The 57,585-nt window shown below is 54.2% G+C and carries 47 protein-coding genes and 1 pseudogene (1 of these 48 cut by a window edge); 20 read left to right on the top strand and 28 right to left on the bottom strand.

The genetic code is table 11. The features are described from left to right. Positions 1-119: 119 nt before the first annotated feature. The 5 genes from narI to FN082_RS24600 all read right to left on the bottom strand — a co-directional run bounded on the left by narI (position 120) and on the right by FN082_RS24600 (position 8,565). Positions 120-797 (bottom strand): respiratory nitrate reductase subunit gamma, encoded by a 678-nt coding sequence (gene narI, locus FN082_RS24620; RefSeq protein ID WP_139537573.1) that lies wholly within the window; start codon positions 795-797, stop codon positions 120-122. Continuing rightward, entirely contained in the window at positions 797-1,507 is a 711-nt protein-coding gene (narJ, locus tag FN082_RS24615; RefSeq protein WP_139537574.1) for a nitrate reductase molybdenum cofactor assembly chaperone, read from the bottom strand. Before narJ ends, narI begins: the two co-directional genes overlap by 1 nt. After that, positions 1,504-3,042, bottom strand: a complete 1,539-nt coding sequence (narH, locus tag FN082_RS24610) for a nitrate reductase subunit beta (protein ID WP_112213388.1) — start codon at positions 3,040-3,042, stop codon at positions 1,504-1,506. The genes narJ and narH overlap by 4 nt, the downstream gene beginning before the upstream one ends. Further along, complete coding sequence (locus FN082_RS24605) at positions 3,039-6,782, bottom strand: nitrate reductase subunit alpha (protein ID WP_142982539.1); 3,744 nt, start codon at positions 6,780-6,782, stop codon at positions 3,039-3,041. The genes narH and FN082_RS24605 overlap by 4 nt, the downstream gene beginning before the upstream one ends. Before the next feature lie 394 nt (positions 6,783-7,176). Further along, a complete protein-coding gene (locus FN082_RS24600; protein WP_139537577.1) occupies positions 7,177-8,565 on the bottom strand; it encodes a NarK family nitrate/nitrite MFS transporter in 1,389 nt (462 codons plus the stop codon). A gap of 310 nt (positions 8,566-8,875) precedes the next feature. Here FN082_RS24600 and narX point away from each other — a divergent pair, with 310 nt between their 5' ends. Together narX and narL are read left to right on the top strand one after the other, a co-directional pair. After that, entirely contained in the window at positions 8,876-10,654 is a 1,779-nt protein-coding gene (narX, locus tag FN082_RS24595; protein ID WP_139537579.1) for a nitrate/nitrite two-component system sensor histidine kinase NarX, read from the top strand. 10 nt (positions 10,655-10,664) lie between these two features. Next, positions 10,665-11,315, top strand: a complete 651-nt coding sequence (gene narL / locus FN082_RS24590; RefSeq protein WP_004103129.1) for a two-component system response regulator NarL — start codon at positions 10,665-10,667, stop codon at positions 11,313-11,315. Here the strand turns inward: narL and FN082_RS24585 are convergent. From FN082_RS24585 to nasR, 7 genes are all read right to left on the bottom strand, one after another. Next, entirely contained in the window at positions 11,312-12,691 is a 1,380-nt protein-coding gene (locus tag FN082_RS24585) for a YchO/YchP family invasin (protein ID WP_139537580.1), read from the bottom strand. The genes narL and FN082_RS24585 overlap by 4 nt on opposite strands. A gap of 102 nt (positions 12,692-12,793) precedes the next feature. Continuing rightward, a complete protein-coding gene (locus FN082_RS24580) occupies positions 12,794-15,394 on the bottom strand; it encodes a nitrate reductase (RefSeq protein ID WP_142982538.1) in 2,601 nt (866 codons plus the stop codon). After that, complete coding sequence (nirB, locus tag FN082_RS24575) at positions 15,394-19,464, bottom strand: nitrite reductase large subunit NirB (protein ID WP_142982537.1); 4,071 nt, start codon at positions 19,462-19,464, stop codon at positions 15,394-15,396. The genes FN082_RS24580 and nirB overlap by 1 nt, the downstream gene beginning before the upstream one ends. A gap of 10 nt (positions 19,465-19,474) precedes the next feature. After that, entirely contained in the window at positions 19,475-20,263 is a 789-nt protein-coding gene (locus FN082_RS24570; protein WP_139537585.1) for an ABC transporter ATP-binding protein, read from the bottom strand. A gap of 10 nt (positions 20,264-20,273) precedes the next feature. Then, positions 20,274-21,158 (bottom strand): nitrate ABC transporter permease, encoded by an 885-nt coding sequence (ntrB, locus tag FN082_RS24565; RefSeq protein WP_142462975.1) that lies wholly within the window; start codon positions 21,156-21,158, stop codon positions 20,274-20,276. A gap of 1 nt (position 21,159) precedes the next feature. Then, complete coding sequence (locus tag FN082_RS24560) at positions 21,160-22,416, bottom strand: CmpA/NrtA family ABC transporter substrate-binding protein (RefSeq protein WP_142465644.1); 1,257 nt, start codon at positions 22,414-22,416, stop codon at positions 21,160-21,162. A 246-nt stretch (positions 22,417-22,662) separates the two neighbouring features. Beyond that, positions 22,663-23,865: a nitrate regulatory protein NasR gene (nasR, locus tag FN082_RS24555; protein ID WP_139537589.1), complete on the bottom strand. Its 1,203-nt coding sequence runs from the start codon at positions 23,863-23,865 to the stop codon at positions 22,663-22,665. Positions 23,866-23,933: 68 nt separating this feature from the next. Between nasR and FN082_RS24550 the strand changes: the two genes are divergently transcribed. Continuing rightward, positions 23,934-24,287: a DsrE/DsrF/TusD sulfur relay family protein gene (locus FN082_RS24550; protein ID WP_139537591.1), complete on the top strand. Its 354-nt coding sequence runs from the start codon at positions 23,934-23,936 to the stop codon at positions 24,285-24,287. Positions 24,288-24,525: 238 nt separating this feature from the next. Further along, positions 24,526-24,768, top strand: a complete 243-nt coding sequence (locus FN082_RS24545; protein WP_002910387.1) for a DUF1883 domain-containing protein — start codon at positions 24,526-24,528, stop codon at positions 24,766-24,768. A gap of 35 nt (positions 24,769-24,803) precedes the next feature. On the opposite strand, the gene FN082_RS24540 is transcribed toward FN082_RS24545, so the two are convergent. Both FN082_RS24540 and chaB read right to left on the bottom strand, forming a co-directional pair. After that, positions 24,804-25,484: a gamma-glutamylcyclotransferase gene (locus tag FN082_RS24540; protein ID WP_139537593.1), complete on the bottom strand. Its 681-nt coding sequence runs from the start codon at positions 25,482-25,484 to the stop codon at positions 24,804-24,806. A gap of 150 nt (positions 25,485-25,634) precedes the next feature. Next, a complete protein-coding gene (gene chaB / locus FN082_RS24535; protein WP_142462978.1) occupies positions 25,635-25,865 on the bottom strand; it encodes a putative cation transport regulator ChaB in 231 nt (76 codons plus the stop codon). 265 nt (positions 25,866-26,130) lie between these two features. Between chaB and chaA the strand changes: the two genes are divergently transcribed. After that, positions 26,131-27,231, top strand: a complete 1,101-nt coding sequence (gene chaA, locus FN082_RS24530; RefSeq protein WP_139537596.1) for a sodium-potassium/proton antiporter ChaA — start codon at positions 26,131-26,133, stop codon at positions 27,229-27,231. A gap of 87 nt (positions 27,232-27,318) precedes the next feature. Here the strand turns inward: chaA and kdsA are convergent, their stop codons facing one another. From kdsA to hemA, 6 genes are read right to left on the bottom strand one after another with little or no spacing between them, the layout of a single operon-like run. Beyond that, positions 27,319-28,173, bottom strand: a complete 855-nt coding sequence (gene kdsA, locus FN082_RS24525) for a 3-deoxy-8-phosphooctulonate synthase (RefSeq protein WP_139537597.1) — start codon at positions 28,171-28,173, stop codon at positions 27,319-27,321. Positions 28,174-28,212: 39 nt separating this feature from the next. After that, positions 28,213-29,025 (bottom strand): invasion regulator SirB1, encoded by an 813-nt coding sequence (gene sirB1, locus FN082_RS24520; protein WP_139537600.1) that lies wholly within the window; start codon positions 29,023-29,025, stop codon positions 28,213-28,215. 3 nt (positions 29,026-29,028) lie between these two features. Then, on the bottom strand, positions 29,029-29,421 hold the full coding sequence (gene sirB2 / locus FN082_RS24515; RefSeq protein ID WP_112213371.1) for an invasion regulator SirB2: 393 nt from the start codon (positions 29,419-29,421) through the stop codon (positions 29,029-29,031). Continuing rightward, the gene (prmC, locus tag FN082_RS24510) at positions 29,418-30,257 is read right to left on the bottom strand and encodes a peptide chain release factor N(5)-glutamine methyltransferase (RefSeq protein ID WP_142982547.1); all 840 of its coding nucleotides are present in this window, start codon (positions 30,255-30,257) and stop codon (positions 29,418-29,420) included. The genes sirB2 and prmC overlap by 4 nt, the downstream gene beginning before the upstream one ends. Continuing rightward, complete coding sequence (gene prfA / locus FN082_RS24505) at positions 30,257-31,339, bottom strand: peptide chain release factor 1 (protein WP_139537602.1); 1,083 nt, start codon at positions 31,337-31,339, stop codon at positions 30,257-30,259. Before prfA ends, prmC begins: the two co-directional genes overlap by 1 nt. A 42-nt stretch (positions 31,340-31,381) precedes the next feature. Then, positions 31,382-32,638 carry a glutamyl-tRNA reductase gene (gene hemA / locus FN082_RS24500; protein WP_139537604.1) on the bottom strand — a complete coding sequence of 419 codons (1,257 nt, stop codon included), beginning with the start codon at positions 32,636-32,638 and terminating at the stop codon, positions 31,382-31,384. Between the two features lie 272 nt (positions 32,639-32,910). Here hemA and lolB point away from each other — a divergent pair, with 272 nt between their 5' ends. From lolB to dauA, 4 genes are all read left to right on the top strand, one after another. Beyond that, positions 32,911-33,522, top strand: coding sequence for a lipoprotein insertase outer membrane protein LolB (gene lolB / locus FN082_RS24495; RefSeq protein ID WP_139537606.1), 612 nt, complete (start codon positions 32,911-32,913; stop codon positions 33,520-33,522). Continuing rightward, entirely contained in the window at positions 33,522-34,370 is an 849-nt protein-coding gene (gene ispE / locus FN082_RS24490; RefSeq protein WP_185932155.1) for a 4-(cytidine 5'-diphospho)-2-C-methyl-D-erythritol kinase, read from the top strand. Before lolB ends, ispE begins: the two co-directional genes overlap by 1 nt. 182 nt (positions 34,371-34,552) lie before the next feature. Beyond that, positions 34,553-35,500, top strand: a complete 948-nt coding sequence (gene prs / locus FN082_RS24485; protein WP_139537610.1) for a ribose-phosphate diphosphokinase — start codon at positions 34,553-34,555, stop codon at positions 35,498-35,500. 250 nt (positions 35,501-35,750) lie between these two features. Next, positions 35,751-37,430, top strand: coding sequence for a C4-dicarboxylic acid transporter DauA (gene dauA, locus FN082_RS24480; protein WP_139537612.1), 1,680 nt, complete (start codon positions 35,751-35,753; stop codon positions 37,428-37,430). Here dauA and FN082_RS24475 read toward each other — a convergent pair whose 3' ends face one another. Further along, complete coding sequence (locus FN082_RS24475; protein ID WP_139537614.1) at positions 37,431-38,477, bottom strand: MerR family transcriptional regulator; 1,047 nt, start codon at positions 38,475-38,477, stop codon at positions 37,431-37,433. It lies immediately after the preceding gene. A 196-nt stretch (positions 38,478-38,673) separates the two neighbouring features. After that, positions 38,674-38,949: a stress-induced protein YchH gene (gene ychH / locus FN082_RS24470; protein WP_004103160.1), complete on the bottom strand. Its 276-nt coding sequence runs from the start codon at positions 38,947-38,949 to the stop codon at positions 38,674-38,676. A gap of 272 nt (positions 38,950-39,221) precedes the next feature. Between ychH and pth the strand changes: the two genes are divergently transcribed. The 4 genes from pth to FN082_RS24450 all read left to right on the top strand — a co-directional run bounded on the left by pth (position 39,222) and on the right by FN082_RS24450 (position 43,795). Continuing rightward, positions 39,222-39,806 carry an aminoacyl-tRNA hydrolase gene (gene pth / locus FN082_RS24465; protein ID WP_004121831.1) on the top strand — a complete coding sequence of 195 codons (585 nt, stop codon included), beginning with the start codon at positions 39,222-39,224 and terminating at the stop codon, positions 39,804-39,806. A gap of 117 nt (positions 39,807-39,923) precedes the next feature. Then, positions 39,924-41,018 (top strand): redox-regulated ATPase YchF, encoded by a 1,095-nt coding sequence (ychF, locus tag FN082_RS24460; RefSeq protein WP_139537617.1) that lies wholly within the window; start codon positions 39,924-39,926, stop codon positions 41,016-41,018. 909 nt (positions 41,019-41,927) lie between these two features. Further along, a complete protein-coding gene (locus tag FN082_RS24455) occupies positions 41,928-43,367 on the top strand; it encodes a sugar porter family MFS transporter (RefSeq protein ID WP_142982546.1) in 1,440 nt (479 codons plus the stop codon). After that, entirely contained in the window at positions 43,364-43,795 is a 432-nt protein-coding gene (locus tag FN082_RS24450; protein ID WP_139537619.1) for a PTS sugar transporter subunit IIA, read from the top strand. The genes FN082_RS24455 and FN082_RS24450 overlap by 4 nt, the downstream gene beginning before the upstream one ends. 91 nt (positions 43,796-43,886) lie before the next feature. Here the strand turns inward: FN082_RS24450 and FN082_RS30365 are convergent, their stop codons facing one another. After that, the gene (locus FN082_RS30365) at positions 43,887-44,009 is read right to left on the bottom strand and encodes a hypothetical protein (protein ID WP_268887488.1); all 123 of its coding nucleotides are present in this window, start codon (positions 44,007-44,009) and stop codon (positions 43,887-43,889) included. A 183-nt stretch (positions 44,010-44,192) separates the two neighbouring features. Here FN082_RS30365 and FN082_RS24445 point away from each other — a divergent pair, with 183 nt between their 5' ends. Then, complete coding sequence (locus FN082_RS24445) at positions 44,193-45,638, top strand: MFS transporter (protein WP_139537620.1); 1,446 nt, start codon at positions 44,193-44,195, stop codon at positions 45,636-45,638. Positions 45,639-45,719: 81 nt separating this feature from the next. Here the strand turns inward: FN082_RS24445 and FN082_RS24440 are convergent, their stop codons facing one another. Together FN082_RS24440 and FN082_RS24435 are read right to left on the bottom strand one after the other, a co-directional pair. Further along, positions 45,720-47,021 carry a PucR family transcriptional regulator gene (locus FN082_RS24440; RefSeq protein ID WP_142982535.1) on the bottom strand — a complete coding sequence of 434 codons (1,302 nt, stop codon included), beginning with the start codon at positions 47,019-47,021 and terminating at the stop codon, positions 45,720-45,722. 24 nt (positions 47,022-47,045) lie between these two features. After that, positions 47,046-47,771, bottom strand: a complete 726-nt coding sequence (locus FN082_RS24435; protein ID WP_142982534.1) for a hypothetical protein — start codon at positions 47,769-47,771, stop codon at positions 47,046-47,048. A 105-nt stretch (positions 47,772-47,876) separates the two neighbouring features. On the opposite strand from FN082_RS24435, the gene FN082_RS24430 reads away from it, so the two are divergent. From FN082_RS24430 to FN082_RS24420, 3 genes are read left to right on the top strand one after another with little or no spacing between them, the layout of a single operon-like run. Beyond that, positions 47,877-49,136, top strand: a complete 1,260-nt coding sequence (locus tag FN082_RS24430) for an MFS transporter (protein WP_142982533.1) — start codon at positions 47,877-47,879, stop codon at positions 49,134-49,136. Positions 49,137-49,148: 12 nt separating this feature from the next. Then, entirely contained in the window at positions 49,149-50,543 is a 1,395-nt protein-coding gene (locus FN082_RS24425; protein ID WP_142463198.1) for a M20 family metallopeptidase, read from the top strand. Positions 50,544-50,598: 55 nt separating this feature from the next. Beyond that, a complete protein-coding gene (locus tag FN082_RS24420) occupies positions 50,599-51,675 on the top strand; it encodes a porin (protein ID WP_142982532.1) in 1,077 nt (358 codons plus the stop codon). 28 nt (positions 51,676-51,703) lie between these two features. On the opposite strand, the pseudogene FN082_RS24415 reads toward FN082_RS24420, so the two are convergent. Both FN082_RS24415 and FN082_RS24410 read right to left on the bottom strand, forming a co-directional pair. Continuing rightward, positions 51,704-52,580, bottom strand: a pseudogene (locus tag FN082_RS24415) (aldo/keto reductase). Between the two features lie 23 nt (positions 52,581-52,603). Further along, a complete protein-coding gene (locus FN082_RS24410; protein WP_139537630.1) occupies positions 52,604-53,158 on the bottom strand; it encodes an NAD(P)H-dependent oxidoreductase in 555 nt (184 codons plus the stop codon). Between the two features lie 138 nt (positions 53,159-53,296). On the opposite strand from FN082_RS24410, the gene FN082_RS24405 reads away from it, so the two are divergent. Beyond that, positions 53,297-54,196, top strand: coding sequence for a LysR family transcriptional regulator (locus FN082_RS24405; protein ID WP_139537631.1), 900 nt, complete (start codon positions 53,297-53,299; stop codon positions 54,194-54,196). Positions 54,197-54,561: 365 nt separating this feature from the next. Here FN082_RS24405 and pckA read toward each other — a convergent pair whose 3' ends face one another. Further along, on the bottom strand, positions 54,562-56,202 hold the full coding sequence (gene pckA, locus FN082_RS24400; protein WP_139537633.1) for a phosphoenolpyruvate carboxykinase (ATP): 1,641 nt from the start codon (positions 56,200-56,202) through the stop codon (positions 54,562-54,564). A gap of 312 nt (positions 56,203-56,514) precedes the next feature. Here pckA and FN082_RS24395 point away from each other — a divergent pair, with 312 nt between their 5' ends. Together FN082_RS24395 and FN082_RS24390 are read left to right on the top strand one after the other, a co-directional pair. Next, positions 56,515-57,408 carry a LysR substrate-binding domain-containing protein gene (locus FN082_RS24395; RefSeq protein ID WP_139537635.1) on the top strand — a complete coding sequence of 298 codons (894 nt, stop codon included), beginning with the start codon at positions 56,515-56,517 and terminating at the stop codon, positions 57,406-57,408. Positions 57,409-57,467: 59 nt separating this feature from the next. After that, positions 57,468-57,585, top strand: partial view of an RluA family pseudouridine synthase gene (locus FN082_RS24390; protein WP_139537636.1) — the 5' end (the start) only. It continues 560 nt past the right edge of the window; only the first 118 of its 678 coding nucleotides appear in the window; it begins with the start codon at positions 57,468-57,470; its stop codon lies off the right edge, out of view.

Here is a 57,585-nt window from a genome sequence, read left to right as displayed (position 1 = left end):
TGGCCGGGCTACAAATACGCGCCAGCCCTGTAGCCCGGCCAAGCGCAGCGCCGCCGGGGAACAGGCCGCACAAACAAAAAACCCCGCCGGAGCGGGGTTTAGAGCGTTACAGCACGTTATCAGTGACGCGCACGAACAATCTGATACTTGCGAGTCAAATACTCAACCGGCACGCTCCAGATATGTACCAGGCGCGAGAACGGGAACAGCAGGAACAGCGTCATTCCGAGAACAAGGTGCATACGGAAGATAAACGCGACCCCGTCCAGATGCTGAGAAGCGCCACCGTGGAAGGTCACCACGGACTGCGCCCAATTGACCAGCTTCATCATTTCGCTACCGTCCATATGCTGAGCGGAGAACGGAATGGTCAGCAAACCCAGCGCACACTGGATAACCAGCACGGAGAGCACCAGAATATCGGCACCGGTCGTGGTCGCACGCACGCGCGGACTAAACAGACGGCGCTTCAGCAGCAGCACGCCGCCCACCAGGCACATGACGCCAGAAGCACCGCCGGCAAACATCGCCATCTTCTGTTTCACGTCCAGCGGTAGCCACGCTTCATACATCCAGTGCGGTGTCAGCATACCCAGGAAGTGACCGGCGAAAATGCCCAGAATCCCAATGTGGAACAGGTTCGATGCCAGATTCATCCCTTTGCGATCCAGCATCTGGCTGGAAGCGGCGCGCCAGGTGTACTGACCGTAGTCATAGCGCAGCCAGCTGCCGATCAGGAAGACAGAACCCGCAATGTACGGATAAATGTCAAAGAAGAACATATTCAGGAAGTGCATTATTGCTGTCCTCCGTTAGAGATATTCAAATATTGCGGGGCAACGGCTCCGGCAAAACGACGCTGGTGATTCGATATTTCCGACTCACCGCAGCCCTGGTCAGCAAAGAATTTGACCTGCTCTTCTTCCCAGACCGCATCAAGCGCCTGCGGCGTGTCATCACGGGCTTCGTCCGCAATTTTCTCCGCCACTTTCGCTTCATCTACCGCACTGTTTGCTAGCTTCAACAACTGTTCGAACAGTACCGCATAACGGCTCTCACGCTGTTGAAGACGGGCACAAAGCAGCGCCAGAATCGGTGCGATGTCCTGTAAACCGCCAATCGCTTCGCTCTCCGGCAACTGCGCCAGATATTCCAGATACAGCGGCAGGTGATCCGGTAGCTCGCGGCTGTCGAGCACCAGTCCGTGCTGTTCGTACTGATTCAGCAGATCGACCATCGCCTGTCCACGGTCACGAGATTCGCCATGCACGTGTTCAAACAGCAGCAGCGACGTCGCACGACCACGGTCAAACAGTTCGCTGTAGGCAGCCTGAGCATCCAGCAGATCCTGGGCGGTTAACTCGCGCAGGAACATGCCCAGCATCTGAGCATCCCCTTTATCCAGTTTTTCTGATTCAGACAGAACGTCAAAGAGTTCGCCTTGATGCTGCCATAAGGCAGCATCCGGGTACTCAAGGAGACGTGAAATCACCACGAGTTCAATCATGCGTGTGGCTCCGTTTTGCTGCTCACATCCACAGAATCAATACGGCGGCTGTTGAACAGATTAAACTTGGTGTCAGAACCGTGGCAGCCGTCGCCGAAGCTAAAACCACAACCATTTTTCTCCGGGAACGCTTCGCGCGCTTGTTCACGGTGACTGCTTGGCACCACAAAGCGATCTTCGTAGTTAGCAATCGCCAGGTAGCGGTACATTTCCTGCGCCTGCGCTTCGGTCAGACCGACCTCTTCCAGCGCACGGGTATCGATAACGCCATCGACCGTTTCCGTACGTTTGAAGTGACGCATTGCCAGCATACGTTTCAGCGCCAGCAGCACCGGCTGGGTGTCGCCTGCGGTCAGCAGGTTCGCCAGGTACTGAACCGGGATACGCAGACTTTCGACGTCCGGCAGGATACCGTTGCTGCCCAGTTCACCCGCATCGGCGGCGGACTGAATGGGTGACAGCGGCGGCACGTACCAGACCATCGGCAGCGTACGATATTCCGGGTGCAGCGGCAGTGCCAGCTTCCAGTCCATCGCCATTTTGTAGACCGGCGATTTCTGGGCGGCGTCAATCACGCTCAACGGAATACCGTCTTTCTGCGCCTGCTCAATCACTTTCGGATCGTTTGGATCGAGGAACACGTCCAGCTGACGCTGATACAGATCTTTCTCATTCTCGGTGCTGGCTGCGGTCTCAATCGCGTCCGCGTCATACAACAGCACGCCGAGATAACGGATACGACCGACGCAGGTTTCGGAACACACGGTCGGCTGACCCGCTTCAATACGCGGATAGCAGAAGATACATTTTTCAGACTTGCCGCTCTTCCAGTTGAAGTAGATTTTTTTATACGGGCAGCCGGTGATGCACATACGCCAGCCGCGGCACTTGTCCTGATCGATCAGTACGATGCCGTCTTCTTCACGCTTGTAAATCGCACCGCTCGGGCAGGTCGCGACACATGCCGGGTTCAGGCAGTGCTCGCACAGGCGCGGCAGGTACATCATGAAGGTATTTTCGAACTGGCCGTACATTGCCTTCTGCATGTTCTCGAAGTTCTTGTCTTTCGACAGCTTCTCAAACTCACCACCGAGGTCGTCTTCCCAGTTCGGACCTTTGGTGATCTTGTCCATACGTTTGCCGGTAATCAGCGAACGTGGACGAGCAATCGGCTGGGCTTTGCTATCAGCCGGTGCGTTGTGCAGCGTCTGGTAGTCAAAATCAAACGGCTCGTAGTAATCATCCAGACCCGGCAGATGCGGGTTGGCGAAGATTTTACCCAGCAGCAGCGCTTTGTTACCCATACGCGGCACCAGCTTGCCGTTAATCTTACGGATCCAACCGCCTTTGTACTTCTCCTGGTCTTCCCAGTCGGTCGGGAATCCGGTGCCCGGCTTGGTTTCAACGTTGTTGAACCACGCGTACTCGGTCCCTTCACGACTGGTCCAGACGTTTTTACAGGTGACTGAGCAGGTATGGCAGCCGATGCATTTATCGAGATTCAGCACCATGCCGACTTGTGAACGAATTTTCATTTTACGCTCTCCTGTACCTGGTCATTGCCTTCGCCGTCCAACCAGTCAATATTCTTCATCTTACGTACCACGACAAACTCATCACGGTTCGAGCCTACGGTACCGTAGTAGTTAAAGCTGTAGGCCAACTGCGCATAACCACCGATCATATGGGTCGGTTTTGGCGTGATGCGAGTCACCGAGTTATGGATACCGCCGCGCTGGCCGGTAATTTCTGAACCCGGCAGGTTCACGATGCGCTCCTGCGCGTGGTACATCATGGTCATCCCGGCCGGCACACGCTGGCTCACAACCGCACGAGCGGTCAACGCGCCGTTGTTGTTGAAGACTTCAATCCAGTCGTTATCTTCAATACCGATCTCTTTGGCATCTTCTTCGCTCATCCACACCACCGGACCACCGCGACCTAAGGTCAGCATCAGCAGGTTGTCGCTATAGGTAGAGTGAATGCCCCATTTCTGGTGCGGCGTCAGGAAGTTCAGCGCCTTCTCAGGGTTGCCGTTAGATTTGCGCCCCATTACCTCTTTCACCGAACGGGTATCAATAGGTGGACGATAAACCAACAGGCTTTCACCAAAATCACGCATCCACTGGTGGTCCTGATACAGGGACTGACGGCCAGACAGGGTACGCCATGGGATCAGCTCGTGAACGTTGGTATAGCCAGCGTTGTAAGAGACGTGTTCATCTTCCAGACCGGACCAGGTTGGGCTGGAGATAATCTTGCGCGGCTGCGCCTGAATATCACGGAAGCGAATTTTCTCATCTTCTTTATTGAGCGCCAGGTGCGTGTGGTCGCGACCGGTAAACTCACTCAGCGCTGCCCAGGCTTTCACCGCGACCTGACCGTTGGTTTCCGGCGCCAGGGTGAGGATCATTTCGGCTGCGTCAATCGCGGTATCCAGCATCGGCTGGCCTTTCGCCGGGCCTTCCGCCTTGGTGTAGTTGAGCTTACGCAGCAGATCCATTTCGCTCTGCGTGTTCCAGGCAATGCCTTTGCCGCCGTTACCGATTTTTTCCATCAACGGACCGATGGAGGTAAAGCGCTCGTAGGTTGCCGGGTAATCACGTTGAACCGGAATAATGTGCGGCGCGGTTTTACCTGGGATCAGGTCACATTCGCCTTTTTTCCAGTCCTTCACATCTAACGGCTGTGCCAGTTCGGCCGCAGAGTCGTGCTGGATTGGCAGCGTAACAATGTCCGTTTCCTGACCAAGATGGCCCACGCAAACTTCGGAGAATTTCTTCGCAATGCCTTTGTAAATTTCCCAGTCGCTTTTCGATTCCCAGGCAGGGTCGACAGCGGCAGACAGCGGGTGAATAAACGGATGCATATCCGAGGTATTCATGTCATCTTTTTCATACCAGGTTGCCGTTGGCAGCACGATATCGGAGTACAGACAGGTGCTCGACAGACGGAAGTCCAGCGTGACCACCAGATCCAGCTTGCCGTCGAGACCGTTATCCTGCCACTCCACCTCTTCCGGCTTCACGCCGCCCTGCTTGCCGAGATCCAGCCCCTGAATACCGTGTTCGGTACCCAGTAGGTACTTCAGCATGTACTCGTGACCTTTACCGGAAGAACCCAGCAGGTTAGAACGCCAGATGAACAGGTTACGCGGATGGTTTTTCCCGTTTTCCGGCTGTTCGGCGGCAAAGCGGATAGAACCTTCTTTCAGCGCCTTAACGGTGTAGTCAACCGGAGTCATTCCGGCTTTCTTCGCTTCATCGGCAATGCGCAGTGGGTTAGTCCCTAACTGCGGCGCAGACGGTAGCCAGCCCATGCGTTCAGCACGCACGTTAAAGTCCAGCAGATGACCGGTGTAGCGAGATTTATCCGCCAGCGGCGACAGCAGCTCCTGCGCGGTGACCGACTCATAGCGCCATTGGCTGGAGTGGTTATAGAAATAGGAAGTACTGTTCATATGACGTGCCGGACGCTGCCAGTCAAGGGCAAACGCCAGCGGCTGCCAGCCAGTCTGCGGACGCAGTTTTTCCTGGCCCACATAGTGCGCCCAGCCGCCGCCGCTCTGGCCGACGCAGCCGCAGAACACCAGCATGTTAATCAGGCCACGATAGTTCATATCGAGGTGGAACCAGTGATTCAGACCAGCACCGACGATGATCATCGAACGACCATGCGTTTTATCCGCGTTATCGGCGAATTCACGTGCGGTACGGATGATGTGCGCGCTGGAAACACCGGTAATTTTCTCAGCCCACGCCGGGGTATACGCTTTAATGTCTTCGTAGCGGGTTGCGCAGTTTTCATCGTTCAGACCGCGTTCCAGACCGTAGTTCGCCATGGTCAGATCATAAACAGTGGTCACCAGCGCGGTAGTACCATCAGCCAACTGCAGACGTTTTACCGGCAGTTTGTGCAGCAGGATGTTTTCCAGTTTAACGCTGGCGAAGTGTTCGGTACCGTCGCCGCCAAAGTACGGGAAGCCGACCTGCGCCACGTCGTCATGGCTACCCAGCAGGCTAAGACGCAGTTCAACCTCTTCGCCGGTTTTGCCGTCGCGCTGTTCGAGGTTCCACTTCCCTTTATCGCCCCAGCGATAACCGATAGAGCCGTTCGGCGCAATCATCTCGCCTTTTTCGTCAAAGGCGACGGTTTTCCATTCTGGATTTTCCTCCTGACCCAGACCATCAACCAGGTCCGCTGCGCGCAGCATACGGCCCGCAGCGTAGAAGCCGTCACGCTCTTCGAGCATCACCAGCATTGGCATGTCGGTGTAGCGACGTACGTAGTCGGTGAAATACTGGCTTGGTTTGTCGAGATGGAACTCGCGCAACATCACGTGACCCATTGCCAGCGCCATCGCCGCGTCGGTACCCTGCTTCGGCGCCAGCCACAGATCGCACAGCTTGGCGATTTCGGCGTAGTCCGGGGTGATAGCAACGGTTTTGGTGCCTTTATAACGAACTTCAGTAAAGAAGTGCGCATCTGGCGTACGGGTTTGTGGAACGTTAGAACCCCAGGCGATGATGTAGCTGGAGTTGTACCAGTCAGCAGACTCCGGCACGTCGGTCTGTTCGCCCCAGGTCTGCGGAGACGCTGGCGGCAGATCACAGTACCAGTCGTAGAAGCTCAGGCAGGTGCCGCCAATCAGCGAGAGATAGCGTGCGCCAGAAGCGTAGGAGACCATCGACATCGCCGGAATCGGCGAGAAACCGGCCACACGGTCCGGGCCGTAGGTTTTCACGGTGTAAACGTTGGAGGCGGCAATCAGCTCGTTCACTTCCTGCCAGGAGGAGCGCACGAAGCCGCCGCGACCGCGCGCCTGTTTAAAGCTCTTTGCCTTGTCGGCATCTTCAATAATAGAAGCCCAGGCAGCGACCGGATCGCTATGCTGCACCTTCGCTTCACGCCACATTTTCATCAGGCGCTTACGCATCAGCGGATATTTCAGGCGGTTGGCGCTGTAGAGATACCAGGAGTAGCTGGCTCCGCGGGGGCAGCCGCGAGGTTCGTGGTTGGGCAGATCCGGACGGGTACGCGGGTAGTCAGTCTGCTGGGTTTCCCAGGTCACCAGACCGTTTTTGACATAAATTTTCCAACTGCAGGAACCGGTGCAGTTTACGCCGTGCGTAGAACGTACAACCTTGTCATGCTGCCAGCGTTGGCGGTATCCATCTTCCCAATCCCGGTTGGTATTTAGAATCTGTCCGTGCCCATCGGCAAATGTTTCACCCTTCTGTTTAAAGTAGCGAAACCGGTCCAGGAATTTACTCATCGGGTCTCTCCTGTTTGGAGCCTGACGGCTCTCTGATAAATCGACATTGCTGAATTGAGCGTGAAGGTAACGCTATGAAAGAGGGAGAGAATTGATAACGATCAAGGCGAAATGGCTTATCAAATCGGGATAAAATAATAATTACCACCAAAGTAGTATCTATTTCTATTTTTTATATTATTGATTAATAAAGATATTTATCATTTAAACCTGAAATCCATAAGGTTTAACTCCTCACTATGGTATTAAGGGGTAGATGCTCTACCCGGTTAATATTTATGTGACTTCCGGCACTGTCTGAAATACCTTAAAACTAACAGGATGCTGTAACTAAAAAATAAACAGAAAAAAGAGCGCAAACATTTTTGCGCTCTTTTATGGAACATTCAAAATATTATTTCTGCTTACGCCCGTAAACCGCCCAGGTAATCACCACGCAGGCGATATAGAACACCAGGAAGACCTTCATCGCACCGGCCGGAGAACCGGTGAGATCCAGCGAGATACCAAACGCTTTCGGGATAAAGAATCCGCCAATAGCGCCAATCGCCGATATAAAGCCCAGCGCCGCCGCCGTGTCGGTCGCTGCTTCACGCATCGCCTGCGCTTCGCTGCCGCCTTGCGCCTTCACGCGCTCCATGGTCATTTTACGGAAGATAACCGAGATCATCTGGAAGGTAGAGGCGCTACCCAGACCTGCGGTCAGGAACAGCACCATAAATACCGCGAAGAAGGCAATAAAGTTACCTCCTTCCCCATGAGTCGGCAGGGTCAGGAACAGCAGACCGCAGAAGATAGCCATCACCACAAAATTCACCAGCGTCACGCGAGTCCCGCCCAGGCGGTCGGAGATCGCGCCGCCGGTAGAACGCGCCAGCGCGCCGATAAACGGCCCGAAGAACGCATAGTGCAGGATCTGGACATCGGGAAACTGCGTTTTCGACAACATGGCGAAACCCGCCGAGAAGCCGATAAATGAACCAAAAGTTGCCAGATAGAGCAGCGCCATAATCCACAAATGTGCACGCTTCAGTACCGGCAATTGTTCGCTCAGGGAGGCCTTCGATGCCGACAGGTCGTTCATAAAGAACCACGCCGCCAGGGTGAAGACAATCAGAAACGGCACCCAGATCCACGCCGCGTTTTCCAGATACAGCATAGAGCCGTCCGGCTGCTCGCTACCGGTACCGCCAAACACGGCAAAAATCGACAGAGATACCACCAGAGGGGCAACCAACTGCATCACGCTAACGCCCATATTGCCGAGGCCACCGTTGATACCCAGCGCACCGCCCTGCTTCTCTTTCGGAAAGAAGAAACTGATGTTGGCCATACTGGAAGCAAAGTTTGCCCCGGCGAAGCCGCAAAGCAGGGAAATAATCACGAAAATGCTGAATGGCGTAGAGGTATCCTGCACCGCGAAACCTAACCATACGCAAGGTATGATCATGATCCCGGTACTGAATGCGGTCCAGCGACGTCCGCCGAATAGCGGTACCATAAAGGCATATGGCACACGAAGAAGCGCGCCAGACAAGGCCGGGAGCGCGGTCAGCATAAACAACTGGTCGGTTGTAAACTGAAAGCCGACTTTATTCAGGTTGACAGCAACCGCGCTGAACAACATCCAGACGCAGAATGCCAACAAAAGACATGGAACAGAGATCCACAGATTGCGGCTGGCAACGCGATGACCGCGTTGCTGCCAGAATTCAGGATCTTCAGGACGCCAGTCGCTAATGACTGAGCTGTTAGTCTTCTCCGGGATTGAAGAGTGACTCATAGACACCTCTGATGATTCGTATTAACCCTGGCTACCTTATGGGTTACAGGCGGCGGTAAGTTGATATAAATCAAAGGAAAAGTAGGCGCCAATTTGGCCAAAAAAAATTCATCACCCAAAGTGAGTAGCCATTTCTGCGCAAAAAAGTGTGGTTTTTCACGCCACTGCTGTGATGAACCTATTGCCTGCCACCAGGTCACCGATCGCTGACAATTAAGGGGTAATCCTTTAGGGGTATGGGTATACTCCAGGGGATGTCCGAGAATAGCGCCACTCCCGGATGATTTGCCGGTCAGGAGCCATATACCCCATGTTGAAACGTCTTTTTACGCCGCTAACGCTGGTTAATCAACTCGCGTTAATCGTTCTATTGGCCACGGTGATAGGTGTCGCCGGAATGGCGATCTCTTCACGCCTGGTGCACGGCGTTCAGGGCAGCGCGCACGCCATTAATAAAGCCGGTTCACTGCGCATGCAGAGCTATCGTCTGCTGGCAGCAGTACCGCTGGGCGAAAGCGACCAAAAATTACTGGATGAAATGACCGAAACGGTCTTTAGCCCGGAGCTGCAGTATGCCGCTCGCCATGACGACCAGCAAGAACAGCTCCAGGCCCTACAGCACTACTGGCAGTTGGAGCTGGCGCCGGGAATGCGTAAGGCACAGAATCAGGCCACCGTTGCAACGGATGTCGCCGGTTTTGTCGACCGCATTGACCAACTGGTTACCGCTTTCGATCACACCACCGAAGAACGAATCAAACATGTCGTCTGGATCCAGCGAATTATGGCGGTCGGCATGGCGCTGCTGCTGGTATTTACTATTGTCTGGCTGCGCGCGCGCCTTTTGCGCCCGTGGAAGCAACTGCTGGATATGGCCCGAGCGGTAAGTCAACGTGATTTCACCCAACGCGCTCAGATTAGCGGGCGTAACGAGATGGCGACGCTCGGCATGGCGCTGAACAATATGTCCGAAGAGCTGGCGGAGAGCTACTCGGTGCTTGAACGCCGGGTGCAGGAAAAAACCGCCGGTCTGGAGCAGAAAAACGAGATCCTCGCTTTTCTGTGGCAAGCCAACCGCCGCCTGCACTCTAATGCCCCGCTTTGTGAGCGCATTTCGCCGGTGCTTAACGGTCTGCAAGGGTTAACCCTGCTGCGCGATATTGAAGTCCGGGTGTACGATCTGGAAGATGAAGATAATCATCAGGAGTTTTCCTGCCATTCAGACCTTCAGTGCGACGACATAGGCTGCTATCTATGCCCGCGCGACCTCCCGCCGCTGCCCGACACGGGAACCACCTTAAAATGGCGGCTGTCGGATGCCCATAATCAGTACGGTATTTTGCTGGCAACCCTCCCCGCTGGCCGTCATCTGAGCCACGATCAACAGCAGTTGGTTGATACTCTGGTTGAACAGCTTACGGGTACACTCGCCCTCGATCGGCATCAGGAACGCCAGCAGCAGCTTATCGTCATGGAAGAGCGCGCCACTATCGCTCGCGAACTGCACGATTCCATTGCCCAATCGCTCTCTTGCATGAAAATGCAGGTCAGCTGTCTGCAGATGCAGGGCGACGATCTGCCGGACGCCAGCCGCCAGCTGCTGGGGCAAATCCGTAACGAACTTAATACTTCATGGGCGCAGTTGCGGGAGCTGCTGACGACCTTCCGTCTACAGCTCACCGAACCGGGGCTACGTCCCGCGCTGGAGGCCAGTTGTCAGGAATACAGCGCCCATTTCGGTTTTGCGGTACGGCTCGATTACCAGCTACCACCGCGTTTTGTTCCGTCGCACCAGGCGATCCATCTGCTGCAAATTGCCCGTGAGGCGCTAAGCAATGCGTTAAAACATGCCAACGCCACCGAAGTCAGCGTTACCGTGACGCTGCGGGATAATCAGGTCCGGCTGGTGGTGGCCGATAACGGTCGCGGCGTACCGGATCACGCGGAACGCAGCAACCACTATGGTTTAATTATTATGCGCGATCGTGCGCAAAGCCTGCGCGGCGACTGCCAGGTACGGCGTCGGGAAATCGGCGGTACGGAAGTGGTCGTCACTTTTATCCCTGAAAAATCGTTTTCAATCCAATAAGGAGAGCTCCATGAGTCAACAGGAACGGGCAACCATCCTTCTCATTGACGATCATCCGATGCTGCGCACCGGCGTCAAACAGCTAATTAGCATGGCGCCGGACATCCAGGTCATCGGCGAGGCCAGTAACGGCGAGCAAGGCATCGCGATGGCGGAATCATTAGATCCGGATTTGATTCTGCTGGATCTCAACATGCCGGGTATGAACGGCCTTGAAACGCTCGACAAGCTGCGCGAAAAATCACTTTCCGGTCGCGTAGTGGTGTTTAGCGTCTCCAATCATGAAGAAGATGTGGTTACCGCCCTGAAACGCGGCGCCGACGGCTATCTGTTGAAGGATATGGAGCCGGAAGACCTGCTGAAGGCGCTGCAACAGGCGGCGGCAGGAGAAATGGTGCTCAGCGAAGCATTAACGCCGGTACTGGCAGCCAGCCTGCGCGCTAACCGCGCGACATCCGACCGCGATATCAGCCAGCTAACTCCGCGCGAGCGCGACATCCTGAAGCTGATTGCCCAGGGCCTGCCGAACAAAATGATTGCCCGCCGCCTGGATATCACCGAAAGCACCGTAAAAGTACACGTCAAGCATATGCTGAAGAAAATGAAGCTGAAATCACGCGTGGAAGCGGCGGTTTGGGTTCATCAGGAGCGCGTATTCTAGGGCATATGCTGCCAGGATTCGCCCTCGGCCGGTAAGCTCACCAGCGGCTCGGTCAGCGCCAGTGCGATCTCATTGGATGAGACGCGCTGACCCGTTTTATCCTCCACCACCAGCGACAGATGCCAGCGATTGCTCACCCCGGCCTCACTGCTCCAGCGCGGCATAATAATGCTCCAGCCGTCCGGGCTGTTTGCGTCTACCGGCGGCGTCAGACTCAGCGCCTGAGTATCCCCCTGCCAGCTCAGCGACTTGATACCGTGAAGACTACGAATTTGCAGCTTCAACTGGACCGTTTCTCCCGCCTGAAGATCCCAGGGCGGCGTTGCCAGATAAACCGATAGCGTTTTGCGCTGTCGATACTCCACCACCGGCAGGCTATCGCGTTCCGGGCTATCGTAGCGGCTGCCGCGAAGCGAGCGGCTAATCGCCACTTCATCGGCCGCCAGTTGCTGTTTTAACGGCACCCCAAAGCGATAGTTGAGCTTCAATCCCACATCGTTTTGGCTGACGCCGCTCTCGCCCTGCTTGTGTTTCGCCGTCACCGTCACCAGCGGAACGGGGGTGTAATTCAGGCCGACCGATACCGCCACCGGATTGTGATAGCCGGTACCCGAGTGGAACAAGTCGACGTTATCGCCAAAGTACTGCTCCACGCTGACGCTGGTATTAATGTGCTGATAAAACGGCAGCCGCGCCTGAGCGGTCACGTCATAGCCGCTTGCCATACGCTGCTGCTGAACCAGGCTACTACCTTGCTGCCAACTACCGAGCGGGTGGTAGTAGTTAGCCGACAGGCGCATCGACTCGCCCCAGGCTTCCGCACCAACGCTGCCGCGCGCCAGGCGGTCATCCAGGACTTTATCATAGAACGAGTTATAGCCCAGCAGCCAGGTGCCCATCCGCCAGCGCTGGCCGAGGCCAATATTGCCCACCAGCCCGCTATCGCGCTGGGTGATAGAATACTGGTTCCAGGTCAGGTAATCACCGTTATCCTGCAAAGGGACAAACCAGCTTCCTTTACTACCGGTAAAATTGCCTTCTTTGTCGACCAGCAGATCCACATTGGCGTTGCCCCACGGCGAAAGCCAGTTTTCCAGTTGATGGCTGACCTCGTTCCCCAGCTTACCGATGGCAAATACCCGCGCCTGCTCGCTGGTTGTCAGCCCGTTATCGCTCATACTGGCTTCGCCAAACTTTTTCGCCATCTCGGCAAAATGTTTGGCGTCATCATCAACCTGCGGCGCCAGGCCAAGATCGGGTAATGCCGCAGGTTCCCTCAAGAGGGCCTGATTATCCTGCAGCGCGCGGGCGGGGATCCCTGCCAATAGCAGGAGAAGCGGTAAATACGGGATTACGCGGAACGACAAAGAGCTCAAAATCGGTTACGTCTACTCTCGAAGGATGGCAGTAAAACGTAAGTTTATCGTTTTTTGCCATCCCTCGCAGCCTTCAGAATAATTCCAGGAATATACTGAATCTCAGGCTTGCGCCAGCTTCTCCGCCAGCATCGCCTTAAGCTCCGGGATACAAGAACCGCAGTTGGTACCGCATTTCAATTTGGCTCCCAACGCGGCTGGCGTATGGCAGCCGTTGATGATTGCCTCGCTTATTGCCCTTTCGCCTACGCTAAAGCAACTACAGATAGTGCGCCCGCGCGGTATCGTTTCGCCGCCTTTTCTGCCGCTCAATAATACATGGCGCTGGGCGGCATTCACCGGCGGAACGCGGAACGCGGCGCTAATCCATTCGGCGTCAATGACCGGTTCTTGCGCATCGCTCCACCAGCCCAGCATCAGCTCTCCGTCCTGCCATGCCAGCAGGTTCCAGACCCCGCCGCCTTCAGCTGTCTGCATCTGCCATCCCTGCTGCTGGCACCAGTCGGTCAGCCACCGGCGAGGGCTGATATCCCCGGCGAGAGAAAAATGGCTTATGCCCAGCGCGGCCCGCCGCCGCCAGTGCAGCGAAGCAGGCAGCGGAACCGGCTGGCGGGAAAAGAGTTCACCTTTCCAGACCGGGAGCCAGGTTGCTATCGCGACCGCCACCTGCTTACTTTCCGGCTGGCCGGAATAAGGGTCGGTGACCGCAGCCAGCAGGTTATTCACCCGTCCCTGGCGAGCAAATTGATTATTCCAGTGCATCGGCACAAACAGCGATCCCGGGCGCTGCCCGTCGCTGATAATCACCTTTGCTACCATCACCCCATTCGGTGAGCGGATTCGCGCTAATTCACCTTCCACCAGGTGATAACGCTGCGCATCCTCTGCGGCCACTTCCACCACCGGCTCGGCGATATGCTGCATCAGCCTCGGCACCGCGCCAGTGCGGGTCATGGTATGCCACTGATCGCGGATCCGCCCGCTGTTGAGGATTAGCGGATAAAACGCATCGGTCGCCGCCCGGGTCGGTTGCGGGGCGACGGGCACCATGCGCAGCTTGCCATCCCGGTGCCAGCCCTTATGCAAACTCCACGTTGCTGTGCTGCGACTCACCGGCCAGCGCACCGGCTCCAGATCATCCCACGCCTCGCGGCTTAAACCCGCCAGCCCGCCGATATCAAACGCTCGCTGGCCGTTATTTTCAAAACCCGACAGCGCGGCGTGCTCGTTGAATACGTCATGAGAATGCTGCCAGGCAAAAGCGGAGCCAAAGCCCAGCTCTTGCGCCACGCGAGCAACGATCCACCAGTCGGCTTTCGCCTCCCCAGGCGAAGGCAGAAACGCGCGCTGGCGAGAGATTCGCCGCTCGGAGTTGGTCACGGTGCCGTTCTTCTCTCCCCACGCCAGCGCCGGAAAACGAATATGGGCGAAGCGTCCGGTATCGGTATCAGCGACCACATCGGAGACAATCACCAGCGGGCACCCCGCCAGGGCATCGCTCACCGCATGGCTGTCCGGCAACGACACCACCGGATTGGTTCCCATGATCCACACCGCTTTTACCTCGCCGCGACCAATAGCGGCGAACAGATCCACTGCCGTCAGCCCCGGAGTTTGCGCCAGCCGCTCGGTGCCCCAGAATCGCGCCAGGCGCTGTAAATCGTCGACTTCAAAGTTCATATGCGCCGCCAGCATGGTTGCCAGTCCGCCCACCTCACGCCCGCCCATGGCATTGGGTTGACCGGTCAGCGAAAACGGACCGCAGCCCGGACGCCCATATTTTCCGCTTGCCAGGTGAACGTTAATGATGGCGTTGCATTTATCGCTACCGCTGGCGGATTGGTTAATGCCCATGGTATAGAGCGTGATGGCGCGCGGGGCGGAGATAAATTCGCCATAGAAATCGGCGACCTGCTGCTGCGGCAGGCCGCAGAACTGCGCCACTTTTTCGATGTCCCAGCCCTGCGCGATGGTCAGCGCCTGCTGCGCGTCGCTGAAATCGTCCGTGATGCCGCCGCTGGCGGCAATGGCGTTTAGCAGACCGACAAACAGCCCGCCGTCGCTGCCGGGAGCCAGCGCCAGATGCACATCGGCAATATCGCAGGTGGCGGTGCGGCGCGGGTCAATAACCACCACCCGCATCTGCGGATTATCGCGTTTTGCCTGCGCCAGCCGCTGATAAAGTACTGGATGCGCCCAGGCGGCGTTCGAGCCGACTAACACCACCAGATCGCTGTTTTCCACATCGTCATAACTGCACGGCACTACGTCCGCCCCCAGCGCACGCTTATAGCCGGTGACCGCCGATGACATGCACAGCCGCGAATTGGTATCGATGTTCGCCGCGCCAATAAACCCCTTCATCAGCTTATTCGCGGCGTAGTAATCCTCGGTCAATAGCTGTCCGGAGGCATAGAACGCCACCGCCTGCGGCCCATGCTGGTCGATGATTTCCCGCAGACGCGAACCCGCCGCCGCCAGCGCCTGCGGCCACGACACGCGTTCGCCATCGACTTCAGGGAATAGCATTCTTCCCTCCAGACCGACGGTTTCCCCCAGCGCCGCGCCCTTAACGCACAGGCGACCAAAGTTCGCCGGGTGCTGCTCATCGCCGCGCACGGTCACCTGACCCTGCGCATTCAGGCTGGCAATAACGCCACAGCCCACGCCACAATAGGGACACGTCGTCCGGGTTTCGGTCATCAGGAGGCCTCCGCGCGAATAAGCAGTTGCTGGTTGCCGACCCACACCTTGCCGTTCTCAATTTTTACCGGCCAGGCGCGCACCGTCTGCTCACCGCCGTCACACTGCCGACCGTCGCGCAGGCGAATACGCTGCTTATACAGGGGGGAAATCACAATCGGTTCGCCGCCCGCATCGCCAAGCAGTCCGCGTGACAGCACATTGGCCTCGCTGCCTGGCTCAAGGTTATCGAGGGCATAGACCTGGTCATCAAAGCGGAACAGCGCTATCTGCCGCTCGCCCAGACGCGCACCAATGCCCGCCTGCGGCGGAATAGCATCAAGGTCACAAATGGCCTGCCACGGACGGGACGGCAGCGTGGGTTCGGCCAGCGCAGCGTTCGGGGCCAGCTGCGGTTGACCGCGCAAAGTTTGCCGCTGTACCGCCTCGTCCGGCTCATCGCTATTGACGTAAGAGCGGAACAGCGCCAGCCGCTGCGGATCGTTAAGGGTGGTTTGCCATTCGCACTGGTAGCTGTCCACCACCCGCGCCATCTCCTGCTCCAGCTCTTCGCCAATCCCAAGGCTGTCTTCAAGGACAACTTCTCGCAGATAGTCGACTCCGCCTTCAAGGTTATCCATCCAGGTACTGGTGCGCTGTAGTCGGTCGGCGGTACGAATATAGAACATCAGCAGGCGGTCAATACTGCGGATAAGCGTTGCTTCATCAAGGTCGCTGGCGAACAGATCGGCATGGCGCGGCTTCATGCCGCCGTTGCCGCAAACGTACAGATTCCAGCCTTTTTCGGTAGCGATAACGCCGATATCTTTCCCCTGGGCTTCCGCGCATTCGCGGGTGCAGCCAGAGACCGCCATTTTAATTTTGTGCGGCGCGCGCAGCCCTTTGTAGCGGTGTTCGAGGGTGACCGCCAGGCCGGTGGAGTCCTGCACGCCGTAACGACACCAGGTCGAGCCGACGCAGGATTTCACCGTGCGCAGGGATTTGCCGTAGGCGTGGCCGGTTTCAAATCCCGCTTCCGCCAGCTCGCGCCAGATCGCCGGAAGCTGCTCCAGGCGCGCGCCGAACAGGTCGATACGCTGGCCGCCGGTCACTTTGCTATACAGCTGATAGCGTTTGGCTATCTGGCCGATGGCGATCAGCCCATCCGGCGTCACTTCCCCCGCTGCCATGCGCGGCACCACCGAATAGGTACCGTCTTTCTGGATATTGGCGAAGTAGCGATCGTTAGTGTCCTGCAGCGGCAGATGCGCCGGTTTCAACAGATATTCGTTCCAGCAGGAGGCCAGCACCGACGCCACCAGCGGTTTGCAGATTTCGCAACCGTGGCCCTGTCCATAGCGGCTAATCAGCTGTTCGAAGGTGCGAATATGGTTAACGCGCACCAGGTGGTAGATTTCCTGACGCGACCACGGAAAGTGCTCGCAGATATCCTTTTTAACTTCAACGCCCTGCGCGGCAAGCTTGTACTCCATCACCTGTTTCACCAGCGCGCTACAGCCGCCGCAGCCGGTTGCAGCTTTGGTGCAGCTCTTGATCGCCGCCATATCTCCCGCACCGCCGCTCACCGCCTGGCAGATATCGCCCTTACTGACGTTGTGACAGGAGCAAATCTGTGCGCTGTCCGGCAATGCCGCTACGCCGAGCGCTTTCGGCGCGCTGCCCTCCAGCGCCGGAAGAATCAAACTTTCCGGGCGCGCGGGCAATGCCATGCCGTTGAGCATCATCTGAAGCAGCGTGGAATAATCGCCCACATCACCGACCAGCACGCCGCCGAGCAGGGTTTTACCATCCTGGCTGACCACGATTTTTTTGTAGATTTGCTCCGGTCCATGGGTCCACTGATAGCTCTGGCAGCCCGGCGTGCGCCCCTGGGCGTCGCCGAAAGAGGCCACATCGACGCCCAGCAGCTTCAGCTTGGTGCTCATATCGGCCCCGGTGAAGCTGGCCTCCTCGCCCGCCAGGGTTGCGGCAGCGGCGCGTGCCATCTGATAACCGGGAGCCACCAGACCATAAATTTTGTTCTCCCACAGGGCGCACTCGCCAATTGCCAACACATCCGGATCGGAGGTGCGGCACTGGTTGTCGATACAAATCCCGCCGCGCTCGCCAATTTTCAGCTCGCTGCTGCGGGCCAGCGCGTCCTGCGGGCGGATACCGGCGGAGAACACCACCATATCGGTCTTTAGCGAGCCGCCATCGGCGAAGTTCAGCATCAGCCCTTGCTCATTCCCGACAATTTCCGTCGTCGCCTTGCTGGTATGCACCCCAACGCCCAGTTCGCTGATTTTCTCGCGCAGCATCGCCGCGCCGCCGTTATCCAGCTGTACCGCCATCAGGTTTGGCGCAAATTCCACAACGTGCGTTTCCAGTCCCAGTTGCTTGAGCGCATTAGCCGCTTCCAGCCCGAGCAGGCCGCCGCCGATCACCACCCCACGGCTGGCGTTAGCCGCGCGAGCGGCAATCTGGTCCAGATCGTCAAGCGTACGGTAGACAAAGCAGCCTTCGAGATCATTGCCAGGGACCGGCGGAACAAACGGATAAGAGCCCGTTGCCAGCACCAGCTTATCCCAATGAGTTTCGTGGCCCTGAGCATCGCGCACCACCCGCGATTCACGGTCAATGCTGGCGACCGATTCCCGCAAACGCAGTTCAATGCCGTACTGAGCGAAGAAGTCCCCTTCCACCAACGACAGCGATTCGGCGCTGCGTCCGGCGAAGTATTCCGACAGATGTACCCGATCGTAGGCGGCATAGCGCTCTTCACAGAACACCACAATCCGATACTGTTGATGAAGGTTACGGCTGACGCATTGCTCAAGAAAATGGTGGCCGACCATACCGTGTCCGACCAGCACTAAAACAGGTTTTGTCATGGTAGTTTGTCCCGCAGCGCGCGGCTGCATCGTTGAAGAAGGATCAAAGAGCCAGTCTGCCGGTGCGGGCGCATGCGCCCCCAGCAGGGCGGTGAGCGGCGCGGCGCTGGCGCAATCGCCCAGCAACACGACGCCGCGCAACTTGCCATCGCGCAGCAGCAGGCGACGGTAGTGGCGGTCCAGCGGATCCCAGCTGGTACAAATTTCATCCTGTTCATCAGCACGCAGTTCACCGGCGCTGAATAACTCGATACCGGTAACTTTCAGGCGCGTGCCGCTATCCTGCCAGTGAAAATCTTCTCCGGCATGACCGCACAGACGGTCGGCCAGCACCTCGGCCTGGCGCAGGCACGGCGCCACCAGTCCCCAGGTCTGACCGTCAATTTCGCAGCATTCACCAATGGCGCTGACGCCCGGCTGCGCGGTGGCCAGCTGACGGTCGACGAGGATCCCACGGCCGCACGCCAGCCCGCTGCGCTCGGCCAGCAGTTTGTTGGGCTGCACGCCGGTTGCCAGAACCACCCGCGAAGCGGCAAAGGCGCGGCCATCTTCCAGCAGCACTTCGCGTTCATTAATGGCGGCTATGCGGCTCTCCATCACGCAGCGGATCCCACGCTCGGCGAGCTGTATTTGCAGCTGTTCACCCGCAAAGGCATCGGTCTGCTGCTCCATCAGCCAGCGCCCGCGATGTAATAAAGTGACGTTGTCACCGTAACGTCGTAGCGCCGCAGCGGCTTCAACGCCAAGCACGCCGCCGCCAATCACCACCGCCGGACCGTTGATTGCCAGAATGCCCTCAACGTCCGCAATAGTGCGAAAAGCAAAAACATGCGGCAGTGTCATACCCGGCAGCGGCGGCATAAACGGCAGCGATCCGGTGGCGAAGACCAGCTCATCCCAGTGGAGTTCGCCGCCAGTGCTTTGCACAGTGCAGGCCTGAATATCCACCGCGGTGACCGACTCTCCGGCGCGTATTGTGACGTCATGCTGCTGATACCACGCTTCTGGCAGTAATTGCATCTCAGATACCGTTTTCTCTCCGCCAAGCACCGGCGACAGCTGAATGCGGTTATAGGCCTGGCACGGCTCATCACCAATAATCGTGATGCTAAACCGCTGCGCATCACGCTCCACCAGCGCCTGCGCCAGACGAGTCGCCGCCATGCCGTTGCCGATAATCACCAGTTGCCGCTTCATCGCCGCCTCCCTATGCCGCTTTCGGCTGTTTTTCATAGAGGAAGTGCAGGATCTGCTGACGCAGATGGTGATAGCGGCTGTCGTCCGCCAACTGCACGCGGTTACGCGGGCGCGGCAGATTGACATCGAGGATCTCCCCGACCGTCGCCGCCGGGCCGTTGGTCATCATCAGTACCCTGTCGGAAAGCAGCACCGCTTCGTCAACATCGTGGGTAATCATCACGATAGTGGTATTCAGCGACTGCTGGATCTGCATTACCGCGTCCTGTAAATGCGCCCGGGTCAGGGCATCGAGTGCGCCAAAAGGTTCATCCAGTAGCAGCACTTTCGGTTTCATTGCCAGCGCGCGGGCGATACCGACGCGCTGCTTCATCCCGCCGGAAATTTCCCCCGGACGCTTATGCAAAGCGTGTCCCATCTGCACGCGCTCAAGGTTGTGCTCAATCCACTCTTTGCGTTCGGCTTTGCTCATGCTGCGGCGAAAGACCTGATCCACCGCCAGCGCCACGTTGTCAAAGCAGGTCAGCCACGGCAGAAGGGAGTGGTTCTGGAACACCACCGCGCGTTCCGGCCCCGGCCCGGCGATTTCACGGTTGTCGCACAGCAGACCGCCTTCCGTCGGCAGGGTTATCCCGGCAATCAGATTCAGCAGGGTTGATTTGCCGCAGCCGGAGTGGCCAATCAGGCTAATGGTTTCCCCTTCATAGATGTCGAAGGAGACATTCTGCAATGCGAGAAATTCACCGCTGGCGGTGTTGAAGCGCTGGCTGACGCCCTGGACCTGAATTAATGGTTTCATTTGCGACTCCTTATTTTTCCTGCCAGCTAAAACGACGGGCGAGCAACATCAGCCCCTGTTCCAGCAGTAACCCGACCACGCCGATGATGACGATGGCGATGATGATGTTTTCTACGTTGAGGTTGTTCCACTCGTTCCAGATCCAGAAGCCGATCCCTAAGCCACCGGTGAGCATTTCAGCGGCGACGATCACCAGCCAGGCGATGCCGATGGAGAGACGAACCCCGGTCAGCACGGCGGGCAATACCGCCGGAAAGAGGATCTTGCGCATCACCGTCCATTCGGAAAGCTGCAGCACGCGGGCCACATTGAGGTAATCCTGCGGAATGCGCCGTACGCCCTCGGCGGTGTTAATCACCATCGGCCAGATAGAGCAGATAAAAATGGTCCAGCTGGAAGCGGGTTCCGCTTTCTGGAACAGCAGCAGGCCAATGGGCAGCCAGGCCAGCGGACTAACCGGACGCAGCAGCGCAATCAGCGGGTTAAACATCCGGGCGAAGAATACCGAGCGGCCAATCAGGAAGCCCAGCGGAATACCCGCCAGCGCGGCGAGGCCAAACCCTATCGCCACGCGCTGCAACGATGCCAGCACGTTCCAGCCGATCCCCATATCATTCGGTCCGTCCTGATAAAACGGGTCGGCAAAGATCGTCAGCGCAGAATCCAGGGTGCTGAGCGGGGTCGGGAAACCTTTGCTATTCATTGCCGCCAGCTGCCAGCCCAGCAGTAATAACCCCAGCCCGAGCAGTGGCGGCAGCAGGCGCTGGGTCGTATCACGCAGCCAGCGCCTGACGGGAGGCATGGTTTTGCGCACCTGCACCGGCGGCAGGGTGATGACTTCGCCGGGCGTTTTCTCTGCGTTGTTCTGCGGTTGCGTTTTATATGCGTGTTTCATCTCATGCCCCCTTACGTTGAATCGCGAAACTGCGGGCGTAGCCTTCCGGGTCAACCCCATTCCAGACCTTGCCGTCCAGCAATGTGCTACTGCGCAGCTGTTGCGTTGGCGTGCTGATACCGCCCACCGCCTGCGCGGCCTCTTTCCAGACGTCAATACGGTTAATACGCTGGGCCACCGCCTGATAATCCGGCGCCGATTTCAGCAATCCCCAGCGGCGGAATTGGGTCAAAAACCACATCCCGTCCGAGAGCCACGGGAAGCTCACTTCACCCTGCGCGTAGAAGCGCATCGGGTGCGCATCCTGCCAGTGGCGACCAATACCGTTGTCGTACTCACCGAGCATGCGTCCGGTGAGGTACTGCTCTTTGGTGTTCAGCCATGCGCGCCTGGCGAGGATCCGCGCCGTTTCACGGGTGTTATCCGCCGAGGTTTCAATCCAGCGCTGAGCCTCCATCACCGCTGCCACCAGCGCGCGCGCGGTATTGGGATTGCGCTCAACCCATTCGCTGCGGGTACCGAGAATTTTTTCCGGATGTTCCGGCCAGATATCCTGAGAGGTGGCGGCGGTAAAGCCGATGCGATCGTTAATGGCGCGCGCGTTCCACGGCTCGCCGACGCAGAAACCACTCATATTGCCGATGCGCATGTTCATCACCATTTGCGGCGGCGGCACGACAACCGTGCGGATATCTTCGAATGGGTTAATTCCGCCGCTTGCCAGCCAGTAGTAGAGCCACATCGCGTGGGTACCTGTAGGGAAGGTGTGGGCGAAGGTGTAGCTGCCCGGCGCGCTCTGGCCGATCATTTTTTTCAGCCCGCTAAGGTCGGTGACGCCCTTCTCCTGCAGCTCGCTGGAGAGCGTGATCGCCTGACCATTGCGGTTAAGGGTCATCAGGTTAGCCATCGCCTGCGGTTTACTGGCGATACCCAGCTCGAGGCCGTAGAGCATGCCGTACAGAATGTGCGCCGCATCCAGCTCTCCGGCGACCAGCTTGTCGCGCACCGCCGCCCAACTGGCCTCTTTGCTCGGCACGAGGGTAATGCCGTGCTTTTTATCGAATCCCTTCAGAGAGGCAATGGCTAAGGGCGCGCAGTCGGTCAGCGGAATAAAACCCACCCGCACGGTGGTCTGTTCCGGCTTATCCGAACCTGCCGCCCACGCCGCCTGCATCATGCCGGGCAGCAGCATTGCGCCGCCCAGCGCGGCCCCTGCCTGTAATAAACGCCGCCGTGAAATCGAAAACTCATCGCCCATAACCGCTCCAGAAACGCGCAAAAAAAAGCGCCCGGCAGTGCTTACGCACTGCAGGACGCCTTTATCCATGGACACACGCACCGCCATTGGCCCGTTGCCCAAAACCTTTATTCACTCGTTTTATCTAATGCAAAGCCGATGCCAGAGTTGCACATCGCCATTTCACGCACTTTTCACGGTCAATGCTGGCGGTTGCACGGTAAAAATGCACCGTCGTCTGGCAGCAAATGCCCACTGATTGTGCATCTACTCCTTTGGAGTTACCTGCCATAACGACTTCACCGTCAACAGCGCGCGGGCGATTTCTACCATACGCTGATTCTTGTCCATCGCCATTTTACGCAGCGCCTGCCAGGCCTGCTCCTCCTGCATTCCCTGATGGGTCATCAGCACGCTTTTGGCTTTGTCGATCAACTTGCGCTCTTCCAGCGCATCTTTTAATGACGCCAGCTGGCCGGAAAGCTGCTGAAGCTCATGCGCCTGCTGGCGTACCAGAGGCAATAGCTGCTTATCCAGCCGAAGCGCGATACCGTCGCTAGCTTCGATATCCTGCCAGTCAACGGGCAGCATCTGAGCCTCCTGCGCCTCCCCCTCCAACAGGGCATCAGCGGCATTAAGCAAGTCAACAATCAGTTGTTCTTCCACCCCGCGTAGCTGCTCCAGACGTTGAGTCTGCGCGCAAAACCAGCGTAGCGCCGTTTCACCATCGTCTGCCGGAGGCTGGCGAGTGCAGGCAATTCGCCGTAGCTGTTCAATCTCCAGATTGGCCTGGCATTGTTCATCGAACAGGCTTGTTTGCGGGGGATGAGCCAGGGCAAGGAAGCTGTCAAAGCAGGGCTGCTGACCGTCAATACGGTCCACCAGTTGTTGGCGCAGTTCGTCGCTGAACTGCCCGCGAGCAAAGCCCAGCGCCCCCAGCGCACGCTCCTGCCCGACCAGCTCTTTCCCCTGCATAAAGCTGTAGAGCGCCACCATACGTCCGGCGATTTGCGGATCGTCGATGCTGTCATTGAGCTGCGGAACGATATTCAGTAAGTGGCGGATAATACGGCTGAACTGCCCGGTGGCTTCTTCAGCGGCAATCTCCTGACTGCGTACCCGGTCTCGGAGCGCCGCAAGCTGCGCCAGATACCATACCGCGCTGGCAATACGCCAGCATAGCGCACTGCTGGCAGCAGCGCGGGCGGGTTCCAGCGCGGCATAAAATAGCGTTAACTGCTCATCAACCAGCGCCGCGCCCGCCCGGCACTCAGCGGCGTAAAGTCTGCCGCCTGAGCACAGCCAGATATTTGACGCACCGCGCTCGCACTGGAGCATATGCACCAGCGCGCTTATCTGGTCCGCCAATGCCCCCTGCTGCGCCAGCTGATGCAGTTGCTGTTTCTGTAGCCGACGCGCCCGCGCGAACCAATCAACGACCTCAGGCGTATTGCCCGCCGTATTATTCATACCCCTCTCCCGGGTTAACGCTTTATACTTCAGCCAAGCAATAACCGTGCCTTATAGAAGGAGTCCTTATGCAACGTGTTGTGATTATCGCTAACGGTGCCGCCTACGGCAGTGAATCTCTTTTCAACAGCCTGCGCCTGGCTATCGCTCTGCGCGAGCAGCAATCTGACCTCGAACTCAAGCTGTTTTTAATGTCCGATGCGGTCACCGCCGGTCTGCGCGGGCAGAAACCAGCGGAAGGCTATAGCATTCAGCAGATGCTGGAGATCCTCACCGCACAAAACGTGCCGGTGAAGCTGTGTAAAACCTGCGCCGATGGTCGGGGAATCAGTACGTTACCGCTGATTGACGGTGTGGAGATTGGTACGCTTGTTGAACTGGCGCAGTGGACGCTGGCGGCGGATAAAGTCCTGACCTTCTAAATAATCTCTTTTAAACGGGATTAAATATCAGGCTGGCGGCGTTTATTAACCGAAAACAATGCCAGCTGAAAGCTTTCAGGAACAACGTCATTTTTGTTTAATCTTTATTCCTTTTTTTGATCAAAATCAGCATCTGCATCCCTCCCCTTTGGTGTTATGCACAGAGCAAAGTGTGAACAATATCACGCGGGTTAATGGGCTGGCAGGACGCTGTAGACAGAAACGGGGTTAAGATTAAATGGCAATGGTAAAAGCAAGTTTAACGTTGTTTGGCGGTGATACTTTGGTGGTGCGTTGTTCCGAACGCTGCCATATTCACCTGATGAGCGCCAAAGTTCCTGGCGATAGTCATGCGGATATTCTGAGTGTGCAGGACAGAGATAGCGCGTATCTGACCGTGCCTTACAGCGGCACCTGGAACGTTCTCATCGACAGCCACAGCCAATCGCTGGAGCACTCAATCAGCTACGTTCCTGCCTGATAGCAAACGCCCGGGACTTTCCGGGCGATTCGTTCTTAAGCCAGCCCTGGCTGGCTATTTTCCCCCAGCAGATGACGCACCTTCCCGACTAAATCGTCGAGACAGGCATCGTGCATGCCAAGCTTCCGCAATTCCTGATCGAGCGAGAACAGATACTGAGCATTGGTGCCAAGCGGCCCGCTGGCGCGCGCGATGAGCGGTGCAATGACCTGGGCGCTGGTGTCCGCTTCATAGAGCGGGTGGCGCGGGTCCATAATAAAGACTAATGCGTTGACCGTGCGGCCGTCATCCAGCTCCAGCTTGCACCAGGTCGGCAGATAGCAGCCGGTGATCATCTCCCGCTTCCACAGAAGCGTCAGCTCTTCATCCAGGGTTTCATCGGGCAGGCGGTAGGCGACGCCAGTAGTACGCCCGCCCTCTTTCAGCGCCAGCATGCGGCCTGGCTGGTTTGCGCTACCGCGCCCTGCGGTAAGCCGCAGGCAAAACGCGCGATGCCAGCCCGGTAGCGTACCGGTACAGGATTCACGATACTCAAGCGCCGGGTTCCACATCAGTGAACCATAGCCAAAAATCCACACCGAGCCATCGTCCGGACGGCAGGCCAGGGTCGCCGCCAAAGAAGCTGCCCGTTGTTCTGCCGACCAGAGAAGCGATTCCTCAATAGCGCCAAACGCTGTTTTACAATCCGCATTCAGTAAGAAATCACGAGTTAACACTTTCTACTACCTCCGCCACTGCCCGCTTCCCGGCGATTATCTGGTGTCATCCGTGAAGTATTGCCGAATTATTATCCAGCTTTATTTGACAATAAGCAATGAACGACACGCGGGCAAGGATTCTGGCAGCAGATGACGTAACAAAGACGATTACTTCTTCTTATGCCACTTATCATCGTTTCCTTTTTCATAATCATTTTTAACCGCCGCCCAGGCCACTTTATGTGCCGTTTCTTCGCGGCTGGCGTCATCTCGCCGGTCTTCTTTGTGCTTATACTGATCCCAGGCGCTGTTAAACGCTTCTTTGTAAATTTCCTGGGCATGTGCGGGCAGAACGTGCTGGACGCTGTCAGGTAATTCACTTTTGCTGCTATAGGGCATGGTGACCTCCAGTTTTAGAGTGAATATTAAGTCTGGTTGGCGTTTTACCGGCTGGCAAGATGATAGATAAATGAGAAAGGTGTTTTAGTAATTATCTGAATATTCAATACAAAACCATGGTAACCACAGTTTATGGGAATCTAGCACCTTTATATGATAAGAGTGGTAAATTTAAGTAAAAAAACAAATTCATTTAATCAATGTCTGTTATTTTATTAACTTACGATATCTATAATTATAACACCTGCATACCTGGAGATAATTCATGACCGATGCACATGAGGCGGTAAAAACCCGCCATAAGGAGACCTCCCTCGCCTTTCCGGTTCTGGCGCTGGCGGTGCTGTTTTTCTGGGGAAGCAGCCAGTCACTGCCAGTGGTCATTGCCATTAATATTCTGGCGCTGGTCGGGATTTTGAGCAGCGCATTTAGCGTCGTTCGCCACGCCGACGTTCTGGCGCACCGTCTGGGGGAACCCTACGGTTCGTTAATTTTGAGCCTTTCAGTGGTTATTCTCGAAGTCAGCCTGATTTCCGCATTAATGGCCACCGGCGACGCCGCGCCAACGCTGATGCGCGATACGCTTTATTCAATCATCATGATTGTTACCGGTGGGCTGGTTGGTTTCTCTCTACTGCTGGGCGGGCGAAAATTCGCCACCCAATATATGAATCTTTTCGGCATCAAGCAGTATTTAATCGCCCTCTTCCCGCTGGCAATTATTGTGCTGGTATTTCCGATGGCGCTACCGGGGGCTAACTTCACCACCGGTCAGGCGCTGCTGGTCGCGCTGATATCCGCCGCCATGTACGGCGTGTTCCTGCTGATTCAAACCAAAACGCACCAGAGCCTGTTTGTTTACGAACATGAGGATGACGGCGACGACGATGACCCGCATCACGGCAAACCCTCGGCGCATAGCAGCAAGTGGCATACCGCCTGGCTGCTGATCCACCTGGTTGCGGTTATCGCCGTCACCAAAATGAACGCCAATCCGCTGGAGACTCTGCTGACCAGCATGAACGCGCCTGTGGCCTTTACCGGCTTCCTGGTTGCTCTGCTGATCCTCTCCCCGGAAGGCCTTGGCGCACTGAAAGCCGTATTGAATAATCAGGTGCAACGAGCGATGAACCTGTTCTTCGGTTCGGTACTGGCAACCATTTCCCTGACAGTACCGGTGGTAACGCTAATCGCTATCCTCACCGGCAACGAACTACTCTTTGGCCTTGGCGCGCCGGAGATGGTGGTGATGGTCGCCTCGTTGGTGCTATGCCATATTTCCTTCTCTACCGGGCGCACCAATGTACTCAACGGCGCGGCGCATCTGGCGCTATTTGCCGCCTACCTGATGACTATTTTTGCCTGACTTTTACCCGGCGGCGTAAGCTTGCCGGGAACATTAAAAAAGCCTGCCGGTTTTGCAACGGGCAGGCTTTTGTCATTTCAGCGGCAATTACTTGCTGGTATCCAGCTCATCAAAGCCTTTGACCAGATCGTCAATCGCTTTCATCTGCTTCAGGAACGGCTCCAGTTTATCCAACGGCAACGCGGACGGGCCGTCGCATTTCGCGTGTTCCGGGTCCGGATGCGCTTCAATAAACAGACCCGCGATACCCACCGCCATACCGGCACGGGCCAGTTCAGTAACTTGCGCACGACGACCGCCGGAGGCTGCGCCAAACGGGTCGCGGCACTGCAGGGCATGGGTAACATCGAAGATAACCGGGGAGTTATTGGAGGCTTTCTTCATCACCCCAAAGCCCAGCATATCCACAACCAGATTGTCGTAGCCAAAGTTCGCGCCGCGATCGCAAAGAATAATCTTGTCGTTACCGCCTTCGATAAACTTATCGACGATATTACCCATCTGGCCCGGGCTCACAAACTGCGGTTTCTTCACGTTGATAACCGCGCCGGTTTTCGCCATCGCTTCAACCAGATCGGTCTGACGGGCGAGGAACGCTGGCAGCTGGATAACGTCAACCACATCGGCAACCGGCTGAGCCTGGCTGGCTTCGTGAACGTCGGTGATGATTTTCACGCCGAAAGTCTGTTTCAGCTCCTGGAAAATCTTCATCCCTTCTTCCAGACCCGGCCCGCGATAGGAATGGATGGAAGAACGGTTAGCTTTATCAAAAGAGGCTTTGAATACGTAAGGGATACCCAGCTTCTGCGTGACGGTCACGTAGTGCTCGCAGATGCGCATCGCGAGATCGCGGGATTCCAGCACGTTCATCCCACCAAACAGAACAAATGGCAGGTCGTTTGCTACGTTGATATCACCAATGCTAACCACTTTTTGTTTCATATGTTCGCCTTATCAGGGTGTAACCGGAATGGTTTCAGACTAATGCAATGTAATTTGTTTATGCGAAATGGTGTTGATTTGCGCGCGAATCATCTCGCTGATCGGATCTTCCGGGCACTGCTCAACGAAGTAGTTGAGATCCTGCAATGCCACGTGATCGCAATCCAACTGGGCGTATATGAGCCCACGATCGCGAATCTCGTAAGGGTCTTCCGGATTAAACTGCAGCAGCGCTTCGCTGGTCCGTAACGCCAGCTCCATCTGCCGCTCTTCCATCAGCGCCGATTTTAGGGTGTCGAGCAGTTTGCGGATCACTTCCGAGTTATCGGCCTCATCAAGGTCTTCGTTAAACAGCTCAGCGACCGGGCTGATATTCCCCTTCAGCCACACTTCCAGCGTGTGCTCGTTCAGCGTTTCGCCGTTAAACGGATTAATGAGCCACATCTCTTCGCTCTCTTCAGGGTCCGCGCGAAGCAGCATCTGCGTCGGGAAAATGACCGGCACGACCGGCAGCGACAGACGCTGGGCAATCCATAATAGTATTGCGCCCAGCGATACCGCGCTACCCTGGCGGTTATTCAGGACTTTATCCAGCCACAGCGCATCGGACAGGCGGTAAACGCCGCGCGAATCGCTAAAGCCCCAGTCATTGTAAAAAAGCTCCAGCAGACGCTCTATCTGGCGCTCCTGGTCCCATGAAGTGGCAATCTCTTCCTGCGCCAGGGCCAGCAGCCGCTCCAGCTCATCCTGCACATAGTGCGTCGGAAAATCGTCGCGGATTAATTCAGAAATGAGGACCATGCCGTCACATAACGGCGCTTTATTAAATTCGAAATCAGCTAACGACCTCATGCCTTACCCCAGTAACGGTATTCTTGTGATGGCGAGTTGAATAATGATAAACAACACCACCAGGGCCAGCAGAAAGGCAACAAACCGGCTCTGCTGACTGCGCGGGCGACGACGGCCCAGCGCGATAAATCCCAATGCGATATAAATGATAACGCCAAACAGCTTTTCAGTCAGCCATGTACCGTCCTCGGTGAACGGCAGATAGTGCGTTATTGCCATTAACCCGGCGCCGCTGAGAAACAGCAGCGTATCGCTACAGTGCGGTACAATGCGCACCCAGCGCTGATCGAGCAGTCGGTTACCGCTCCAGCTCCACCAGTAACGTAAAACGAACAGACTGACCGAGACCACCACGCAGGCAATATGCAGATACAGTACCGCGCTAAACAGATTCATACGCCTCCCGGATATTGCCCGAACGTCAAGCGTTCGTTGTCGCCATAGTCGCGACAGGTGGCAATATTGCGATATCCCGCCGCGTGAAATATTTCGCGCACCGCCTCGCCCTGCGTCCAGCCATGTTCCAGCAGCATAAAGCCGCCGGGAGTCAGAAAACGGCGGCCTTCACGGATGATATACGCCAGATCGGCCAGACCGCCATCGGCGGCAACCAGCGCCGTTTTCGGCTCAAAGCGTACATCGCCCTGCAGAAGATGCGGGTCGGTTTCGTCAATATAGGGTGGATTGCTAACGATGGTGTCAAACTGCTGCCCAGCGAGTGCGCTAAACCAGTTGCTCTGCAGCACGGCGACGTTATCAATAGCGAGATGTTCCACGTTACGCGCGGCCAGGGCGACCGCATCGGGCATAAAGTCAACAGCGGTGACCTGGCAATCCGGGCGCTCGCTGGCCAGCGCCAGGGCGATAGCGCCGGTGCCGGTGCCTAAATCCAGGATCCGACACGGTACCGACGGTAGTCGCGCCAGAGTCTGCTCAACCAGGCACTCGGTATCCGGGCGCGGGATCAGCGTCGCAGGAGAGACAAACAGCGGCAGCGACCAGAATTCGCGCTGCCCCACCAAATGAGCAACCGGTTCGCCCTGCGCGCGACGGCTTAGCAGCGTTTCCAGCTCGGCTGACTGTTGCTCTGTCAACGTCGTTTCGTCAAACGCGAGAATAAAAGTCCGCGCTTTGCCGGTCACGTGACCGAGCAAGATTTCGGCGTCCCGGCGCGGACTTTCGCTTTGACTCAGGCGGGTTATGGCCTGGGTCAACCACTGCTGAAAAGTCATCATTCCTGCTCGGAAAGCGCTGCCAGCTGATCGGCCTGATATTCCTGGACGATCGGCTCAATCAACATATCCAGCTTACCTTCCATCGCCTCATCCAGACGGTAAAGCGTCAGGTTAATGCGGTGATCGGTAACGCGGCCCTGCGGATAGTTATAGGTGCGGTTACGATCGCTGCGATCGCCGCTTCCCAGCAGGTTACGGCGCTCGGAGGCTTCCGCCTGCTGGCGTTTAGCCACTTCCGCAGCGCGAATACGCGCGCCCAGCACTGACAGCGCTTTGGCTTTGTTTTTGTGCTGGGAACGTTCGTCCTGGCACTCAACGACGATACCGGTCGGCAAGTGGGTAATACGGATAGCCGAATCGGTGGTGTTAACGTGCTGACCGCCCGCCCCGGAAGAGCGGAAGGTATCAATACGTAGATCGCCCGGGTTGATATCCGGCATTTCGGCTTCCGGCAGCTCCGGCATTACCGCCACGGTGCAAGCGGAAGTATGAATACGTCCCTGAGATTCGGTGGCCGGTACGCGCTGAACGCGATGGCCGCCGGATTCGAACTTCAATCGGCCATAAACGCCATCGCCGCTAATTTTAGCGATGACTTCTTTAAAGCCGCCGTGCTCGCCTTCGTTGGCGCTCATGATTTCCACGCGCCAGCGGCGAGATTCCGCATAGCGGCTGTACATACGGAACAGATCGCCTGCAAACAGCGCCGCTTCATCGCCACCGGTACCGGCGCGAACTTCAACAAAAGCGTTACGCTCGTCGTCCGGATCTTTTGGCAGCAGCAGAACCTGCAGCTGCTGTTCCATCTGTTCGCCCTTTTCTTTCGCTTCACGCAGCTCTTCCTGCGCCATTTCGCGCATTTCCGGGTCGTCGAGCATCATCTGCGCAGTTTCAATATCATCCTGCAGCTGACGCCAGTCGGTATAGCAACGAGCCACGTCGCTCAGCTGTGCGTACTCTCGCGATAATGCGCGAAACTTATCCTGATCGGCGATGGTCGCGGCATCGCCGAGTAACGCCTGGACTTCCTCGTGGCGTTCGTATAGGGCTTCCAGTTTGGCAACAATAGAAGGCTTCATAGGCGTAAATTCACCCTGTCCTGAAAAAGAGAGAAAGGTGCGCTATTCCAGCCCGAGGCTGTTGCGCAGAATATGCAGGCGTTCATCATCCCCGTCACGGGCGGCCTGCTGAAGAGATTTAGTGGGCGAGTGGATCAGGCGGTTAGTCAACTTGCGCGCCAGATCCTGCATGATTTCCTGCGCATCGCCGCCCTGATTCAGCGCCGCCAGCGCTTTTGCCGTCAGCTCCTCACGGACCTGCTCGGCCTGAGAACGATATTCGCGGATTGTCTCGCTGGCGCTCTGGGCGCGCAGCCAGGCCATAAATTCGCTGGCTTCCTGCTCAACAATGGTTTCCGCCTGTACCGCCGCGGCTTTACGCTGCGCCAGGTTGTGCTGAATGATGTTTTGCAGATCGTCCACGCTGTAGAGATAGGCGTTCGCCAGCTTACCGACCTCCGGCTCAACATCACGAGGAACGGCGATGTCCACCAGCAGCATCGGCTGGTTACGGCGCGCCTTCAGCGCGCGCTCTACCATCCCCTTGCCAATAATCGGCAGCGGGCTGGCGGTAGAACTAATAATGATGTCGGCGTCTTTCAAACGTTCGTCAATGTCGCTCAGCGCGATCACTTCCGCGCCGACTTCATCAGCCAGCGCCTGAGCGCGTTCACGGGTGCGGTTGGCAATCACCATTTTACGCACCTTGTGCTCGCGCAGATGGCGGGCCACCAGCTCGATGGTTTCCCCGGCACCGACCAGCAGCACGGTGACGCTGGAGAGTGATTCAAAGATTTGACGTGCCAGCGTACAGGCGGCAAATGCCACGGAGACCGCGCTGGCGCCGATATCGGTTTCGGTCCGCACGCGTTTGGCCACCGAGAACGATTTCTGGAACATGCGCTCCAGCTCGCTGACGTTCAGATGCCCGCGGCTGGAATCAGCAAAGGCTTTCTTCACCTGCCCGAGGATCTGCGGCTCGCCAAGCACCAGCGAATCGAGACCGCTGGCGACGCGCATCAGATGACTGACCGCATCATTGTCCTGATGCCAGTACAGGCTTTTGCGCAGATCGTCTTCATCTAAACCATGGTAATCACATAGCCAGCGGATAAGGACTTCCTGAAGGTTATCCTGCTCTTCAACGCTGAGGTAGAGCTCCGTGCGGTTACAGGTCGACAGCACCACCCCACCCTGCACCATTGGCTGGGCCAGCAAGCTCTCCAGCGCCTGATCGAGCGTGTCCGGCGAAAACGTTACGCGTTCTCGCAGCGCTACCGGGGCTGTTTTGTGATTAATACCAAGAGCTAAAAGGGTCATTGTGAGGGAGTAGTACCAGCGTTGCTAAGGTTAGTCTGGGGGCATCATACAGGATGCGCGTAATCAATAAAAGAGAGGCTCCCCTTTTGGAGTAATAGCCAGCGCGTAATAGCCATTAACGGTAATTTTTTGATTTCAGACAACTTGAACGTAGACGCTACCGCCCGGCAACGCTAGCATTAAAGGTTATTATTGTAACCCGCTACACAAATCGGCCGCTCTTCTACCCATTCGCCGCATTTCACTGTAGACATCAAGGATTTGTCATCATTATGAATCGACTGTTCCGCCTGTTGCCGCTGGCAAGCCTCGTTCTGACCGCCTGTACGATTAATGCTCCTAAAGGTCCCGGTAAAAGCCCGGACTCTCCGCAGTGGCGTCAGCACCAGCAAGATGTCCGCAATCTTAATCAGTTCCAGACGCGCGGCGCTTTTGCTTACCTCTCAGACGAGCAAAAAGTGTATGCCCGCTTCTTCTGGCAGCAGACTGGCCAGGACCGCTATCGCCTGCTGCTGACGAATCCGCTCGGCAGCACCGAGCTATCGTTAACCGCCCAGCCGGGCAGCGTACAGTTGATTGACAATAAAGGTCAGAGCTACACCGCGACCGATGCCGAAGAGATGATTGGCCGCCTGACCGGTATGCCGATTCCGCTCAACAGCCTGCGTCAGTGGATTATTGGCCTGCCTGGCGAAGCTACCGACTACTCGCTTGATGACCAGTACCGCCTGCGCGAGCTGAACTACACGCAAAACGGCAAGACCTGGCACGTCACTTACGGCGGTTATACTACTGACACGAAACCTTCGTTGCCGGCCAATATGGAACTTAACGATGGCAGTCAGCGCATCAAGCTGAAAATGGACAACTGGATTGTGAAATGATGACCCGCTGGCCTTCTCCCGCAAAGCTGAACCTGTTTCTGTACATTACCGGGCAGCGCGCCGACGGTTACCACACGCTGCAGACGCTGTTTCAGTTTCTTGATTATGGCGACACGTTGACGATTGAGCCGCGTAATGATGCTCAACTGCGTCTGCTGACGCCGGTTGACGGCGTGCCGGATGAAGAGAACCTGATTATCCGCGCAGCAAGGCTATTAATGCAGGCCGCAGAACAGGCCGGGAAATTACCTGCAGGTAGCGGTGCCGATATCAGTATCGACAAAATTCTGCCGATGGGCGGCGGCCTCGGCGGCGGTTCATCCAACGCCGCCACCGTGCTGGTAGCGCTTAATCACCTGTGGGGCTGCAATCTTTCGCAAGATGAACTGGCGGCGTTGGGCCTGCAGCTCGGCGCAGACGTGCCGGTATTTGTCCGCGGTCATGCGGCTTTTGCCGAGGGCGTAGGTGAGATTCTGACTCCGGTCGAACCAGAGGAAAAGTGGTATCTGGTGGCGCATCCGGGAGTCAGCATCCCAACGCCGATCATTTTTGGCGATCCTGAACTCCCCCGTAATACCCCTACCAGGTCAATTAATACGTTACTAAAATGTAAATTCGGCAATGATTGCGAGGTTATCGCAAGAAAACGTTTTCGTGAGGTTGATGCGGCGCTTTCCTGGCTGTTAGAATATGCGCCGTCGCGCCTGACTGGCACCGGTGCATGTGTGTTTGCTGAATTTGACACAGAATCCGCCGCTCGTCAGGTGCTGGAAAAAGCCCCGGCATGGCTGCATGGCTTTGTGGCGCGAGGTGTTAATATCTCTCCGCTCAAGCAGGCGCTGCGCTAATTTCTGCTGATTTCAGCAAATACGGCGAAAACGCCGGGGAAACTGAGTTATGGTGACAACGTCACCCTGTTCCAGACGTTGCATCGGGCTCTTTAAATACACCGCCTGGATGAAATCGTGCCCACCCGCACAGTTTTTGGCCCATTTCATCCACCACTGGACGCATGCCTGAGGTTCTTCTCGTGCCTGATATGAAGCTTTTTGCTGGTAACGCCACCCCGGAACTAGCACAACGTATTGCCAACCGCCTGTACACTTCTCTTGGCGACGCCGCTGTAGGTCGTTTTAGCGACGGCGAAGTCAGCGTACAAATCAACGAAAACGTACGCGGTGGTGATATTTTCATCATCCAGTCCACTTGTGCTCCCACCAACGACAACCTGATGGAATTGGTTGTTATGGTTGATGCTCTGCGTCGTGCTTCGGCAGGTCGTATCACCGCTGTTATCCCTTACTTCGGTTATGCTCGCCAGGACCGTCGTGTTCGTTCCGCTCGTGTACCTATTACCGCAAAAGTGGTTGCTGACTTCCTGTCAAGCGTAGGCGTCGATCGCGTTCTGACCGTCGACCTGCATGCAGAACAAATTCAGGGCTTCTTTGACGTTCCGGTTGATAACGTATTCGGCAGCCCAATCCTGCTGGAAGATATGCTACAGCTGAATCTGGATAACCCAATCGTGGTTTCTCCGGACATCGGTGGTGTTGTTCGCGCTCGTGCTATCGCCAAGCTGCTGCACGATACCGACATGGCTATCATCGACAAGCGTCGTCCGCGCGCTAACGTTTCTCAGGTGATGCACATCATCGGTGACGTTGCTGGCCGTGACTGCGTGATGGTTGACGATATGATCGATACCGGCGGTACGCTGTGTAAAGCCGCAGAAGCGCTGAAAGAGCGTGGTGCTAAACGCGTATTTGCCTACGCCACGCATCCGATCTTCTCCGGTAACGCCATTCAGAACATCCAAAACTCTGTGATTGACGAATTTGTTGTCTGCGATACCATTCCGCTGGCACCAGAAATTAAAGCGCTGGAAAAAGTTCGTACTCTGACGCTGTCTGGTATGTTAGCCGAAGCGATTCGTCGTATCAGCAACGAAGAATCTATCTCTGCTATGTTCGAACACTAATCGAGCCCGGCATAAAAACCCGCTGCGGCGGGTTTTTTTGTCTCTGAACCTTTTATTTAGCCACAAAATCATTCGGTATGTGTCAAGGCGGCAAGTGAATGAATCCCCAGGAGCGTACAGGTAGTACGTGACTGGGGTAAACGAGCGCAGCCAACAAAGAGGCATCCCGAAGGATGACGTGGAAATGATTAATGCCTCCTTCACCTGCCATTCAGTTGACAGATGATGCGCTCATGGATGAAACATTATTGTGAACAGATTATTTTCCTCACATGTGATGCCTTTCCGCGCCCTCATCGACGCTTGTTGGAAAGAAAAATATACCGCTTCGCGGTTTACCCGTGATGTGATTGCCGGGATTACCGTCGGGATCATTGCTATTCCGCTGGCGATGGCTCTGGCAATTGGCAGCGGCGTAGCGCCGCAGTACGGTCTCTATACCTCGGCGGTGGCGGGGATCGTGATTGCATTAACCGGCGGCTCACGCTTTAGCGTTTCCGGACCAACTGCCGCTTTCGTGGTCATTCTGTACCCGGTTTCGCAGCAATTTGGCCTCGCCGGGCTGCTGGTCGCCACGTTAATGTCGGGGATCTTCTTGATTCTTTTCGGCCTGGCACGCTTTGGCCGCCTGATTGAGTATATTCCGTTATCGGTCACCCTCGGTTTCACCTCCGGGATTGGTATCACCATTGGTACCATGCAAATTAAAGATTTTCTCGGCCTGCAGATGGCGCACGTACCTGAACATTATCTGCAGAAAGTCGGGGCTCTGTTTATGGCGCTACCGACCGTTAATCCTGGTGATGCCGCCATCGGTATTGTCACGCTGGGAACCCTGATTCTCTGGCCTCGCCTCGGTATTCGTTTGCCGGGCCACCTTCCGGCCCTACTGGCAGGTTGCGCGGTTATGGGCGTGGTCAACCTGCTTGGTGGTCATGTCGCCACCATTGGCTCGCAGTTCCACTATATCCTCGCCGACGGTAGCCAGGGCAACGGTATTCCGCAATTGCTGCCGCAGCTGGTGCTGCCGTGGGATATGCCGGGCTCAGACTTTACGCTCAGTTGGTCCTCGCTGCAGGCGCTCCTTCCAGCGGCATTTTCCATGGCCATGCTCGGAGCGATTGAATCCTTACTCTGCGCCGTGGTGCTGGACGGCATGACCGGTACCAAGCACAAAGCCAACAGTGAATTAATTGGCCAGGGCCTCGGCAACATCGTGGCACCGTTCTTCGGCGGTATTACCGCCACTGCCGCGATCGCTCGCTCAGCGGCTAACGTCCGCGCTGGCGCAACGTCGCCGATCTCCGCCGTGATCCACGCGCTGCTGGTGATCATGGCGCTGCTGATCCTCGCCCCTCTGCTCTCCTGGCTGCCCCTTTCCGCCATGGCGGCACTACTGCTGATGGTGGCATGGAACATGAGCGAAGCGCACAAAGTCGTTAACCTGCTGCGCCATGCGCCAAAAGACGACATCATTGTTATGCTGATGTGTATGTCGCTGACCGTGCTGTTTGATATGGTCATCGCTATTAGCGTTGGTATTGTGCTCGCCTCCTTGCTATTTATGCGCAGGATTGCGCGTATGACTCGCCTTGCACCGGTCAATGTTGAAGTTCCTGATGACGTGCTGGTGCTACGCGTTATCGGGCCGCTGTTCTTCGCCGCTGCTGAGGGATTGTTTACCGACCTGGAAACGCGGGTCGAAGGCAAGCGTATTGTTGTGCTGAAATGGGATGCGGTGCCGGTGCTGGATGCCGGTGGGCTTGATGCCTTCCAGCGCTTTGTCAGTAAGCTGCCGGAAGGCTGTGAACTGCGCGTTTCGAACCTCGAGTTTCAACCGCTGCGCACTCTGGCGCGCGCCGGCGTTAAACCGATTCCCGGTCGACTAAGCTTCTACCCGGACCGTAACGCCGCGCTGGCGGATATTTAATTACCCGGCGGCAGGCCTCTGCGCCTGCCGCATCATCACGCCAATGGCCTGCTGAAGCCAGCTTAATACCTCAGGGGTCATCCACGTTCCCTTCATCAAATGCGGTTCCTGCTCCATGGCATAACGAAACTTCTGCTGAGTTTGCGCATTCTTACCCGCATAAGACTGGAACAGCTCCAGCCAACGCTGCGCCAGCCGTTGACCTTCCTCAGATGCCGGGTCCCTGTTTTCACGACTGACCCGATGCAGGTCGGCCACCAGCGCAGGCCACTCCATCAGCCGGTCGAAATAGTGTTGCCGCGTAAAAGCCAGCTCTTCGGCATCTAAATAGCGCGCCCATATCGCCAGCTTGCTTTCCGCAAAAGCCTGGGTAATAAAGTCAATAATATCCGGAGTCACTCCGGTTTGTTCACGCATCTGTGGTTCAGCGGCGTGCATTTCATTCAGGCGAGTCAAAAATTCAGGCCTTCCCGCAGTATCCTGCTCAAGCCGTTCCATCCAACGGGTTGCCAGATCCATTGCCTGCGGTGCATCTGGCGGACAGCGTTCACCCATTAACTGTCGCACTTCATTGACCAGCACCAGCCAGGTCTGATTACACTGCTCATCCTCCCCGGCAAACGGCAGCACCTGTAATTCCTGTTGATTAAACCAGCGATCGTACATTTTCATCAGCTCCAGCGTCTGTAGCCAGGACTCCAGATCGGGCTCGCTTCCCCTGTCCAGCTCATCACGCAGCAGCGCCAGACGTTGGCGCAGCGTCGATATAGTTTGCAGCTGTCGATCAAGAGTGGTTATCTGCTTGACCAGCAGGTCGGACAGCGAGAAAGCATCCCTGTCGAGATAGTCCTTAATAGTGGCGAGTTCCAGCCCGGCCTGCGCCAGCGCCTTGATCATATGCAACCGCTGAACGGCCGCCAGATTATATAGCCGGTAACCCGCCGCGCTTCTGGCCGAAGGTCTCAGCAATCCCGTTTGCTCATAGTGATGCAGCGTGCGGACGGTTATTCCAGCGCGCTTCGCCAGCTCCCCCACCTGAATTAACATGACTGCTCCTTTCGTTTACCAGTGACGCGACTCTGCCGCCTGACGTTACGTCAGGGTCAAGCGCTAAGTATACGGATTTATTTTTCACGACATATCAGGCAGGGGGAGATATTTAGACACCAAAAAAGAGAACAGTCTGAACAGACTGCTTTAAAACGCACCAGCCGTTCAGAACGGCTGGTGGAATGGAATTCACTCAGCTGTGGCGATGCTGATCGCGGCGGCAGCGTTTATCGTAGTGGCGAACCCACCAGTATCTGTCGCTGACCTGTTCATGACCGCCAATACGTGCACCAGCCAGCCACAGTACCGCGCCGACAAAGATACTCAAGATTGCGCCATGCGCGAAAAACTGCGGCAGGTCAAGCTGCGGAAGCTGGTTTAAAATAGAATAACCAACGCCGACAACCATGACGACCAACCCCAACCCCATCAGCACATTACCGAGTAACGAAGCGTTTCTGCGTTTCATATGTCACCTCCGGAACCTTGGGTTGCATGGGAATATCCCCAATTCTTATAGGTCTAGTATAGACAATGAACAATATGGCGATTGCGTGGGCGATCACATAAGCGAACACCAGACCAACAAAAGTTTACAAATAACCCACTGAACAACATCAAATTCTAATTGTTCAAACACGTGATTATCGTTACCAGCCCCGCTTCGCTGGCAGAATTTTGTCAACCGCGCGCGCAGACAGTACACTACGCGCCAGAGAACGATCCAAGCAGGATGAAAAAGTGAGCATAAAATTGATTGTCGGCCTGGCGAATCCCGGCGCTGAGTATGCAGCGACCCGACACAACGCCGGTGCCTGGTATGTGGATTTACTGGCAGAGCGCCACCGTGCGCCCCTGCGTGAAGAGAGTAAGTTTTTCGGCTACACCTCGCGAATTAACCTTGCCGGCGAAGATGTCCGCCTGCTGGTGCCTACGACCTTTATGAACCTTAGCGGTAAAGCCGTCGGGGCGATGGCGACCTTCTTTCGCATCAACCCGGATGAGATCCTGGTCGCCCACGATGAACTCGATCTCCCCCCCGGCGTGGCTAAGTTTAAACTTGGCGGCGGCCACGGTGGCCACAATGGCCTCAAGGACATCATCAGCAAGCTGGGTAATAACCCGAACTTTCACCGCTTACGCGTGGGAATCGGTCATCCGGGCGATAAAAACAAAGTTGTCGGTTTTGTTTTAGGTAAACCACCTGCCAGTGAACAGAAGCTGATTGATGAAGCCGTTGACGAAGCGGCACGCTGTACCGAAGTGTGGCTGAAGGATGGCCTGACCAAAGCGACCAACCGTTTACACGCTTTTAAAGCGCAATAAGCGGTCGACGTGCGGAATTTTTACCGCGCACCGTGTATAATAGGCAAAGCTATTTACTTTTCTGCAATCTGTTCAATATAACAGGTTGATTATCCAAAGATTAAGGTGATTTAAATCATGGGATTCAAATGCGGTATCGTCGGTTTGCCCAACGTCGGCAAATCCACCCTGTTCAATGCGCTCACCAAAGCGGGTATTGAAGCGGCCAACTTCCCCTTCTGTACCATTGAGCCGAACACCGGTGTCGTGCCGATGCCCGATCCGCGTCTGGACAAACTGGCTGAAATCGTCAAACCACAGCGCATCCTGCCAACGACGATGGAATTTGTTGATATCGCAGGACTGGTGAAAGGCGCGTCCAAAGGTGAAGGTCTGGGCAACCAGTTTCTGACCAACATCCGCGAAACCGAAGCTATCGGCCACGTGGTACGCTGCTTTGAAAACGACAACATTATCCACGTCAATAATAAAGTCGATCCAGCTGACGACATCGAAGTTATCAACACCGAGCTGGCGCTGTCCGATCTGGATACCTGCGAGCGTGCTATTCACCGCGTACAGAAGAAAGCCAAAGGCGGCGATAAAGACGCTAAAGCTGAACTGGCCGCGCTGGAAAAATGTCTGCCGCAGCTGGAAAATGCCGGTATGCTGCGTGCGCTGAAAAACCTGACTGAAGAAGATAAAGCGGCGATTAAATACCTGAGCTTCCTGACTCTGAAGCCAACCATGTATATCGCTAACGTCAACGAAGACGGCTTTGAGAACAACCCATACCTCGATAAAGTCCGTGAAATTGCAGCAGCCGAGGGTTCTGTCGTGGTTGCCGTTTGCGCTGCCGTTGAATCAGATATCGCCGAGCTGGACGACGCAGACCGCGATGAGTTTATGGCCGAGCTGGGTCTGGAAGAGCCAGGTCTGAACCGCGTTATTCGCGCCGGTTACGAACTGCTGAATCTGCAGACCTACTTCACCGCAGGCGTAAAAGAAGTCCGCGCCTGGACCATCCCTGTGGGCGCAACGGCTCCGCAGGCCGCTGGTAAAATCCACACCGACTTCGAGAAAGGCTTTATCCGCGCCCAGACTATCGCTTTTGAAGACTTTATTACCTATAAAGGCGAACAGGGTGCTAAAGAAGCCGGGAAAATGCGCGCTGAAGGTAAGGACTATATCGTGAAAGATGGCGATATTATGAACTTCCTGTTCAACGTCTAATCTTCGTTATCACTGAAAAATCCACGCACTGGCGTGGATTTTTTATATCTTCTCACCTTTCCTGAAGGGGGTTGGTCAACCCACCATGCTTTCTCCATCGCGCAATTTTGCCGATTCTATTCATTCGCAGTATTCATCGTTTTCATCAATAGACTAATGGCAAAGCGCTCACTGACGGCGCTGTACAGCTAACGATTTCCCTTGTCATGCCATTGGCCCTCACCTTTAAAATTTCGAATAAAAATTAAAATTCTCTAAATAATGAAATTTAAATTCCATCACAACCCTGATTAACAAATGTGATACTTATCATAATTTTAACATTCAATCTCAATACCAACGCTTTACGCCCCCACTCAAAATCAAATTAATTATCTTATATATCAATTGATTATAAAAAAAGCCAGTACATACACATCGACGCTACACTTCACCCACATTTCACAACCGAAATAAAACTTTCAAAATGTGATCTATTTGCATGTTTGTTTCACAATTAACGGTAATAATAATCTCTCACTAAACGCACTCTGCCCACCCTAAAGGTGCAGCAGAAATCCTAACCCCCCGGAGGATGCAATGAAGGAAGTGAGAGCAGGATTTATTCGTTCCGTTTATGTTAGCTATTGCCATACCATTCATTCACACAAAAGCGCTGCCGGGGACATCCTGAACGTCAACAACCCCGGAGGAAAAACTCCCGCATATACCGCTGATTCATCATTAATCAAGAAGAAACCTCTTTGATCGGTTTTATTCCGCGCATGGCAACAAGCGCTGGATAGTAGCACTAAGAACAAAAACTCATTTCCTGTCAGTCATGCGCCAAAAAGCTAAAAGACAGACCGTGGCTGGAATGGAATGACGTATTTTTATCTCGTGCCGTTAATCAAAACAAAAGGTATAAAAATGTCTCTTATCATGAATCTGAACCTACAGCAGAGAAAGCGACTACACCAAATAACCTTAGTTGCGACATTTGGTGGCCTGCTATTCGGTTATGACACCGGCGTTATTAATGGCGCATTTTCCTCCCTGAAACAATACATGGCTTTGACCCCGACGACAGAAGGTCTGGTAATGAGCGTATTGTTGATTGGCGCTGCCTTAGGTAGTGTTTTTGGAGGGAAATTCGCAGACTTCTTTGGCCGAAGAAAGTACCTTCTCTTTTTATCATTCATCTTTTTCATCGGCGCATTAATGTCCGCTCTTGCGCCAGATATCACCGTACTCCTTATTTCACGTTTCATCCTGGGTTATGCGGTTGGTGGTGCCTCGGTCACCGCGCCCACGTTTATCTCCGAAGTTGCGCCAACGGAAATGCGAGGAAAGCTAACCGGCTTAAACGAAGTCGCAATTGTTATCGGACAATTAGCCGCCTTTGCCATAAACGCCATTATTGGCATTGTCTGGGGCCATCTCCCCGACGTCTGGCGATATATGCTGATGGTCCAGACGATTCCCGCCATCTGTCTTTTTATCGGCATGCTGCGTTCTCCGGAAAGCCCGCGCTGGCTGATCAGTAAAAACCGCCATGAGGAAGCGCTGGAAATATTAAAACAGATCCGCCCGCTCGAGCGTGCAACTAAAGAATTCAACGATATCACCACCTTAATTAAGGCAGAAGCGGACAAAAAGCTGAATTCGCAGAACGCGTTTATGACCATCATCCAGACGCCATGGATTTTCAAACTCCTGCTGGTCGGCGTAATTTGGGCAGCACTGCAGCAAACGACCGGGGTCAACGTCATCATGTACTATGGCACCGAGATCCTCAGCACTGCCGGATTCTCGGAAAGAACCTCATTAATCTGCAACGTACTTAATGGCGTATTCTCCGTAGGGGGAATGTTAATTGGCGTCATGTTCCTCGTGGATCGTTTTAAACGTAAAACCATCATTATTTATGGTTTCGCCATCATGGCAACCCTGCACCTTATTATTGCTGGCGTTGACTACACGCTTGTCGGCGATATCAAAGCAACGGCAATCTGGTTACTCGGTGCAATGTTCGTTGGGGTTATGCAAGGAACCATGGGCTTTATTACCTGGGTCGTACTGGCTGAACTCTTCCCGCTGAAATTCCGTGGATTGTCGATGGGTATAGCGGTATTTTTCATGTGGGTAATGAATGCCATCGTCAGCTATCTGTTCCCATTGTTACAGGCCAAACTCGGGTTAGGCCCGGTATTCCTTATTTTTGCCGCGATTAACTATCTGGCTATTATCTTTGTGGTAACGGCCCTGCCTGAAACATCAAATAAATCTCTGGAGCAACTGGAAGAAGAGTTATCAGCAAATAAATCTACAGCACGATTCAATGCTGCTACAAAGGAAAGCGGATTATGATCGATAATATTACGCAAGATAATCTACATCTGTCGTGTCGGGCAAAAAGCAAATCCGAAGTTCTGGCAATGATTGGCGCTGAATTTAAATCAAAAGGCTATGTCAGTGAAGATTGCGTGACTTTTCTTGCTGAAAGAGAGCGCCAGGTCTCCACCTTTTTAGGCAATGGCATTACGTTGCCGCACCTGCCTAAATCAGCAACCAATATCATTGTTAAAACCGGGGTCGAAATTTATCAGTTCCCTGATGGCGTCATCTGGGACAGAAGTAACGTCATGTTCATTGCCATTGGCGTTATTGCCAAAGAAAGTGAGCATATTGATGTGCTAAGAGAGGTCGCTTCCATTTTTAGTGATGAAATCATCGCCAAGGCGCTGTCATTAATCTCCAACAAGCAGGATTTCCTGAGGATCCTGCAACAAAACTGAGTGTGCAGAATGCATTTGATACGAACAGGAATTGAGTGTCGTAGCCAACCCCAATGATTCATCATCGGTCAAAATGCTTACTGTATCCATGTCATCCCTGTAAAAAGCCTGCTCGCGAGCAGGCTTTTTTATTGACGTTGACCAAACAAATACGCATATCACGGCCATCCCTGGCAAAAATCATCTTCCGCACTGAAGCGGTATCAATATTCATATAATTTACCATAGTGATGGTAACGGATGGATATCGATAAAAACGCGTACATTCATTGCCAAATATCAATATTTATATAACAGGGATTAAAAATGAGTTCTCAGCCAATTTATTTATTTGGTATAACAACTTTCCATCTTGTCACACCTTTACCACGTCGTAGCGCATCGCTGAGGACGGTATATGGCTTTAACAGATTCATCACGGGACGAAATGCCCCGGCAGGAACGCTCTGGTTCAGGGAGAATTTCGGGGCTAGCGCTGCTGGTTGCCAGCGCATTTTTTATGGAGTTTCTTGATGGAACGGTGATTGCGACGGCTCTGCCGGATATGGCAAAGGCGTTTAGCGTCACGGCGATAGACCTTAATATTGGCATCAGCGCCTATCTATTAACTCTGGCGGTGCTGATCCCGGCCAACGGCTGGGTTGCGGAGCGTTTTGGCGCACGAAACGTCTTTACTCTGGCACTGTGCATTTTTACGCTTTCCTCTCTGCTATGCGGTCTGACCCATAACGTTACTGAGTTCGTTCTGATGCGTATCCTTCAGGGGATCGGCGGCGCGATGATGGTTCCCGTAGGACGCCTGGTCGTTCTGCGCACCACCCCGAAAGATCAGCTTATTAAGGCCATTGCCACGCTAACCTGGCCCGCGCTGGTGGCCCCCATCATTGGGCCGCCGCTTGGTGGATTCATTACCACCTACGCCAGCTGGCACTGGATCTTCTTTCTCAACGTCCCCCTGGGGCTGATCGCCATTGTATTATCATTGCGGATGATGCCAAACCAATCGGCTAACGAACGCAGACCGTTTGATTTCACAGGGTTTGTCGCCACTGGCGTAACGATGCTGTGCCTGGTTGCCGGGCTGGAAATGCTCAGCCAACAAAACGCTAGCCTGACCGGGGCAGCAGTCACCATTACCGTTGGCCTCGCTACCCTGGTCTGGAGTATTCGTCATCTTTTGACCAGTAAAACGCCGCTGATTGGCCTGTCATCGCTCTCGGTCCCCTCATTTCGCATCAGCATGCGCGGAGGATTTATCCTTCGTGCGACGATTAGCTCAGCCCCCTTTATGCTGCCTCTGATGTTTCAGGTTGGTTTCGGAATGAACGCGTTTGAAGCCGGCTCGATGGTACTGGCCGTTTTTGCAGGCAACCTGGCGATGAAACCTGCGACAACGCCGCTAATTCGCTATTTTGGCTTCCGTAAGCTGCTTATCGGTAACGGTGTTGCCTGCGTATTGACGCTGCTACTCTGCGCACTGCTAACGCCTGACTCGCCGCATCTGATAACGCTGGTGCTGTTGTTCCTCGGCGGATTAAGCCGTTCCATGCAGTTCACCGGTATCAGCTCACTGGCCTTCGCTGAAGTTCCGTCACAGGAGATGAGCTCAGCCAATACGCTGTTCAGTACTTCACTTCAGCTCGCCAGCGGACTGGGAGTAACAATGGGCGCGCTAAGTATTCGCATGGGCAGCATCCTCAGTGAGGATCTTGGTTACGCCACCGTCCCTGGAATGGGGTTCCGCCTGGGATTTGTCGTCATCGCGATTATCACTGCGCTCGGAGTGTATGACATGACGCGGCTTGCGCCGAATGCGGGTATCAACGTCTCGCAGAAAAAATAGCTTAACGCCGGTCAGCCGATTGTTTTTCATTGCGTGCTCGTTCAACGACAGGATGCATTACAATCAGCTACCGGATACCATTTAACTAAGATAAAACCGACTCATATGGCACGTCAGGGCTATCATAATAAATTCGTCTGCATTATTGAGGCTTAAACTGGTTAGCGTTTCGAACTTCTTAATTCGTTGATACAGCGTATTTACGTGAATGCCCATCTCCTCTGCAGTATTCACTGCGGACTGCCTGTTTTTTAAAAAACAGATAATCGTCACCAACAATATACCGGGTTTGTTATTCTCTTCCAGCACCGGTGAAAACAGATCCAGGATAAAATCTTTTAGTTCCTCAGGGGTATGTTTTATAAACAAACGGTCAATGCCTGAATGACGAAAACTCATTACGCCATTTTTATTTCTGGTTTTAAGAACATCAAGCGCAGTATTCGCTTGTTTAATGCTGGTGATAACCTCCTGGCGTCGCAGAACTGAACTCATCCCCACTTTATAAACCTTGTCCTGCTGATAGCGCGCAATGACTTTTTCCTCAAGAGCGAAAAGCTTTTGTTCATTCATATCAAATATAATTAACGTTATCATGTCAGCATCAAAATAATGAAAAACATTTTTCAATGCGAAATCTCTGGTGAGAACGTTGATTATCGACAAATAGTGTATTTCATCGCTGGTCGCTTGCGGTGTTGTTAGCTTAATGCACAGTACTGATTTATGCAGAACGATGCCCCTGCGGGCAAATGATATTTCACTTTCTGCCGTCAATCCATTCATCATAATCTCAGCGATAAGATCCAGATTCTTTTTATTCTCCAGCGCAACAGAACCCGCCTGCTTGACGATCTCCATTATCACAAACTCTTTTAGCCTGGAGATAATCGATGATACATGTTCATTTAAGTCCTGGTTTCTCATGATAAAAAAGGCGAGCAAGCGCCCCTCATTTTCAAGAGGAAGCAGGCAATAGTTTTTATCGCCCACAATGATTGTCGACACTTTTTTTTCACTGGCGGAGGCACGCAAGTGACTCCACGTCAATGCACTAAGCGATTCACTTAAACTCTGGTTTCCCAGTACATCCAGGTAGTTGAGATCCAAAGAGAGATGTGAAGCGATCGCCGCGATAAAATCACCTAATCTATTGTATTTAATAGATAATGAGACCATCAAATTATAAAAGTCCACGCTCGCGTTCAGCAACGTGTTTTGCGCCTGCAGCTGATTGCGTAGGTCCTCAACGACCCGCAGACTTTCCGTGCGTTCATCATAGAGACGCGCATTGCGCCAGGCCAGCGCCACCTGCGATGAATAGGTTTCGAGTAGCGATTTTGCTAAAGAGTTAAATACAAACTGTCGACTAAATGAAAGCATAGTCAATGTGCCATAGCATGCCGACTAATCGTATACCGGCACACAAATAAGCGAAGTTGCCAGCGGGTTATCTTTGAGTATTTCATCACGCAAGGAAGAGCTTGCCGTAAAGCTGCGGTTGATTTCTTCCCGTGAGTTTAAGACCGCCGTCTGCATTGATTTAAATACTTTACCGGATATCGATTCATGCAGACCTACAATATAATCATAATAATTATTTTTAAACCCAGTCATGGCAACCGGAACCAGTCGGTCGCTTTTATCATCATAAATACGAAAGATTGCCGCATCGCTATATGCAATAGTCTTCAGCGCACCGTCAATAACATGCTGCGTAACAACCTCATGCGAAAGCCCGGAGGCGAGATGCCAGGTATTGTCGCTAATCTTCGTGAACATCGTATTTTGGTAATTAATTACCTCAGTTAAAAGTAATATCTTTACTTCACTGAGGAATACTCTGACATTTTCTTCACTTAGCAGCGCGCGTTCCGTCTGGATGGTAATACGCAATGATTCGATGTGCAGGCATATAATATTAATCGCCATACAATCACCATCCCTTTCACGAATTAATATGTACGATTCATTTTTATCTTCAAAACCGGACGTGTCTCCTGCCATCAGCGCGTCGTAACGTAAATCGGAATGTTCAATATTCACATTCGACTGTGGAAAATACCGCACAGATACAACGCTCAAGGATTTACGCAATGAATCAGAATTATTATCAAATGTAGGAATGTACATAAAAACCATCTCTTGAGTGTATGTTTACACATAGATATTTATCATCACTTCTGTAAGGGTAGCAAGGACAAAATCACATCATCTCATGTCTTATGAGGGAACTTTATGCTCAGTGCTACATTCAAGAATAAAAACAATTTGATAATCCTGATATTGTTTCTGTGTTGGGTCGTAGGGTTTATCGATAAAGCCGCTATTAATATTGCGATCATTCCAATTTCTGCTGATTTTGGACTGGGAAGTGAACAAACCGGTATGGTCATCAGCGGTTTTTTCCTTGCCTATTCGCTCACCCAGCTTATTGGCGGCTACCTTGTCGACCGGATCGGCAGTAAAACCATCTTAACCGGTGCGGTTGCCCTGTGGTCCGTTGCCACCGCTATGGGCGGAATGACAAGCAGCGTTTTCACGCTGGCAGTTACGCGTTTTTTTGTCGGAGTGGGGGAAGCGGTTTTCCCTGCCGGAAGCTCCGTTGTCATCGCCCAAAGGTTTGAAAGAAGCAAAATGGCGCGCGCCAAATCATTCCTGCAATCTGGCGCATCGGTCGGGTTCGCCGTTGGCTCGGTGGTCGTATCTACGCTGATTACCTGGTACAACTGGCGAATCATGTTCTTTGTTTTGGGTATCGCTGGCCTGATTCTGGCTTTCTGCCTGTGGCGCGTTCTGCGCGCCAGTGCCCCGGACACCGCTGGCGTCAAGATGCCACAGCCATCCGCAGTGCACGATAGCATCCCCGAAAAGCAGCGTTTGTTGAATATTATTCGCCGCCCATTAACATGGCAAATCGCCGCCTGCTACTTCTTTACCAATATTGTATTCTGGGGTTTGCAGTCCTGGCTGCCATCCTATTGGGTGAAAGTTAAAGGGATGAGCATGGTCTCCATGGGCGCATGGTCAATGCTGCCGCCGGCCCTGGGCTTTGCCTCATTTTTGTTTTGCGGATGGCTGCTCGACAGGTATTTCCAGGGTCGCGAAAAATACCTGATTGCGATGGGATCTTCTGTCTCAGCGCTGTTCATCTGGCTGATGTTTAACGCCTCTTCCGTGCCGATTGCCTTTGCCTGGCTTTCGCTATCTAACATCTTCCTTAACGCCATCAGCATCAGCGTGTTCGTTACCATCATCAAACAATTTCCAAAGGCCTCAGTAGGTACCGCAACAGGGTTTATTAACTCAATTGCGCAGATAGGTTCCTTCTTATCGCCGCTTATGATCGGGTACTTACTGAAGCTGACCCAACAAAACTACGCTACCGCTTTCCTGTCGATCATTGCCTGCGCGGTCATCACCTGCCTGATTGCACTGTCCATTACTCATTCTACTGGCGCGGCCCAGGCCGAAGCGACATCTAATGTATCCCAATAAAAGAGAGAAACGATGAACTACTTATCGATTATTGAACGTACGATTGAACAACAACGTGAACGTATTACCGCCGTTAGCGACAAGATCTGGGAGTTTGCCGAAGTACGCTATGAAGAAGCGCAGTCTGCTGAACTGATGGCGCTGGCGCTTGAAGACAATGGCTTTCAGGTCACCCGAAAGGCTGGCGGTATCGATACGGCTTTTGTCGCCGCCTACGGCAGCGGAGAACCGGTCATTGCTTTTCTCGGCGAGTATGACGCCCTGCCCTCATTAAGCCAGCAGGCCAATTGCGATATTTTTTCTCCCGTCGTCGCTGCGGGAAACGGGCACGGCTGCGGGCATAATCTTCTTGGTGCAGGCGCGCTGGCCGCTGCGCTAGCCACCAAAGCCTGTATGCAAGAACTCGGTCTGGCGGGAACGGTAAAATACTTTGGCTGTCCGGCTGAAGAAGGCGGCGGCGGCAAGGCCTATATGGCGCGTGCTGGGCTGTTTGACGGCGTTGACGTCGCGTTCACCTGGCACCCGTGGGACGAGAATCTGGCCTACAACGCCAGAATGCTTGCAACTAACCAGGTGAAATATCTGTTTAAAGGCAAAAGCACCCACGCAGCATTCAGTCCGCACATGGGCCGCAGCGCGCTTGACGGCGTTGAGCTGATGAACGTTGGGGCCAATTTCCTGCGTGAACATATTATTCCTGAAGCGCGGCTCCACTACGCCATCACCAACGCGGGTGGCAACGCTCCAAACGTGGTGCAATCTGAGGCCCATGTTCTGTACAAAGTACGCTCACCCAAAATGCAGGAGGTTCGAGAAATCACTCAGCGCGTTGACGATGTCGCTCGCGGCGCGGCGCTGATGACCGGAACGGAAGTCACCATTGAATTTGATGCGGCCTCAGCCGATCTTATCCCTAACGTCACTCTCGCCAGCGTAATGAACGAAGAGTTGCTCAAAATTGGCCCGGCGACCTTTAGCCCTGAAGAAAAAGCCTTCGCCCAGGCGATACAAGAGACCTTTTCTGAGGAAGAAAAGCGCAAAGTCGCCAAAAGGGGCCGCACGCTATCCGAAGACATCACGCCGTTTCGCCAGGAACCTGATTTCCTCAATGGCTCAACGGACGTTGGTGATGTGAGCTGGCTGCTGCCTGTCGGCCAGGTCTATATCACCACCTGCGCCTGGGGCACACCACCGCACTCATGGCAGATGGTTACCCAGGGAAAAACCTCCTACGCCCACAAGGGGCTGCTGCTGGCTGGTCGTGTGATGGCCGCCTCGGCAATTCGCGTTCTCACCACCCCGACGATCATTTCACAAGCGAAGGAAGAACACCTTGAGCAAAGAGACCACGAAGAGTACCGCTCGCTAATTCCTCAAGACGCAAGGCCACGCTCACTAAACCGATAACTAATGCAAAGGCGGTGCAATACCGCCTTTATTCTAAAATGATGAGGCGCTAAAAATGAAAATGTATAAAATCACACTGCTTGCGGTGGTTATACTTACGTCCGCAGCAACCCCCGCGGCAGAAATATATAATAAGGATGGCAATAAACTCGACCTGTATGGTAGCGTTCGCGCTCGCCACTATTTTAGCGATGATACAACCGTTGATGGCGACAATACCTATTTCAGATTAGGTATTAAAGGCATGACTAAAATTAATGACGAGCTCACCGGTTTTGGTCAATGGGAATATAATATTCAGGGAAATCGCGCGGAATCTGACGGTTCAGACGGTACCAAAACCCGCTATGCTTATGCCGGGTTAAAATACGCTGACCTGGGTTCCATCGACTATGGCAGAAATTCCGGCGTGCTCTATGACGTCGCCAGCATAACCGACTATGCGCCAATCTTTGACATCATGACCGATAGCTATACCGACGGCTTTCTTACCGGCAGAGCCAACGGGCTGTTAACCTGGCGCAACACCAACTTCTTCGGCCTGAACGATAACCTTAAATTCGCTCTGCAATATCAGGGAAAGAATGGATCCGGGAGTAACAATAGCAGCCGTTCAGTCTATGGTTCTAACGGCGATGGCGCAGGCGCATCAGTTAGCTACGATTTCGACTGGGGCGGCTCTCTGCTGGCCGCTTACGGCAACTCACGACGCACGGCGCAACAGGAGGCGTTGTCTTACGGTGGTGGTAAGCACGCGGAAATGTGGGCTACCGGTTTTAAATACGATTCTGGCAGTCTTTATGCGGCGGTAAAATATTCTCAAGGATATAATATTACGCCTATCAAAAATTATGGTTATGCGAATAAAAGTGAAAACTTCGAAGTTTATACTCGCTACGTTTTTGATAACGGCATTATTCCCGGCATTGGTTGGTTCCAGTCGCGAGGAAAAAATATCGAGAATAGTGGCGACATCTATTTAATGAAATATCTCGATATTAACCTGTCCTGGTTCCTGAACAAAAATTTCTTTACCTATGTCGATTACAAAATAAACCAGCTGGATAAAAATACGCCTTTCGGTATTTCGACCGATGACACTTTTGGCGTTGGCATGACCTGGCAGTTTTAATATCCAGCCACCACGCAAGCAGGTCCGGTCAACGCGTCCAGACCTGCTTTTGGTCTTTAGTTTGCGTCGTATTTTGCGCCATAACTCCCGAAAGAGCATGCGGTTGATAACACGCTTCCAGATAATGAATTTCATCGTCGCTAAGCCGCACGTTGACCGCATTCACCGCGCCGTCAATATGGTGTTTTTGCGTTGCGCCAACCACTGGCGCGGTGGTTTTGGTTAACAACCAGGCAAGGGAGATTTCCGTCATAGAAACCTGATGGCGCGCTGCAAGCTCGGCCACTCGCTCGATGATAATGTGATCCTGCTGCGCCGTTTTATCGTACTTCCCTTTGGCATAAGTGTCTTCGCTGGCGCGTCGGGTTTGAGTATCCCCAGGCCTGGCAAAGCGCATTGGCTTTGGCCAGTTGCCAGGCATAACAATTTGAAATACCAATGGCGCGCACCTTTCCTGCCTTAACCGCACAATCCAATGCCTTTAGCACGTCCAGAATCGGCGTGTTGTAATCCCAAATATGGTAGATGTAGAGATCGACGTAATCCATCCCCAGGTTTCGTAGACTCTGGTCGAGAGATTGGGTAATTGCCTGCTGGCCGCTTACGCCATCTGCGATCTGCTACACCGTTCGCGGCAGAAATTTCGTCGCGACCACTACGTCATCACGCTTTGCCATGTCGCGCAGCGCCCGTCCGACATAGCGTTCGCTGGAACCATTTTGGTAGGCAATCGCGGTGTCATAAAAATTGATCCCCTGCTCCAGGCCATAGCGGATCATTTCACGACTGGATGATTCATCAAGCGTCCAGCTGTGCTGGCCTGCGGTGGCGTCGCCAAATCCCATACATCCCATGCAGATGCGAGATACCTTTAACTCACTGTTGCCCAACTGTCTGTATTGCATTTGGTCACTCCCGATTTATCTGCTCAGGATAACGCATTTAAGGCGGCAATCAGGCGACCAGCATGATCCTGAGCCATCGCTTTCTGCTGGGCTATTTTGGCTTCATCACGGTCGGCATAGCTGATCCCACAAGTATAAATTGGCGGCTGCCACTGCAGGTTGCACAGCGCGGCAGTCGTCATAAACTGAGCCAGATAATCCTCAATGGCATGACCGAAAAAACCATCAGCGGTATAAAGCGCTGAAGGGGCACCGGTGGTAAACGAGAGGAGGAGTTTTTTACCACCGAGCTTAGCCTTTGAGCCGTGGGCAAAGCCGTGAACAAAGACCTGGTCGAGCCATAATTTCATCAACCCCGGCAGCGAATACCAGGAGAACGGAAATTGCCATACGATAACATCAGCTTTCAGCAGCGCCTCCTGCTCGGCTAAGACATCAATATTGAAATCAGGATAGAGTCTATCCAGACGACGGATTTCAACATCAGGCAGCGCTCGCGCCACCTCGTTAAGAATAGCGGCATTGCCGACGGACTCACTCAGATTGGGATGCCCTGAAACGACCAGTATATTTTGCATTTTTCTTTCTATTACAAGATATTGTTGAACATGTAAACAGTATAAACAGCCGCTATTCTTTTTTTTAGAGTATTAATAGTTCAAAGACTTTTAGATAATGGCTAACAAAACGCGTCCAGGATGCATCAGGATGAAGTGATGAATAACGTGATTTACAATCAAATCCGAATCTTTCAAAGCATTGCCCGTGAGGGAAGCATCTCGGCGGCGGCACGCAAACTGGAAATCACGCCGCCTTCGGTCAGTAAAGCGCTAAAACTCCTTGAGCAGCACCTTGGTCATCCGCTGTTTATCCGCACCACCCGGCGTATTGAGCTCACCGATGCCGGGCAACAGCTTTTGCAGCAAACCTCTGCGGCGGTCGATTCGTTGGAAAAAGCCCTCGACAGTATTAAGGACAGTAGCCAGCAGCCTTCCGGCCTGATCCGAATTACCCTCTCCCGCTTTGCTTACCTTCTGATACTTAAACCTTTTATGGCCGAGTTCTGCCAGCGTTACCCTGGCGTGCAGCTGGAGATTTCGGTTTATGATGGAACCATCAATATCATTGAGGAGAGATTCGATTTAGGGATCCGCTTCGGCGATATTCTTGAGGGCGGCGTTGTCGCTCGTCAGTTGCTGAAACCTTTTCGTGAAGGACTGTATGCTTCAGCGTCCTATCTCGAAACCTTTGGCACGCCCGCTACGCCGGTTGACCTCCACCAGCACAGGCTAATCGGCTACCGGTTTATCACCAACAACCGTATCCTGCCCCTGATGCTGGAAGATAAAGGAGAACAGCTCACCGTAGAAATGCCGGGACAGCTCATCAGCAATGATATTGACGTGATGGCTGACGGCATCCGCAGCGGATTGGGCATTGGGCGATTGTTTGAGCCCATCCACCGGCTACAGCCAGATCGGGAAACGTTTATTCCGGTCATGGAGCCTTACTGGAAAACCTATCCGCCGGTTTATCTTTACTATCCGAAAAGCGCGGGAAAAACGAAGCGGGTGAAAACCCTGATCGATTTTTTACTGGCCAAAACGGCACAATAAAAAACCCGAGCGACTGCCCGGGTTCACATTGCTGTCAAAGAACCCCTCAGGGTATTGCCAGGTGACGGATTCAGTTTTCGTAGGCCGGGTAAGGTGCTAGCCGCCACCCGGCAGAAATACGAGCACAATGTCTAATTCCGGTTTTCGCTATCGGGATTAAGAGCCTATCCCAGTATGCGTTATTGGCGCAGCCAGTTTGGACACGGACAGCGCACAGAAACCGGAGCGTACACGTAGTACGTGAGGATTAACTCGCGATGCTCGCCCTCCGGGCCGCCCTGAAGGGCGTTCAAAATACTTTCGTATTTTGTCGAGCACTGCCCAGGTCCAAAATGGCAAGTAAAATAGTCCTAATGGGATAGGCTCTAAGCCGTAACCGCTGATTTATCCAACGTTGGACCGGCTAAGGCTAAACGGGCTCCCGCCTCGGTATCGCTATACTGTTTAAAGTTATCCATAAACAGCTGCGCCAGGCTTTCCGCTTTCTCTTGCCACTTGTCGGCAGATGACCAGCCGCTGCGCGGGTCGAGCAGCGCGCGCTCCACGCCAGGAACGCTTTCAGGGATAGACAGACCAAAGATCGGAACCGCCTCTTCACGCAGCTCGCCAGTGGTACCGTTTAAAATAGCGCTGATGATATTACGCGTATCGCGCAGCGACAGGCGTTTGCCTTCCCCGTTCCAGCCAGTATTCACCAGCCAGGCTTCGGCACCAGACTCCGCCATTTTAGCGGCCAGAACGCTGGCATACTGCGTCGGGTGCAGCAGCAGGAACGCCGCGCCATAGCAGGCGGAGAACGTCGGCGTGGGTTGAGTAATACCGCGCTCGGTCCCCGCCAGCTTCGAGGTAAAGCCCGACAGGAAATGGTACTGCATCTGTTCGGTTGTCAGACGGGACACCGGCGGCAACACGCCAAAAGCATCAGCGGCAAGGAAAATCACCTTCGACGGATGGCCCGCGCGCGATACCGGTTTAACGATGTTTTCAATATGCGCTAACGGGTAAGAAACGCGGGTATTTTCAGTCTTGCTGCCATCGGCGTAATCCACGCTGCCATCGGCTCTGACGACCACGTTTTCCAGCAGCGCATTGCGGCGAATCGCGCCGTATATTTCCGGCTCGGCCTGTGGGTCAAGATTGATAGTCTTGGCGTAACAGCCGCCTTCAAAGTTGAACACGCCATCGTCATCCCAGCCGTGCTCGTCATCGCCAATCAGCTGACGCAGCGGGTCGGTGGAAAGCGTCGTCTTACCTGTGCCGGAAAGGCCGAAGAACAACGCCACATCGCCCGCTTCGCCGCGGTTCGCCGAACAGTGCATTGAGGCTATCCCCTGTTGTGGCAGCAGATAGTTCATCACCGAGAACAGACCTTTCTTCATCTCGCCGCCGTACCAGGTACCGCCGATCAGCTGAATATTTTCGCTCAGGTTAAAAGCGACAAAGTTCTCGGAATTAAGCCCTTGCTCCTGCCATTTATCGTTAGTGCAACCCGCGCCGTTGAGGACGACAAAGTCTGGCGTAAATTCAGCCAGTTCCTCAGCGCTCGGTGCAATGAACATGTTTTTGACAAAGTGCGCCTGCCAGGCCACCTCGGTGACAAAGCGTACGCCGAGGCGTGTCGCCGGGCTGGCACCGCACCAGGCATCAACGACATACAGTTTTTTGCCGCTAAGCTGTCCGGCCACCAGCGCCTTCAGGTCAGCCCAAATCTCCGTCGTCAACGGCTTGTTATCGTTGCGACCGAGACCGGAGTCGGACCACCAGACAGTGTCACGGGTCAGTTCGTCTCTGACGATATATTTGTCGCGCGGAGAACGTCCGGTAAAAATGCCGGTATCCACGGCAACCGCGCCGGACTCGGTCATGACGCCACGCGCCGCGCCGGTTAATTCCGCGCTGGTTTCATGCGCAATCAGCAAGTCGTAATCGGGGTTGTAAAACAGCTCGCTGCTTTCCTGAATACCAAGCTCAAGAAGAGCATCTTTTACTGATTCAATACGTGACATGGAACTCCTGACAAACTATTGGCTGGATAAGATGCGATAAGGTTATTTCAGCCTGTGAATTAAACCGACAAATTTATTTTAATAAAAAAATCATCGTGAAATTAAATAAACAGGATAAAAAAACCAGAGCTGGCGATTTAAAATCGTGCTCGTGTAGGGTGCGTCTGTACTTAAAATATTTCTGGTACCAATAAGCCATACGCTTAACTCTGAAAAAATGTTAACACTTGTGGGTAATCATGTTAATTGCATAGTTTCTATGCGTTATGCTAAAATTGCATAGCTATTAATGCAGTGTTGAGGATCGGGTCTGTGCTGGCGAATCTTGAAGTAAAATGGCTTTACGATGTGATTGCTCTTGAGGAGTCCAGAAGCTTTACGCTGGCGGCAAAAAGCCGAAATATTTCACAATCTTCCTTCAGTCGCCGCATCCAGGCGCTTGAGGCTTCGTTGGGCTTTAGCATCTTTGACCGTTCGGCGAACCCGCTCCAGCTCACTAACCGCGGAAAGATTTTTGTCGGCTATGCGCGAAATATGCTCGACGATATGGATTTTCAGATCAGCCGTATTAAAGGTCTGAACAATACTACCCAGAAAATAAGAATCGACGCTGCGCCATCGCTTTCCGTTTTATTACTCCCCGAAATTATCGCCGGGTATACCGATAGAAAGAATAAAACGTTCCATGTTGAATCGATTAACGTCAACGACGCGGTTTTCAATCTCAAAGAGGGAAAGAGCGATTTCATCCTGTCGTTTTATAATGAAGAGTTGATGAACTATCCGTTTATCAATCACAAAATCTTCGACTCTGCGCTACATCTGGTTACTCCCTGCGATAAAAACGGCAGGCCGCTTTTTAATTTACATCGCGGCGTACTACCGCTGATGAAATACGCCAACGACAGCTATATGGGTCGCCAGGTGAATCAGGTTATCGACCGCAAACCGGAGATTACGTTTTCGCTGACCTTCGTTTCATCGATGAGCGAACTGCTCAAACGCATGATCCTCAACGGCGACGGCGTAGGCTGGCTACCGCAGTACTCCATCAAGCGCGAGCTTGAGGAAGGCCGGCTGGCGATAATGGATGAGAGCCTGTCATTGCCGATCGGCGCCTATATCTACCGCTCCGGCGCGCGGCTCAATCAATCCGCCGAGCGTTTCTGGCAGCACATTAAGGCCAGCAACACCGTTAGCGCGTAATTCGCCTGGCGGCAGAAAATTCGCTATTATCCGCATCCGCCCTCTACCCGTGCAGCCTGATGTCTACGATTATCGATACCTTTATCGCTCCGCCGTGCCACGCCAAAATCGACATCCTCTATCAGGATGAACATCTGCTGCTGATTGATAAACCCTCGGGGCTGCTTAGCCTGTCAG

The organism is Klebsiella spallanzanii (assembly GCF_902158555.1).
In the GTDB taxonomy this organism is placed as follows: Bacteria; Pseudomonadota; Gammaproteobacteria; order Enterobacterales; family Enterobacteriaceae; genus Klebsiella; species Klebsiella spallanzanii.
This window is presented reverse-complemented; position numbering and strand designations above follow the sequence as displayed.

Excerpts from the sequence above, each read along its gene's own strand:
- prmC (WP_142982547.1), bottom strand. The coding sequence starts at position 30,257 with ATGACTTTTCAGCAGTGGTTGACCCAGGCCATAACCCGCCTGAGTCAA.
- ychH (WP_004103160.1), bottom strand. The coding sequence starts at position 38,949 with ATGAAACGCAGAAACGCTTCGTTACTCGGTAATGTGCTGATGGGGTTG.
- lolB (WP_139537606.1), top strand. The coding sequence starts at position 32,911 with ATGAATCGACTGTTCCGCCTGTTGCCGCTGGCAAGCCTCGTTCTGACC.
- narH (WP_112213388.1), bottom strand. The coding sequence starts at position 3,042 with ATGAAAATTCGTTCACAAGTCGGCATGGTGCTGAATCTCGATAAATGC.
- FN082_RS24430 (WP_142982533.1), top strand. The coding sequence starts at position 47,877 with ATGCTCAGTGCTACATTCAAGAATAAAAACAATTTGATAATCCTGATA.
- narI (WP_139537573.1), bottom strand. The coding sequence starts at position 797 with ATGCACTTCCTGAATATGTTCTTCTTTGACATTTATCCGTACATTGCG.
- nirB (WP_142982537.1), bottom strand. The coding sequence starts at position 19,464 with ATGAAGCGGCAACTGGTGATTATCGGCAACGGCATGGCGGCGACTCGT.
- FN082_RS24550 (WP_139537591.1), top strand. The coding sequence starts at position 23,934 with ATGCAACGTGTTGTGATTATCGCTAACGGTGCCGCCTACGGCAGTGAA.
- ychF (WP_139537617.1), top strand. The coding sequence starts at position 39,924 with ATGGGATTCAAATGCGGTATCGTCGGTTTGCCCAACGTCGGCAAATCC.
- hemA (WP_139537604.1), bottom strand. The coding sequence starts at position 32,638 with ATGACCCTTTTAGCTCTTGGTATTAATCACAAAACAGCCCCGGTAGCG.
- pckA (WP_139537633.1), bottom strand. The coding sequence starts at position 56,202 with ATGTCACGTATTGAATCAGTAAAAGATGCTCTTCTTGAGCTTGGTATT.
- chaB (WP_142462978.1), bottom strand. The coding sequence starts at position 25,865 with ATGCCCTATAGCAGCAAAAGTGAATTACCTGACAGCGTCCAGCACGTT.
- FN082_RS24450 (WP_139537619.1), top strand. The coding sequence starts at position 43,364 with ATGATCGATAATATTACGCAAGATAATCTACATCTGTCGTGTCGGGCA.
- FN082_RS24600 (WP_139537577.1), bottom strand. The coding sequence starts at position 8,565 with ATGAGTCACTCTTCAATCCCGGAGAAGACTAACAGCTCAGTCATTAGC.
- FN082_RS24475 (WP_139537614.1), bottom strand. The coding sequence starts at position 38,477 with ATGTTAATTCAGGTGGGGGAGCTGGCGAAGCGCGCTGGAATAACCGTC.
- FN082_RS24405 (WP_139537631.1), top strand. The coding sequence starts at position 53,297 with ATGAATAACGTGATTTACAATCAAATCCGAATCTTTCAAAGCATTGCC.
- FN082_RS24420 (WP_142982532.1), top strand. The coding sequence starts at position 50,599 with ATGAAAATGTATAAAATCACACTGCTTGCGGTGGTTATACTTACGTCC.
- chaA (WP_139537596.1), top strand. The coding sequence starts at position 26,131 with ATGACCGATGCACATGAGGCGGTAAAAACCCGCCATAAGGAGACCTCC.
- prfA (WP_139537602.1), bottom strand. The coding sequence starts at position 31,339 with ATGAAGCCTTCTATTGTTGCCAAACTGGAAGCCCTATACGAACGCCAC.
- narX (WP_139537579.1), top strand. The coding sequence starts at position 8,876 with ATGTTGAAACGTCTTTTTACGCCGCTAACGCTGGTTAATCAACTCGCG.
- FN082_RS24560 (WP_142465644.1), bottom strand. The coding sequence starts at position 22,416 with ATGGGCGATGAGTTTTCGATTTCACGGCGGCGTTTATTACAGGCAGGG.
- narJ (WP_139537574.1), bottom strand. The coding sequence starts at position 1,507 with ATGATTGAACTCGTGGTGATTTCACGTCTCCTTGAGTACCCGGATGCT.
- FN082_RS24445 (WP_139537620.1), top strand. The coding sequence starts at position 44,193 with ATGGCTTTAACAGATTCATCACGGGACGAAATGCCCCGGCAGGAACGC.
- ntrB (WP_142462975.1), bottom strand. The coding sequence starts at position 21,158 with ATGAAACACGCATATAAAACGCAACCGCAGAACAACGCAGAGAAAACG.
- nasR (WP_139537589.1), bottom strand. The coding sequence starts at position 23,865 with ATGAATAATACGGCGGGCAATACGCCTGAGGTCGTTGATTGGTTCGCG.
- FN082_RS24410 (WP_139537630.1), bottom strand. The coding sequence starts at position 53,158 with ATGCAAAATATACTGGTCGTTTCAGGGCATCCCAATCTGAGTGAGTCC.
- FN082_RS24580 (WP_142982538.1), bottom strand. The coding sequence starts at position 15,394 with ATGACCGAAACCCGGACGACGTGTCCCTATTGTGGCGTGGGCTGTGGC.
- FN082_RS24545 (WP_002910387.1), top strand. The coding sequence starts at position 24,526 with ATGGCAATGGTAAAAGCAAGTTTAACGTTGTTTGGCGGTGATACTTTG.
- FN082_RS30365 (WP_268887488.1), bottom strand. The coding sequence starts at position 44,009 with ATGAATATTGATACCGCTTCAGTGCGGAAGATGATTTTTGCCAGGGAT.
- FN082_RS24605 (WP_142982539.1), bottom strand. The coding sequence starts at position 6,782 with ATGAGTAAATTCCTGGACCGGTTTCGCTACTTTAAACAGAAGGGTGAA.
- sirB2 (WP_112213371.1), bottom strand. The coding sequence starts at position 29,421 with ATGAATCTGTTTAGCGCGGTACTGTATCTGCATATTGCCTGCGTGGTG.
- sirB1 (WP_139537600.1), bottom strand. The coding sequence starts at position 29,025 with ATGAGGTCGTTAGCTGATTTCGAATTTAATAAAGCGCCGTTATGTGAC.
- narL (WP_004103129.1), top strand. The coding sequence starts at position 10,665 with ATGAGTCAACAGGAACGGGCAACCATCCTTCTCATTGACGATCATCCG.
- FN082_RS24435 (WP_142982534.1), bottom strand. The coding sequence starts at position 47,771 with ATGTACATTCCTACATTTGATAATAATTCTGATTCATTGCGTAAATCC.
- FN082_RS24570 (WP_139537585.1), bottom strand. The coding sequence starts at position 20,263 with ATGAAACCATTAATTCAGGTCCAGGGCGTCAGCCAGCGCTTCAACACC.
- ispE (WP_185932155.1), top strand. The coding sequence starts at position 33,522 with ATGACCCGCTGGCCTTCTCCCGCAAAGCTGAACCTGTTTCTGTACATT.
- FN082_RS24425 (WP_142463198.1), top strand. The coding sequence starts at position 49,149 with ATGAACTACTTATCGATTATTGAACGTACGATTGAACAACAACGTGAA.
- kdsA (WP_139537597.1), bottom strand. The coding sequence starts at position 28,173 with ATGAAACAAAAAGTGGTTAGCATTGGTGATATCAACGTAGCAAACGAC.
- FN082_RS24440 (WP_142982535.1), bottom strand. The coding sequence starts at position 47,021 with ATGCTTTCATTTAGTCGACAGTTTGTATTTAACTCTTTAGCAAAATCG.
- FN082_RS24455 (WP_142982546.1), top strand. The coding sequence starts at position 41,928 with ATGTCTCTTATCATGAATCTGAACCTACAGCAGAGAAAGCGACTACAC.